The sequence below is a fragment of the Enterococcus sp. FDAARGOS_553 genome (genome assembly GCF_003812305.1).
Classification (GTDB): domain Bacteria; phylum Bacillota; class Bacilli; order Lactobacillales; family Enterococcaceae; genus Enterococcus_D; species Enterococcus_D gallinarum.
Genome location: NZ_CP033740.1, coordinates 1,493,186 through 1,550,856, shown reverse-complemented (window position 1 = coordinate 1,550,856; position 57,671 = coordinate 1,493,186). Strand labels below are relative to the sequence as shown.

Annotated in this window: 51 protein-coding genes and 1 other annotated feature (1 of these 52 cut by a window edge); of the genes, 13 read left to right on the top strand and 38 right to left on the bottom strand. The window is 41.7% G+C overall.

What is annotated here, in order from left to right; all coding sequences use genetic code 11:
- The 3 genes in view from EGX73_RS07930 to EGX73_RS07920 are tightly spaced (at most 28 nt apart) and all read right to left on the bottom strand, a layout consistent with a single transcriptional unit that may run on beyond the window.
- Nucleotides 1–180, bottom strand: partial view of a PTS lactose/cellobiose transporter subunit IIA gene (locus EGX73_RS07930; RefSeq protein ID WP_005472650.1) — the 5' end (the start) only. Its footprint begins 186 nt before the window's first position; 180 of the gene's 366 nt are visible here — the first part of the coding sequence; its start codon is at nt 178–180; the stop codon falls past the left edge of the window.
- Between the two features lie 28 nt (nt 181–208).
- The gene (locus tag EGX73_RS07925) at nt 209–1,441 is read right to left on the bottom strand and encodes a PTS sugar transporter subunit IIC (protein WP_003128746.1); all 1,233 of its coding nucleotides are present in this window, start codon (nt 1,439–1,441) and stop codon (nt 209–211) included.
- A 22-nt stretch (nt 1,442–1,463) separates the two neighbouring features.
- Complete coding sequence (locus tag EGX73_RS07920) at nt 1,464–1,775, bottom strand: PTS sugar transporter subunit IIB (RefSeq protein ID WP_005472652.1); 312 nt, start codon at nt 1,773–1,775, stop codon at nt 1,464–1,466.
- A 125-nt stretch (nt 1,776–1,900) separates the two neighbouring features.
- On the opposite strand from EGX73_RS07920, the gene EGX73_RS07915 reads away from it, so the two are divergent.
- Together EGX73_RS07915 and EGX73_RS07910 are read left to right on the top strand one after the other, a co-directional pair.
- Complete coding sequence (locus EGX73_RS07915; protein WP_003128742.1) at nt 1,901–3,829, top strand: BglG family transcription antiterminator; 1,929 nt, start codon at nt 1,901–1,903, stop codon at nt 3,827–3,829.
- 503 nt (nt 3,830–4,332) lie between these two features.
- Complete coding sequence (locus EGX73_RS07910; RefSeq protein ID WP_003128741.1) at nt 4,333–5,685, top strand: Nramp family divalent metal transporter; 1,353 nt, start codon at nt 4,333–4,335, stop codon at nt 5,683–5,685.
- Nucleotides 5,686–5,751: 66 nt separating this feature from the next.
- On the opposite strand, the gene EGX73_RS07905 is transcribed toward EGX73_RS07910, so the two are convergent.
- The 9 genes from EGX73_RS07905 to EGX73_RS07865 all read right to left on the bottom strand — a co-directional run bounded on the left by EGX73_RS07905 (nt 5,752) and on the right by EGX73_RS07865 (nt 17,029).
- On the bottom strand, nt 5,752–6,972 hold the full coding sequence (locus EGX73_RS07905) for a DUF1015 domain-containing protein (RefSeq protein WP_003128740.1): 1,221 nt from the start codon (nt 6,970–6,972) through the stop codon (nt 5,752–5,754).
- Nucleotides 6,972–8,156: a phosphoglycerate dehydrogenase gene (locus tag EGX73_RS07900; RefSeq protein WP_003128739.1), complete on the bottom strand. Its 1,185-nt coding sequence runs from the start codon at nt 8,154–8,156 to the stop codon at nt 6,972–6,974. Before EGX73_RS07900 ends, EGX73_RS07905 begins: the two co-directional genes overlap by 1 nt.
- Nucleotides 8,157–9,230 carry a 3-phosphoserine/phosphohydroxythreonine transaminase gene (gene serC, locus EGX73_RS07895; protein WP_123866867.1) on the bottom strand — a complete coding sequence of 358 codons (1,074 nt, stop codon included), beginning with the start codon at nt 9,228–9,230 and terminating at the stop codon, nt 8,157–8,159. It lies immediately after the preceding gene.
- A 128-nt stretch (nt 9,231–9,358) separates the two neighbouring features.
- A complete protein-coding gene (locus EGX73_RS07890) occupies nt 9,359–10,282 on the bottom strand; it encodes an alpha/beta fold hydrolase (RefSeq protein WP_003128737.1) in 924 nt (307 codons plus the stop codon).
- A 318-nt stretch (nt 10,283–10,600) separates the two neighbouring features.
- Nucleotides 10,601–11,995, bottom strand: coding sequence for a glycoside hydrolase family 43 protein (locus EGX73_RS07885; protein ID WP_021149175.1), 1,395 nt, complete (start codon nt 11,993–11,995; stop codon nt 10,601–10,603).
- A 32-nt stretch (nt 11,996–12,027) separates the two neighbouring features.
- Nucleotides 12,028–13,818 (bottom strand): glycoside hydrolase family 2 protein, encoded by a 1,791-nt coding sequence (locus tag EGX73_RS07880; protein WP_123866866.1) that lies wholly within the window; start codon nt 13,816–13,818, stop codon nt 12,028–12,030.
- Nucleotides 13,819–13,837: 19 nt separating this feature from the next.
- Nucleotides 13,838–14,671, bottom strand: coding sequence for a carbohydrate ABC transporter permease (locus EGX73_RS07875; RefSeq protein ID WP_123866865.1), 834 nt, complete (start codon nt 14,669–14,671; stop codon nt 13,838–13,840).
- Nucleotides 14,672–14,681: 10 nt separating this feature from the next.
- Nucleotides 14,682–15,563, bottom strand: coding sequence for a carbohydrate ABC transporter permease (locus EGX73_RS07870; protein ID WP_003128733.1), 882 nt, complete (start codon nt 15,561–15,563; stop codon nt 14,682–14,684).
- 221 nt (nt 15,564–15,784) lie between these two features.
- Entirely contained in the window at nt 15,785–17,029 is a 1,245-nt protein-coding gene (locus EGX73_RS07865; protein WP_005472664.1) for an extracellular solute-binding protein, read from the bottom strand.
- Nucleotides 17,030–17,275: 246 nt separating this feature from the next.
- Here EGX73_RS07865 and EGX73_RS07860 point away from each other — a divergent pair, with 246 nt between their 5' ends.
- A complete protein-coding gene (locus tag EGX73_RS07860) occupies nt 17,276–18,184 on the top strand; it encodes a transcriptional regulator (RefSeq protein WP_003128730.1) in 909 nt (302 codons plus the stop codon).
- Between the two features lie 124 nt (nt 18,185–18,308).
- Here the strand turns inward: EGX73_RS07860 and EGX73_RS07855 are convergent, their stop codons facing one another.
- The 6 genes from EGX73_RS07855 to EGX73_RS07830 form a co-directional block, all read right to left on the bottom strand.
- Nucleotides 18,309–19,346 (bottom strand): Gfo/Idh/MocA family protein, encoded by a 1,038-nt coding sequence (locus tag EGX73_RS07855; RefSeq protein ID WP_003128728.1) that lies wholly within the window; start codon nt 19,344–19,346, stop codon nt 18,309–18,311.
- 15 nt (nt 19,347–19,361) lie between these two features.
- Nucleotides 19,362–20,330, bottom strand: coding sequence for a sugar phosphate isomerase/epimerase (locus tag EGX73_RS07850; protein ID WP_003128726.1), 969 nt, complete (start codon nt 20,328–20,330; stop codon nt 19,362–19,364).
- On the bottom strand, nt 20,327–21,046 hold the full coding sequence (locus EGX73_RS07845; protein ID WP_003128724.1) for a trehalose utilization protein ThuA: 720 nt from the start codon (nt 21,044–21,046) through the stop codon (nt 20,327–20,329). The genes EGX73_RS07850 and EGX73_RS07845 overlap by 4 nt, the downstream gene beginning before the upstream one ends.
- Nucleotides 21,043–21,792 carry a sugar phosphate isomerase/epimerase gene (locus tag EGX73_RS07840; RefSeq protein WP_060813021.1) on the bottom strand — a complete coding sequence of 250 codons (750 nt, stop codon included), beginning with the start codon at nt 21,790–21,792 and terminating at the stop codon, nt 21,043–21,045. Before EGX73_RS07840 ends, EGX73_RS07845 begins: the two co-directional genes overlap by 4 nt.
- Before the next feature lie 26 nt (nt 21,793–21,818).
- A complete protein-coding gene (locus EGX73_RS07835; protein WP_003128720.1) occupies nt 21,819–22,892 on the bottom strand; it encodes a Gfo/Idh/MocA family protein in 1,074 nt (357 codons plus the stop codon).
- A gap of 255 nt (nt 22,893–23,147) precedes the next feature.
- A complete protein-coding gene (locus EGX73_RS07830) occupies nt 23,148–24,011 on the bottom strand; it encodes an AraC family transcriptional regulator (protein ID WP_003128718.1) in 864 nt (287 codons plus the stop codon).
- A gap of 137 nt (nt 24,012–24,148) precedes the next feature.
- On the opposite strand from EGX73_RS07830, the gene EGX73_RS07825 reads away from it, so the two are divergent.
- On the top strand, nt 24,149–24,937 hold the full coding sequence (locus EGX73_RS07825; protein ID WP_003128717.1) for a PHP domain-containing protein: 789 nt from the start codon (nt 24,149–24,151) through the stop codon (nt 24,935–24,937).
- 164 nt (nt 24,938–25,101) lie between these two features.
- Here the strand turns inward: EGX73_RS07825 and EGX73_RS07820 are convergent, their stop codons facing one another.
- The 3 genes from EGX73_RS07820 to EGX73_RS07810 are packed head-to-tail and all read right to left on the bottom strand — an operon-like array spanning nt 25,102 to nt 29,820.
- On the bottom strand, nt 25,102–26,448 hold the full coding sequence (locus tag EGX73_RS07820; RefSeq protein ID WP_003128716.1) for an MFS transporter: 1,347 nt from the start codon (nt 26,446–26,448) through the stop codon (nt 25,102–25,104).
- A 30-nt stretch (nt 26,449–26,478) separates the two neighbouring features.
- Nucleotides 26,479–28,455, bottom strand: a complete 1,977-nt coding sequence (locus EGX73_RS07815; protein WP_172461436.1) for an alpha-rhamnosidase — start codon at nt 28,453–28,455, stop codon at nt 26,479–26,481.
- 48 nt (nt 28,456–28,503) lie between these two features.
- Entirely contained in the window at nt 28,504–29,820 is a 1,317-nt protein-coding gene (locus tag EGX73_RS07810; RefSeq protein ID WP_060813022.1) for an MFS transporter, read from the bottom strand.
- A 230-nt stretch (nt 29,821–30,050) separates the two neighbouring features.
- On the opposite strand from EGX73_RS07810, the gene EGX73_RS07805 reads away from it, so the two are divergent.
- Nucleotides 30,051–31,022 (top strand): AraC family transcriptional regulator, encoded by a 972-nt coding sequence (locus EGX73_RS07805; RefSeq protein WP_041119841.1) that lies wholly within the window; start codon nt 30,051–30,053, stop codon nt 31,020–31,022.
- A 224-nt stretch (nt 31,023–31,246) separates the two neighbouring features.
- On the opposite strand, the gene EGX73_RS07800 is transcribed toward EGX73_RS07805, so the two are convergent.
- The 6 genes from EGX73_RS07800 to EGX73_RS07775 all read right to left on the bottom strand — a co-directional run bounded on the left by EGX73_RS07800 (nt 31,247) and on the right by EGX73_RS07775 (nt 36,571).
- Complete coding sequence (locus tag EGX73_RS07800) at nt 31,247–32,185, bottom strand: 2-dehydropantoate 2-reductase (RefSeq protein WP_003128712.1); 939 nt, start codon at nt 32,183–32,185, stop codon at nt 31,247–31,249.
- 166 nt (nt 32,186–32,351) lie between these two features.
- Entirely contained in the window at nt 32,352–33,305 is a 954-nt protein-coding gene (locus EGX73_RS07795; protein WP_003128711.1) for a rhodanese-related sulfurtransferase, read from the bottom strand.
- Nucleotides 33,306–33,425: 120 nt separating this feature from the next.
- Nucleotides 33,426–34,181 carry an alpha/beta fold hydrolase gene (locus EGX73_RS07790; protein WP_041119839.1) on the bottom strand — a complete coding sequence of 252 codons (756 nt, stop codon included), beginning with the start codon at nt 34,179–34,181 and terminating at the stop codon, nt 33,426–33,428.
- A gap of 103 nt (nt 34,182–34,284) precedes the next feature.
- The gene (gene scrK / locus EGX73_RS07785; protein WP_003128707.1) at nt 34,285–35,154 is read right to left on the bottom strand and encodes a fructokinase ScrK; all 870 of its coding nucleotides are present in this window, start codon (nt 35,152–35,154) and stop codon (nt 34,285–34,287) included.
- A gap of 39 nt (nt 35,155–35,193) precedes the next feature.
- Nucleotides 35,194–35,691 carry an LURP-one-related/scramblase family protein gene (locus EGX73_RS07780; RefSeq protein ID WP_123866864.1) on the bottom strand — a complete coding sequence of 166 codons (498 nt, stop codon included), beginning with the start codon at nt 35,689–35,691 and terminating at the stop codon, nt 35,194–35,196.
- A 4-nt stretch (nt 35,692–35,695) separates the two neighbouring features.
- Nucleotides 35,696–36,571: an SPFH domain-containing protein gene (locus tag EGX73_RS07775; protein WP_003128704.1), complete on the bottom strand. Its 876-nt coding sequence runs from the start codon at nt 36,569–36,571 to the stop codon at nt 35,696–35,698.
- 171 nt (nt 36,572–36,742) lie between these two features.
- Here EGX73_RS07775 and EGX73_RS07770 point away from each other — a divergent pair, with 171 nt between their 5' ends.
- Nucleotides 36,743–37,099, top strand: coding sequence for a hypothetical protein (locus EGX73_RS07770; RefSeq protein ID WP_003128703.1), 357 nt, complete (start codon nt 36,743–36,745; stop codon nt 37,097–37,099).
- Nucleotides 37,100–37,322: 223 nt separating this feature from the next.
- On the opposite strand, the gene queG is transcribed toward EGX73_RS07770, so the two are convergent.
- Together queG and rpsN are read right to left on the bottom strand one after the other, a co-directional pair.
- Entirely contained in the window at nt 37,323–38,513 is a 1,191-nt protein-coding gene (gene queG, locus EGX73_RS07765; RefSeq protein WP_003128702.1) for a tRNA epoxyqueuosine(34) reductase QueG, read from the bottom strand.
- Nucleotides 38,514–38,785: 272 nt separating this feature from the next.
- Nucleotides 38,786–39,055, bottom strand: coding sequence for a 30S ribosomal protein S14 (gene rpsN, locus EGX73_RS07760; protein WP_003128701.1), 270 nt, complete (start codon nt 39,053–39,055; stop codon nt 38,786–38,788).
- Between the two features lie 275 nt (nt 39,056–39,330).
- Here rpsN and EGX73_RS07755 point away from each other — a divergent pair, with 275 nt between their 5' ends.
- The 4 genes from EGX73_RS07755 (at nt 39,331) to dhaL (ending at nt 43,881) form a co-directional block, all read left to right on the top strand.
- Nucleotides 39,331–41,661 carry an HAD-IC family P-type ATPase gene (locus tag EGX73_RS07755; RefSeq protein ID WP_123866863.1) on the top strand — a complete coding sequence of 777 codons (2,331 nt, stop codon included), beginning with the start codon at nt 39,331–39,333 and terminating at the stop codon, nt 41,659–41,661.
- A gap of 221 nt (nt 41,662–41,882) precedes the next feature.
- The gene (gene dhaM / locus EGX73_RS07750; RefSeq protein ID WP_003128685.1) at nt 41,883–42,284 is read left to right on the top strand and encodes a dihydroxyacetone kinase phosphoryl donor subunit DhaM; all 402 of its coding nucleotides are present in this window, start codon (nt 41,883–41,885) and stop codon (nt 42,282–42,284) included.
- Nucleotides 42,284–43,267, top strand: a complete 984-nt coding sequence (dhaK, locus tag EGX73_RS07745) for a dihydroxyacetone kinase subunit DhaK (protein WP_005472689.1) — start codon at nt 42,284–42,286, stop codon at nt 43,265–43,267. The genes dhaM and dhaK overlap by 1 nt, the downstream gene beginning before the upstream one ends.
- 14 nt (nt 43,268–43,281) lie before the next feature.
- Nucleotides 43,282–43,881, top strand: coding sequence for a dihydroxyacetone kinase subunit DhaL (dhaL, locus tag EGX73_RS07740; protein WP_003128682.1), 600 nt, complete (start codon nt 43,282–43,284; stop codon nt 43,879–43,881).
- Nucleotides 43,882–44,010: 129 nt separating this feature from the next.
- Here dhaL and EGX73_RS07735 read toward each other — a convergent pair whose 3' ends face one another.
- The 4 genes from EGX73_RS07735 to hisS form a co-directional block, all read right to left on the bottom strand.
- Entirely contained in the window at nt 44,011–45,879 is a 1,869-nt protein-coding gene (locus tag EGX73_RS07735) for an acyltransferase family protein (RefSeq protein WP_117474757.1), read from the bottom strand.
- 205 nt (nt 45,880–46,084) lie between these two features.
- The gene (locus tag EGX73_RS07730) at nt 46,085–46,960 is read right to left on the bottom strand and encodes a YitT family protein (RefSeq protein WP_005472693.1); all 876 of its coding nucleotides are present in this window, start codon (nt 46,958–46,960) and stop codon (nt 46,085–46,087) included.
- Between the two features lie 165 nt (nt 46,961–47,125).
- Complete coding sequence (gene aspS, locus EGX73_RS07725; RefSeq protein WP_003128677.1) at nt 47,126–48,898, bottom strand: aspartate--tRNA ligase; 1,773 nt, start codon at nt 48,896–48,898, stop codon at nt 47,126–47,128.
- Nucleotides 48,895–50,208 carry a histidine--tRNA ligase gene (hisS, locus tag EGX73_RS07720; protein WP_003128675.1) on the bottom strand — a complete coding sequence of 438 codons (1,314 nt, stop codon included), beginning with the start codon at nt 50,206–50,208 and terminating at the stop codon, nt 48,895–48,897. Before hisS ends, aspS begins: the two co-directional genes overlap by 4 nt.
- A gap of 315 nt (nt 50,209–50,523) precedes the next feature.
- Nucleotides 50,524–50,727 (bottom strand) — a binding site (T-box leader).
- 132 nt (nt 50,728–50,859) lie between these two features.
- Here hisS and EGX73_RS07715 point away from each other — a divergent pair.
- The 3 genes from EGX73_RS07715 to EGX73_RS15925 all read left to right on the top strand — a co-directional run bounded on the left by EGX73_RS07715 (nt 50,860) and on the right by EGX73_RS15925 (nt 52,576).
- Nucleotides 50,860–51,804 carry an aldo/keto reductase gene (locus EGX73_RS07715; RefSeq protein WP_005472695.1) on the top strand — a complete coding sequence of 315 codons (945 nt, stop codon included), beginning with the start codon at nt 50,860–50,862 and terminating at the stop codon, nt 51,802–51,804.
- An 82-nt stretch (nt 51,805–51,886) separates the two neighbouring features.
- A complete protein-coding gene (locus EGX73_RS07710) occupies nt 51,887–52,330 on the top strand; it encodes a thioesterase family protein (RefSeq protein ID WP_003128673.1) in 444 nt (147 codons plus the stop codon).
- A 75-nt stretch (nt 52,331–52,405) separates the two neighbouring features.
- Nucleotides 52,406–52,576: a hypothetical protein gene (locus EGX73_RS15925; RefSeq protein WP_005472698.1), complete on the top strand. Its 171-nt coding sequence runs from the start codon at nt 52,406–52,408 to the stop codon at nt 52,574–52,576.
- Nucleotides 52,577–52,657: 81 nt separating this feature from the next.
- Here the strand turns inward: EGX73_RS15925 and EGX73_RS07705 are convergent, their stop codons facing one another.
- The 5 genes from EGX73_RS07705 to EGX73_RS07685 all read right to left on the bottom strand — a co-directional run bounded on the left by EGX73_RS07705 (nt 52,658) and on the right by EGX73_RS07685 (nt 57,648).
- The gene (locus EGX73_RS07705) at nt 52,658–53,296 is read right to left on the bottom strand and encodes a PepSY domain-containing protein (protein WP_123866862.1); all 639 of its coding nucleotides are present in this window, start codon (nt 53,294–53,296) and stop codon (nt 52,658–52,660) included.
- Between the two features lie 107 nt (nt 53,297–53,403).
- Entirely contained in the window at nt 53,404–54,759 is a 1,356-nt protein-coding gene (locus EGX73_RS07700) for a cell wall metabolism sensor histidine kinase WalK (RefSeq protein ID WP_003128670.1), read from the bottom strand.
- Nucleotides 54,749–55,456, bottom strand: coding sequence for a response regulator transcription factor (locus EGX73_RS07695; RefSeq protein ID WP_123866861.1), 708 nt, complete (start codon nt 55,454–55,456; stop codon nt 54,749–54,751). The genes EGX73_RS07700 and EGX73_RS07695 overlap by 11 nt, the downstream gene beginning before the upstream one ends.
- Nucleotides 55,457–55,592: 136 nt before the next feature.
- Entirely contained in the window at nt 55,593–57,020 is a 1,428-nt protein-coding gene (locus EGX73_RS07690; RefSeq protein WP_005472705.1) for an ABC transporter ATP-binding protein, read from the bottom strand.
- Between the two features lie 4 nt (nt 57,021–57,024).
- Nucleotides 57,025–57,648: an energy-coupling factor transporter transmembrane component T gene (locus tag EGX73_RS07685; RefSeq protein WP_228081207.1), complete on the bottom strand. Its 624-nt coding sequence runs from the start codon at nt 57,646–57,648 to the stop codon at nt 57,025–57,027.
- Nucleotides 57,649–57,671 lie beyond the last annotated feature (23 nt).

Here is a 57,671-nt window from a genome sequence, read left to right as displayed (position 1 = left end):
TGCATCTGTCTGTATGCGGTGTGCCTGTACAATCTCCTCATTTGCTTGCTTTATTTCCACTTCAGCCAGTGCAAAATCATATGATTCAATCGCTTTCAAGGCATCCATACAATGCTTTCTGGCATCTCCAGCATGTAGAATTATCTGCATGGCATGTTGAACGATTTGTTCTTTCACCATTCTAAGACCTTCTTTCACAATTATCTTTCTATACTCTTTCAGTTGCTTCAGCAGCTTCTCTTTCGCATTCTTGTTTTTCATAGGCTTTAAAAAATGGATACCAAATCGCTGCCGCCACGACAAAAACAATCAGCATTAGCAGAATGCCTGAAATTGTTCCGGTAGTTAGCCAAGTGGCAATCGGAAATGGACAGTACCACATTTGAAACATGACTGTTGGAATAGGTGCAAAAGCAATGACTTTCGTAAATAACCAGACAATTAATGGCAATATCAACCCTTGTAACCACATCGGGACCATCAATAGTGGATTCCAAGCAATACAGCCAAAAACAATCGGTTCATTGATATTAAAAATCGTCGGAGCAACCGAAGCCGTACCCAAGGCTTTTAATTTTTTTGATTTGGAGCGCATCAACATAAAAACAAGAGGCATTGTACAGCCGATACCGCCAATCCATAGATAAGCAGAATAAATAGTTGGATCAGTTACTAAATTCATTGCCTTTCCGTCAATATTTGCTTGAATAGCAGTCAATAAAACTGGATTTAAAACAGGCGTTAATACCCATGTTGAAATTCCCAACGAATAGAGGAAACAAACAATCAACATCATCAATGAAAAGCCCCATGGCGTCTCAATCACACTTTGTAATGGCATAAAGATGGCTAGAACAGCATTGTAGACATCAAAGCCAAGAAGATCAACGAAGATCCATCCGGTAAGGACAACAATACCGATTGGCAGCATAGCATCAAACCAAGAGCGGACAAAATCGGGAATCACCGATTCCTCACTGAAAAAAGAAAACTTTCCAAATAAATTCAACACCATACCAGCGAATAGTCCTGCAACAATTGCAATAAACATTCCCCCTGCACCAAGCGCACTATGACTAAAACCAGGTTCTCCGTCAGCAATGACTTGTGGAGAAATAATAATCAAAAATAAGATGATTCCAGACATTCCAGCATTGATTCTTTGCTTACGCAGTCTTTTTTTCTCCATCAAGTTGAAAGGAATCAGAAAAGATATGACAAGTGAGATCATCCCCATCGTCCATCCGTATGGCGTCCAGAAATTGGGTAAACTTGGAAAATAATCATTTAAAATTGCCAGCATACAAAAGACCGATCCTAAGAAAATTAATGGCAAAGCCTGCATGATTGAGTCTTTAAGAGTCACGATCCAAACGTTATGATTGATTTTATTCATTTTGGGCGTAAAGCTGTTTTCCAGCCAGTTAATTAAGGATTGCATTTTATTCCCTCCATTCTGAAAGCTACTGTACCTCTTCCAACAAGTGATCCAAAGCTTGTTTTCCGTTTAATGTGGCATAGTATTCAGGCTTCATCAAAATCACTTTCACTGGTGCATCACCAACAAATTCTTCTACTTCATCCAAAATATACGCCAGATGGGGACCAACCATTAACGCATCAATGTCGTCAATGTAGTTTTCAATCTCACTTTCACCGCGAGCAGTAATTTTTATGTCCAATCCTTTTTCAGCAGCAGCTTTGCGAATATTAGCAGCCATAAAACCTGAGCTGGCTCCAGATCCACACACAAGTAAAACATTCAATTTTTTCATGATTTTTCTCCCCCAATTCAATTTTCATTGATAGCGCTATCAATTACAGTTATACTATAGTCAATCTACAGCGGTGAAACAAATATTCTTTTGCACTGCAGTGGTGAAAGAGAGGGTGTCAGCCAATGAAAGCAAAGTATATAAAACTTCTTCACTATCTAAATGAGCAAGACAATTGGGTTTCCTCCACTCAATTAGCGGAAAAATTTGGGTTATCCAAACGGACGATAAAATCGTATATCGCAGATATTCAAGACAATGAATCTGATTTGATCCTTTCTTCAAACAAAGGCTATCGAGTGGTAGCAAGTAATCTGGTCACTTTTTTCAATAACACAGAAACAAGTGTCCCTGAAACGCCTACTGAACGAACTGCTTATCTCCTTTTGCGACTGATTTCAACCGAGGAAGCTCTGTCTGTTTATGATCTAGCAGAAGAACTATTTATCAGCGAGTCCACATTGTTGAGTGATACAAAAAAACTTAAAAAACAATGTTCTGAACTGGCTATCGAAGTCAGACTGACCAAAGATACACTACAGTTGATTGGAACAGAAAAAGCGAAAAGACAATTAATCCATCAGACATTGCTATCCGAATTGGATAATCATTTCGTTGATATGACTAAGCTACAAGAAAGTTTTATAGATTTTGACCTTGATTATATCAAGGAAATTATTGCCGAACTTTTTTCAGACTATGATTTTTTCACGAATGATTATGCGTTAACAAATATAGTTATTCATCTAGCAATTGCCGTAGACCGTATGAAAGGAAATTTTCAGTCTCCTGAAGCAGAAGCTCAAGCGCCTCACTCAATCCATCCGACAGTACTAAAAATTTCCGAAAAAATCGCGGAAAAAGTAGCGGAACGGTACGGTATTCGTTTTCCCAAAGAAGAAATTCGTGATTTAGCTATCCTAATTTCAGCGAATGGAACTAGCGTGAATTTCACTCAAATTTCACCTGATGAGTTAGAGAAGGTCACGGACAAAAACTGCCTTGACTTAGTAAGAAAAATTCTAGCAAAAGTGGATGAATTATACTTTATTGATGGCAATGAACCTGAGTTCTTCATTCGATTTGCCCTCCATATAAAGAATTTACTGTATCGGATCAATAACGGCTACTCTTGTAGAAACCCAATGACAGAAACACTAAAAAAAGAATGTCCGCTCATCTATGATTGTGCCGTCCAGGTTTCTCATGTCATTCAAAAAGAAATCGGTTATACGATTAGTGAAGACGAAATTGCCTACATAGCTTTTCATTTAGGCTATGCGTTAGAAATTCAAAAACAGCGTACGAATAAAATAAACTGCACGATTCTAGTGCCTCATTACTACAACATGAATATTCAGGTGATGGAAAAGCTTCAGAAAAATTTCTCTGATGACCTTGAGATCCAGAATATTCTTACTAGTGAAAAAGAGTTGCAGTATGTAGATACAGAACTGATTGTGTCTGCTGTTAAACTGAAGCAAGTGATCGCTACCCCATACGTGACCATTAATCCTTTTTTTACCCTTGAAGATCGGCAACAAATTACCGCCAAGATCTTTGATATCAAAGAAAAAAAACGAAAAGAACAATTTGTGAAAACCTTTCTATCGCTTGTTGATAAAAAGCGATTCTCATATACAACTGAAAATCAAAACTCCGCAGAATTGCTCAAACAATTATGTGGTCAAATGAAAGAAGAAGGAATCGTGGACGAGACCTTTTATCCACAAGTAATTGAGAGGGAGCAACTTTCTTCTACTGCCTTTGGTTCAGTGGCTATTCCACATTCACTGACAATGAATGCCAATCGTACGGGGGTTGCGATTGCCGTCAATCCAAAGGGGATCCAGTGGGGAAATAATCGTGTCACATTGGTTTTTTTGATTTCCATCAATTACCATAACCGTCATGTGTTTCGGGAAATTTTTGATGATCTGGCCATGATTTGTACAGATGAACAAAACATTCATAAATTAAGTGCCATAACCACCTTCGATGAATTTGTAGACACGCTGACACAGTGTTTTATCAGCAACAACACAAAACAATGATACTTTTTATTATTGATAGCCATACACGTCGCACAATAGTGGGCAGCCTCTTGGCTGTTCTTTGATTAATAAACTTGGTTATTAACATTCTAAAGGCTGCTCTTCTTGTTCTTTTGACATAATAAGAATATAAAAAAGATCCTGATAAAAGTTCATTCATCCTCGACATACAATCCAGCGTCAAGAAGCACTCAAAATCATCAATTTTGAGTGCTTCTTGTTTTTTTATGTTTCTTAAGAAAATTTTCGGTCTTTCTAAACAAGTGGGATCAAATAGATTTCCTTCATTCATCAATTCTATGTAGAGCAACATTCCCTATTTTAGATTAGGATTGATCAATCCAACAATCACCAATCACCTTGGCAAACGAAATCTGTCCTTTTCTAATATCTGTTTTTTTAGTTAATGCAAACTTTCAGAAGTTTTTCTCTTGAAAAATTCATAAACAAGGAATACAATAAGATTGTTTTTAGGTACACCTAAAAAGATAGGATGTGACAGAATGAATGAAGAAAAAAAATTGATCCAGGCAGCAAATGGACCTAGCTTGGAAGAAATAAACAATACCGTAGCTATTCCCAAGGATGGGAATTTTTGGCGTAATCTTTTAGCTTTTTCTGGTCCCGGAGCGTTAGTCGCGGTTGGGTATATGGATCCTGGTAACTGGATCACTTCAATCGGGGGTGGTGCCGAATATGGTTATCTCCTGCTATCCGTCATCTTGATTTCAAGTCTGATTGCGATGTTGCTCCAATACATGGCAGCTAAACTAGGGATTGTCACCCATATGGACCTCGCACAAGCAACCCGTAAACACACCAGTAAAAAGCTGGGCTTTTTCCTTTGGATTATTACCGAGTTGGCGATCATGGCAACAGATATCGCCGAAGTAATCGGTGGAGCAATTGCTTTGAATCTATTATTCGGTCTACCATTAGTTGTAGGGGTCTTTTTGACGATTTTCGATGTCTTTTTACTGCTTTTCTTGATGAAATTAGGCTTTCGAAAAATCGAAGCCATCGTAATGACCTTAATATTGGTGATTCTGCTTGTTTTTGTTTACGAAGTGATTATTGCCCAACCTGATCTTCCGGCACTTGTTCAAGGCTTCATTCCCCAAAAACAAGTATTGAACCCTGGACAGCTGACCATGGCATTAGGGATCGTTGGCGCGACCGTCATGCCCCATAATTTGTATTTGCATTCGTCGATTTCACAATCAAGAAAGATTGATCGGACGAATCCGCAAGAAGTCGCTACAGCTGTTCGCTTTGCCACATGGGATTCAAATATTCAGCTTTCGGCTGCTTTTGTCGTTAATTGTCTGTTGCTGATTTTAGGGAGCGCATTGTTCTTCGGTCACAGCGAAGAAGTCGGTACTTTTTCAGCGCTGTATGATGCCTTACAAAATTCAGCGATCGCGGGAGCGGTGGCTAGTCCAGCCCTTAGTGTTCTTTTTGCCGTAGCATTACTGGCTTCCGGACAAAACTCAACTATCACTGGAACACTGACAGGACAAGTCGTCATGGAAGGCTTCATCCATATGAAGATTCCAACATGGGCAAGACGATTGATCACTCGTGGCCTTTCTGTCGTACCTGTTTTACTATGTACCCTCTACTTTGGCGGTAATGAACAGGCACTAGATAATCTTTTGATCTATTCACAGGTCTTTTTGAGTATTGCATTACCAGTCTCAATGATTCCATTGGTTTACTTTACTAGTTCCAAAAAAATCATGGGCGAAAAGTTCAAGAACCCTCTGTGGGTCACTTCTCTGGGCTGGATTTGCGCCATCGCATTAACAGTCCTCAACATTCGCTTGATCATCGAAACAATGTCTGGTATTTTTTAAAAAAAGAAAAAAGCCGCACGATCGCAGTTTTCTCTGCAGACGTGCGGCTTTTTTCTTTTTAGCTTTCTAGCTTTTGGTTTCTAAATCATGTAAAAACAGACCACTTAACAATTTGGGTTCAAACCATGTAGATTTAGGCGGCATGATCTCATTCGCATCGGCAACAGCCAATAAATCTTTCATCTGCGTTGGATACATCAAAAAGGCCATTGTCCATTCTCCGGAATCCACCATCCGTTCCAATTCTTCTGGACCACGAATTCCTCCTACAAAATCGATGCGCTTATCTGTGCGGACATCTTCAATACCGAGTAATGGCGCTAAGATATTTTTTTGCAAAAGAGAAACATCCAGACTTTCGACTGCGTCATTCCCTGCTTCTTTGATGGTTAAAGAGAACCATTCGTGGCCCAAATACAAATAGAAGGTTCCCTTTTGAGAAGGCTTGCTGCTAGTTGGCTTCTCAATGTGAAATTTCTCTGCTAGATGATCGAAGAAATGATCTGGAATCGGTACATTGACCACTCGGTTGTATTCCCAGATCGCCAATTCATTTTCCGGAAACAAAATCGCTAAGAAGCGCTCGCTTTCCTCACTATTGTTTTTTTCCTTGCGCTTTTGCAAGCCGACTTTCACTGCCGACTCGGTACGATGATGGCCGTCAGCGATATACAACGCATCAATCGCTGAGAATTCTTGTGATAAAGCAGCAATCACCGCAGAATCATCGATCAGCCAAACCCGATGATGGACCTCATGGTAACTCGTGAAATCATAGATCGGTTGATGGTGACTCTGCCAATCCTGGATCGTTTTTTTTAAGGACTCAGGCTGACGGTAACTTAGAAAGATTGGACTCGTGTTTGCATCACAAGCTTGGATGTGATTGATGCGGTCAACTTCTTTTTCTGGTCGAGTAAACTCATGTTTTTTGATTTTACCAGCTACATAATCCTCAATCGATGTGCAAACAACAAGCCCAGTTTGACTCCGCCCCGCCATTGTCAGCTCATATAAATAATAGGACGGTGCATTGTCTTGGATCAGCCATTTTTTTTCTCGAAAAGCAGCCAAATTTTCTGCTGCTTTCGCATACACTTGCGGATCATAAGGAGCAATATTTGGCAGATCGATTTCTGAGCGATCGATATGAAAATAGCTGTAAGGGTTGCCGGCAGCATATGCCGCTGCTTCTTGCGTGTTGACTACATCATAGGGCAACTCCGCAATTTTCTCTGCTAAGTCAGTTTGTGGGCGGATTGCTTTAAAAGGAAAAACTTGAACCATTAATAGCCTACCTCCTGATTCTTGATCACTCGCACGCGAATAATATCTTCTTTAGCTCGTAATTTATCTGCCACCGCTTCAAGCAATGCAGCATCTGTTGCTCCGACATCCACCAATGTGTAGGCATAGTCGTCACGTCCGCGATTCAACATATTATCGATGTTGATTCCAGATTCAGCGATGATCGAGGAAATTTGTCCTAGCATATTTGGCACGTTGCGGTTAATCACTGTTAAACGATACGGCGAATGGAACGCCATTTCTACGGTTGGAAAATTCACTGAGCGTTTGATCGTCCCAAACTCCAAAAATTTCTTCAATGTGCGGGCAGCCATTTTGGCACAATTGATCTCAGCCTCTTCTGTCGATGCTCCTAAATGCGGTAGAACTAGCACGTTGTCATGGCCCAGTAAGCGTTCATCTGCAAAATCAGTTGTATAACCAGCAATCTCATTATTATCTAACGCAGCAAGAGCTGCAGCTGTATCAACGATCTCACTACGAGAAAAGTTAAACAGTTTAGCCGTTGGCTTCATTTTGGCCAATTCATTCTTGCCCACTAAATGGCGGGTGTTTTCCATCAATGGCACGTGAAGAGTAATGAAATCACAGGTTGTGAAAATTTCTGCTAAATCATTGGCCCGTTTGACTCTGCGGGAGATGGTCCACGCTGTGTCCACCGAAACATAAGGATCATAGCCCACAACTTCCATCCCTAAGCGGTAGGCATCGTTAGCGACCATGGCACCAATCGAGCCTAACCCAACCACACCAAGCTTTTTGCCTTCTAGTTCCGTACCGGCGAATTGCTTTTTGTTGGCTTCTGCCTGTTCCTCTACATCTGATCCGTTCAGTGTTTGGACCCATTGAGCACCTTGGAGAATCGGGCGAACACTTAATAACAAGCTTGCAATAACCAACTCTTTGACTGCATTTGCATTAGCTCCTGGGGTATTGAAGACGACGATGCCTTGTTCTGTACATTCTTTGACCGGAATATTGTTCGTACCAGCTCCAGCTCGCGCAATCCCTAATACACTTTTTGGAAAAGGATAGTCATGCAGCTTTTGGCTTCGCAGCAAGATTCCTTCTGGCTCATCACTTTCATTGATGGCATATTTTTCTTTGTTTAGCCTTTGAAGCCCTTCTGGTGCAATCGCATTGAATGTCTTGATCTGATACATTTATTTGACCTCCGCTTCGAATGATTTCATGAAATCGACAAGTGCCTGAACGCCTTCGATAGGGAACGCATTGTACAAACTTGCTCGCATACCGCCTACCGAACGGTGTCCTTTTAAGTTTTTAAAGCCGGCTGCTTCTGCAGCTTCATTAAATTGTCGATCCAGCTCCTTATCGCCAGTGATAAAAGGAATGTTCGTTAGGGAGCGGCTATTTTTGTCTACGGGACTGCTAAACAAGTTCGATGCTTCGATCGCTTGATAGAGCAGTGCAGCTTTTTGTCGGTCTTGCGCAGTAATCGCTGCTACACCGCCTAATTCTTTCAACCACTCAAAAACCAGTTTTGCGATATAAATGCTGTAAGTAGGCGGCGTATTGTAAAGGGAACCGTTGTCAGCTTGAAGACGATAGTCCAACATTGGAGCAAAGACCGCTTCTTCATTTAATAAATCTTCTCGAATAATAACCACCGTCAATCCTGCTGGTCCAATGTTCTTTTGGGCACCTGCATAGATCATACCGAAATCTTCTACACGATACTCATTGGCCAAGATATTTGATGACATGTCAGCAATGATCGGGACTTTGCCAGCATCCGGAATCGTCTGAAAAGCTGTTCCTTCAATCGTATTATTCGTAGTAATATGCAGATAAGTCGCTGTTTGGTCGATGTTATCTACTGTGATTTCTGGAATATAAGTAAAATGCTTATCTTCACTTGATGCGATCACCTCAACCGTAGCAACTGCTTCAGCCGCTTGAATCGCTTTTTTTGACCAAGAGCCCGTGTTGATATAAAGGGCCTTTTTGTTTTTCGCTAAATTTAATGGCACCATACTAAATTGCAGACTTGCTCCACCTTGCAAAAACAGCACCCGATAGTTATCCGGGATCGCCATCAATTCCCGCAAGAGGGCTTCTGCGTCTTGAATGATCTCTTCAAACAAGGAAGACCGATGACTCAGCTCCATAACGGACATCCCATTGCCACGATAATCCAAAAGCTCGGATTGAGCTCTTTCCAATACGGGGCGGGGCAAGACGGCGGGACCAGCTGAAAAGTTATAAACAGTCATACAAAAATCTCTCCTTTGTTGTTAGATGTGACACCCATTATAGCAGAAGGAGGAATATGAAAAAAGGTTAAAAATAATTAAAATTCTCAATTTTCTGAAAAAAAGATGAAAGCAATTGATAACGTTCCTCAATTGCTTTCTAACCATTGCCAGATTTCATGAAATACGACTTGTTTATTGGTTTCATTTAAGATCTCGTGACGACCGCCTTCCAGCAAATAAACTGTCAGATGCCGCTGCCCTTGCTGGTTCAAATAGTTTGCTAGCTTACGGACACTCTTGCCATAATGGCCCACAGGATCTTCTTTTCCTGAAATCAGCAGTAACGGCAATTCGCGATCGATTTTCTGCAACAGGCGGGGGGCACTCGCTTTTTTTGTCAATAAAAACAAATCTCGATAGGCACTTAATGAAAAATGAAATTGCGTATGCGGATCTGCTAAATAAGCATCTACTTGTTGGGGATCACTGGACAACCAATCTTTCGCCGTTCGGTTGGGCTGAAACCGCCGATTATGTTGACCAAAAACCAGATTTTCCATCACGCGATAGGGCCATGCTTGCTGTCGAAAAGGCATCAACGACTTCGTCAATAAAGCGGCACTGGTCATTTTGGCCGGCGCTTCCAGTGTCGTCCCCATAATGATTGCTCCTGCCAATTTTGTATTTTTCTGATACAAAAAATTGCGCAAAACCAAAGAGCCCATACTATGACCTAAAAGATAATAAGGTTGAGCTGGAAACTGCTCCAACGCAAAACGCTGAACCAATCCCACATCTGCTACAAGATAATCCGCACCATTTGTTTCTCCAAATGTCCCATACTCGTTTTGCTCAGCTACTGTTTTCCCGTGTCCCAAGTGATCATGACCGATCACTGTGAATCCTTTTGAAACGAGATATTGAGCAAACGGATCGTACCGTTCAATGTGTTCAATCATGCCATGGATCAGCTGAAGCATTCCTTTGGACTGTCCCTCCGGCTGCCAAATTTTCACATAAAGTTGATCTTTGCCGTTTGAAGATCGAATCATTTCTTGCCTGGTTTTCATCCATTCACCTCATTTGCATTTACTTTTACGTCTACTTTGTAAAACGATTTGCTCCGTCCCATTTGTCTTTATTATACATGGAAGAAGGAAAACTGCCTATCTTGGCCTAGAGCTCTATCAGCGGCTCATCCTAATTACTCAAAAAAAAAACAGTATCATGGCACGTCTGTCCATGACACTGCTTTAGGATGTTAGTTTGCTTCATTCGGATCGAAGAACAGCCCTAAATTGAACAAGACAGATCACAGCATGGCCATTTGAGCCACGCCATTGCTTTCAGTGTTATGATATCTAAACCACTGAAAGCAGCTCTAGAAACTATTCTCCCTCTTTTGGTATGATCTCCATCCGATCGACACTCAGTGTGTCGACCCCAATTTCTGAAGACACTTCGATTTTGATAGTGCCTGCTTTCAAATTCATAGTAGTTTGGATAGGCTGATAGTATTGTGACGGATAGACCGCCAAACGTTGGCTGTCATCATCTGTTTTCAGTTGAACATACACGGGCTCATTCAATGACAAATAATCTTGAGTTTTAAGATAAACGATGACCGTCGCTTCACTAGCCTGTCCCATTGTTGGTTGAAAAACCAAACGATCTTCGGTCGATTCAAACCCTTGAACCACTTTTTTCATCAATGCTTCCTCGTCTGTCACTGTTACTAAATCACCTTCAAGAAGCGCATCACTGGCGGTCATTCGGATCCTTTTTGCTTCACCACTGGGAAGCTTCTGTGTTTCATTATCCGCTAAAGGAACTTCTAATTTCAGCTTGTTTTCTTCCCATTTGATTGGCTGCAAACGAATCGAGCGTTGCCAGCCAGAATGATCCCAACGAGCAGCGTGAAATATCAACCAGTCTTCGGTGCCGTCTTTCGACTTGGCAAACCCATTGTGCCCGGGACCAAAAACAGTTTCTGTCTGCTGAAAAATCGGTTCGGATTCTTTCGTCCAACTTCGGGTATCTAATGGATCATCTTGGCGATCCATTGTCAAAAGTCCCAGTGCATAATCATTGTCCCAACTTCCACTAGCCGAATAGACCACATTTACCGTATCTTCTTTGATGATCACTTGAGGTGCTTCGTTAATCAACGGCGTTTGCCGCATTTCCCATTCGTATTCCGGAGTCGAAATCAGCTGCTTTTCACCAATGACTTCTGTAGGTGAGATCATTTCAGCAATATAAATATTTTGGGCAATATTTTCATATCCTTCCCAACCTGACCAAAGGAAATACCGTTGTTCGTCTAATTCGAGGACAGTTCCATCAATAGCAAACTTGTCATCCAGTCCTTTGATTTCTTCCAACTGCCAATCATCACTGTAAGGATCCTGGTTTTCGTTGACTAGTGCATACATCCGGTGGGTTTCTGAGGGATGATTGGCCGCAAAATAAACGACCCACGTACCATCCAGCTGATGAAGTTCCGGTGCCCAGATACTTTCAAACTCCGCAGGCATTTCCCAGATGACTTTTTTCTCCCCCGCTGCTACTTCAGTCAGATTTTCCGAACGCCAAAGGGTTAAGTTGTTACCAGTAGTTTTCGTATAATAATAATATTTCTCATCTTGAAAAATCCACGGGTCTGCACCATCGTTGTCGATGATCGCTGTGAAATCGTCAACCAGCGTTTCATGAGAAGTACCGCAACCTCCTACGAAAGGAGTCGCCAAAATCAATGCACAAATAATACCATTTTTTCTCATTGTCTCTCCTTTCCAATGTTGCCGTCTGCATATCATTCAACTTGAGAAACATGAAATTGATCATTGATAGCTTTGATTGCTGCCAAGTCCACTTTAGGCTGACGGTCATAAGTCAACAACCCATTGATCTCCTGTTCGACATCGGTCAATTGCGTATAGCAATATCCCCAGAGCCCTACTGAAGCATAGACAGCCGACAGCACCCGTTGGTAGTCCTTTAAGAATTCAACTTCATTGTCGACTGACGTATACCCCCAACCTGGTTGTCCCGATACATCAAAGCCGATGCCACCAAATTCCGTTAACAAGATTGGTTGCTCCTGATAAGAAAAGCCGTTGGCAAAAATCGGCCACGGAGTAGAAAGCCGCTTAATCAGATTTTCGCGAGTTCGGAGGGTTTCTTTAAAGTAATCATATTTCTCAGTTTCTTCTTTTTGGCCATGGGCATAGTTGTGAATGGCGCAAATATCTGTTTCTGTCATTGCCCAACCATCATTTGAGATCACTAATCGTGTTTTATCCAATGCGTGCAAGAAATGATACATTGCTTGAGAGAAATGTTGCTGTGTTCGGTCAAAGGAAATCTTTGGCACGCCCCAGCTTTCATTGATCGGCACCCAAGTCACAATGGAGGGATGGCTAAAGTCTCTGGCAATGATCTCGGTCCATTCCCGCATCAGTCGTTCAACAGAATCTTCATTGTAAATCGCCGGAGCCGCACATTCTCCCCAAACCAGAAAACCTAACTGATCCGCCCAGTACAAAAAGCGCGGATCTTCTGTTTTTTGATGTTTGCGGCAACCATTGAAGCCCATTTCTTTTGCTAGTAAGATGTCTTTTTTAAAGTCTTCATCTGACGGTGCAGTCAAGAGGCCACTAGGCCAGTACCCTTGATCCAAAATCAACTTTTGATAGTAAGGTTTGTTGTTCAAATAGACCATGCCGTTTTCCGTATGGATTTTACGCATGCCGAAATAACTTTTCAGGTAGTCAATTGTTTCTCCATCGTTGATTAAAGAAAGTTTAATATCAAATAACTGGGGATTTTCCGGTGTCCAAGACCAACCGTCATGATGGAAATTGCTTCTGAAAATATGTTCCTGAAAAAGATCGGCATTGAACTTCATTTTTGCCGAATCTGCAGACAGTCTCCCCGCTGCGATTAGCTGTTCTTTAAAAGAGATCCGATAGTCCAGTTCACACTGCGGCTGGAACTGATTCAAGATCGTTTCAACAGTCACGGTCCCCTCATCAAAATTTGGAGTTAGATTGATTTCTTTCAAATGAGTCTCTGAAACGACTTCCAGCCATACTGGCTGCCAAATCCCGGTAGAATTCGTATACCAGATACCAGCAGATTCTGTCTCCCAGAATTGTTTTCCTCGAGGAATACTTTCATCTGCATGAGGATCAAATGCACGCACACTTATCGCTTGCTGACCGTCGACCAAATAATCGGTAATATCTACTTCAAAAGAGGTATGACCGCCTTGATGATTCGTTACATGACAACCATTGACAAAGACATCCGCCTCGTAATCCACCGCACCAAAATGCAAGACTACACGTTGACTGTCCATTGCCTGCACTGTGAATGTCCGGTAATACCAGACAATATCGTGAGGTTCTCGTTGGTTGATCCCGCTCAATTCGCTTTGATAGACGAAGGGCACCTTGATTCTATGCGGATAGGCTTCCTCCTCTTGATACCATTTCTCTTTTAGTCCTACATTTTTATCATCAAAGGCGAAGTGCCATTCTCCATTTAAATTCAGCCAGTTTTCTCGTTGAAACTGGGGTCTAGGGTATTCATTTCTGCTCATAGTTCCTCCAAAAAACAATTTATTTTATACCACTTTGCAATGACATTGATTCCATGAAACTCTTTTGCGCCACTAAATATAAAAGGAATGTCGGGATCAATGCTAAAAGAGCTCCTGCAGCTCCTACTCCCGGATACGTCATATATTGCCCTTGCAGCAACTGAAGTCCCGGCGTGATAGGCAGTTTATCAATATCGCTCATAACGATAGAAGGCCACAAGAAGTCGTTCCACGAACCAGTAAAACTAAATAACGCAACGACGGTTAAAACCGGCTTGATCAGCGGCAGAATAATATGATAAAAAATCTGAAATTCATTGGCCCCATCAATTACAGCCGACTCATCCAATTCTTTAGGAATCCCTAAGATAAACTGACGAACTAGAAAAATGTTATAGACACCTGCTGCGCCAGGAACGATCACGGCTAGAAACGTGTTGGTCCAGCCTAATGTATCCACGATTTTGAAATTGGGGATCAAATTGACGACACCAGGAAACATCATCGTTCCCAGCAATAATGCAAAAATCAAGTCTCGACCTTTAAACGCCAGCCGTGTATAGCCATAAGCCGCAAAAGAAACGATCACCATCACCAACAATGTGTGGGCTGTTGAAATGATCATCGAATTCAAAAACCAGCGAAAGACTGGCGATGAATCATTCCCCTGCAACAACCCTAAAAAGTTTGCGAAGGTCCACTCTTTAGGAATCAGGCTAAAGCCAACTTTTTGGATCTCAGCATCTGATTTGAAAGAGGTAAAAATAGCCCATATCAGAGGAAAAATCCAGACAATACAAACAATAGCTAATACGATAAATGCGACTCTTTTTCCTACTTTATTTTCTCGCATGGCTGTCCCCTTACCTCTCTAATTTTTTGATCATGATAAATTGAAAGACCGAAACGATCATGATAACGATCCCTAGTAAAATCGCCATCGCCGATGACATACCAGCAACGGACGTACTACTGCCAAAAGCATTCTCTTGAATATACATCATGAGTACTCTCGTCGAATTGTTCGGACCACCCCCGGTCAGCATCAATGGCTGTCCATAAATATTGAATTGAGCAATAGTCGTCATGACTGTTGTAAAAATCAGCTGATTCCGAATACTCGGCAACGAAATCCGGAAAAACTTCACTACACTGCTGGCTCCGTCAAGCTCGGCTGCCTCCATTTGTTCCCTGGGCACACCGTTCAACGCAGCTACATAAATGATCAAATTTCCTCCTAATGTCCACCAAATCGTTACGATCAAAATCGCGATCCAGGCCCATGGTTGTGTCCCGACAAAATTGATATCTATCCCAAAAACTTCTTTGATGGGGCCAAAGGATTTACTTAACAGAAACCCCCAGATGATCATTACAGCAGAGATGGCAAACAATGTCGGCAAGTAAAGAACCGATTGAAAAAAGCGCATCATCTTTGGCTTTGCGGACAATGCCACAGCTAATAGCAATGGAATCGCGATACACAGAGGTACTGATATCACTGCAAAGAATAGCGTGTTTTTCATCCCATTGAAAAATTGCGTATGATACAGCGAGTCTTGATCAAATAGAATCGTCTTAAAATTGTCTAAACCAATAAAAATCGGTGAACTAAAAAGATCCCATTCGGTAAAGGAAACATAAACACCAATTACAGCAGGAACCAAAAAGAATAAAATAAAAAGAATCATGTGGGGACCGATAAACAAAACGGGCCAACCACTGAGCTTTTTTTTGCTACTCATACATTACGCATCCTTTCATGCCTTGATAAAATCGACTAGAAAAAGACTGTGACAAAAACCACTTCTGCATGGAAGATGCTCTTTCGTGTAAGTTGCCAAGCTAACCAGATCAAAAGGCCACTCTTTGAGAAATCTTATATGAGTCCTCTTTTGGTATGTGTCTTCTCGACATGCCTGATCACTATCTTCTTTGCCTTCAGCTTTTGTCACAGACCCTGCGATTATTTCATTTTCTCTTCCACGACTTTTTGGATTTCACCAAAGGTATCTTTAATATCGGCTTTTCCAGTGATCATGTCCCAAGAACGATTGTCGTATTCATCAAAAATGTAAGACAATCCATCGACTGCATTCACAGAGATCGCCGCCTGTCCTTTTTCTGTTTTCAACAAGAAAGATTGCGGCATCTTGACATATTCCTCATTGTCAAGCATCGCTAGTGAAGTTGGATTGGCGCCAGATTTCACCCATTCTAACTGGTTTGCCTGCAACCAAGTCAAGAAATCCACCATTCCCTCTTTCTTTTCATCAGAGCGTTCTTCTTTTGTCTTAAACATCGCAAACTGATCAACTCCCGATCCTTGAACGATATTTTCCGCATCCCATTGCGGTGTAAAGGTTTCTCCCCACTCAAAGTCACTGATTTCTTCCATATTGCTCAACATCCACGTTCCTTCCGGCAAGAAGATCAACTGTTGATTCGCAAAAAGTTTATTGGCATCTTCCCCGTCTGGCACCATGTAGCCCGCATCATACAAATTTTTGAATTCCTGTACCGTGTTATACGAATACTCATTATCGATATTGATTTTGCCATCTTGATCTTGCCATTGTCCGCCCATTTGCTGATATAGATTGGAATAATTCTGCATCCCCCAGGTATAACCAAAGCTATAAACGCCATCTGCTTTTGCTTTTTCACCTGCCTGATTGATTTCTTCATAAGTCACGATGCCATCATCTAATGCTCCAGGAATGTATTTGTCTACCAGATCTTTGTTGTAATACATGACCCACGACCCCATGGTGGCAGGAATCCCATACTGGCTGTCCTCAAGAGTACCGGTATCCCAAGCTGCTTCAACATAATTGCTGCGATCTAGCTCTGTACCTTTGATCATGTCATCCCAAGAATCCAGCATCTCTTGGTTCTTATAGGTGGGAAGTGCTTCTGAAGCGACTAAAGCCAAATCTGGTACACCTTTCCCCGATTTACCTGCTGTAGTTAGTTTTGAGGTGAAGGTATCCCCTTGCATACTCACTAATTTCACTTTGAAATCCGGATCCGTCGCATTGTATTCGTCAATCGTCTTTTTGATTTTCTCCCCATCTGGTCCAGTTGTGGATGACCATAACAAAATTTCAGAACTCTTGCTTGAGTTGCCGCCGCCACTTCCACATGCTGACAATACGATGCCACACAGCAACGTCGCCCCTACTACTATAGCTGCTTTACTAAATTTCATTTTTCCACGCTCCTATTATTTAACTTATTTGTAAAACGATATTCCAACTCACTTTACTTTTTTCAACAACAATAAAAACCAAACTGTTTACACCGTTAAATTAACATCAAAATAAAGCGCTGTCAACAGCTATTTAACAACTAAAATAAAATATTTATATCGTTTAACTATAGTGTAAAATCATCAAGTTATGTTATAATAAACCTGCGCAATCAATTAACAAAAAAGTATAACGAGGTGAATAGAATGGAATTAAATTTAGAGAAAACCTCTTTACCGGTTTATGAAGCTTTAGCCAATGAGACGCGTTTGGCAATTTTGAGAGAGTTAGGCGGGGAAAGAAAAAGCATCAGTGAGATTGGGGAAAAACTGGCAATCAGCAACGCACTCATGACCAAGCACATCAAAAAATTAGAGCAGGCACAATTGATCAGATTAGAAAAAGGAACGGGAAAAGATTGGAAAAAGAAGTTTCTAGCTTTAAAGACTGATTTCATCAACATCAACTTCCCCGAAAAAGTATTTCCAGAAATGAATTTGACTTCATTACCTGTGAAAATTGGTCACTTCACTGATTTTAGAGCCGAAGCTTCTTGTGGAATGGCTACAAAAGATCGCCTGATCGGCGCATTGGATGATCCTAAATCCTTTTTGGCACAAGAACGAGTAGATGCCAGTATTATCTGGTTAAACAATGGATTCTTAGAGTACAAAATTCCGAAACCGCTAAAAAATGGGGAAAAAATCGAAATGCTGGAAATCAGCATGGAGATTGCTTCTGAATTCCCTATTTCCAATAATTATTGGCCGAGTGATATTTCTTTCTATATCAACGATGTCTGTTTAGGAACCTATACTGTTCCAGGAAACTTTTCAGATGTACGGGGGGCATTGACCCCTCAATGGTGGATCGATGAGTTCAGTCAATACGGCTTGTTGAAACATCTGCGGATCAACCGTTTTGATACTTCGATCGACGGAGAAAAGCTGACCGACCATAACTTAAGCGAGATCGATTTGGATCACAGTGATTTCTTTACATTCAAAATTGCAGCACCGGCAACCGCAGAAAACGCTGGCGGTCTAACTATTTTTGGCGATCGTTGGGGCAATTACCCGCAGGATCTGCTTTTCAATTTTTATATTTCGGAATAAAAAAAGACACAGGCAAACAATCACCTGCATCACTTGATGATCTCTGTTAACTCTCCTTTGACTGCAAGATTTAACAGGGATCATTTGCTATGGCGGGATTCGTTTTTCTGTGTCTTGATTGCTCTTATTTTGCGCTGGCTACGGCAAAGATTCGTTCGATCAATTCCATGACGTTGCGAACTTCTTCATTTTTGACAATTGGTTCAGCACCGTGACGGACTACATGATAAAAATTCTTGTAGAAAGGATCAAAATCGGCTTTCGCTTCTGGAAATGGGATTGATTCTGCAGCCAATTCAGATGGCGGTGCCATTGTTTTCGTTAATCCAACACCTGCTTGGACAGGTTTAGGTGCGGCAACATCTTCGCGGCCAGTTGCCCGAACCATCTTACCATTCAACGCCCAATCTTGGATCGTAGCAGTTCCTTCAATTCCCTTAATGTACCAGCGAGGCAATTGGGTGTAATTGGAGGTCCCAACTTCCACGATTGCTTTGACACCATTTTCAAATGTGATCAAAGCAAAGAATCCATCGTCGACTTCTTCTCCCAGAATATAGCTTAAGTCAGCTTTCACATCTTTCACTGGACTGTCCACTAACCAAAGTATTTGATCCAACAAGTGAACGCCCCAGTCTAATACCATGCCGCCTCCTTGTTTTTTCACATGGCGCCAATCACCTGGGATGCCATTTGCACCTTGGACCCGTGATTCGATTTGGAAAAGATCACCGATCTGCCTATTACGATATAAATCGCGAACGATCAGAAAGTCTGGATCCCAGCGACGGTTTTGATGGACCATAAATGTATTGCCTGTTTCTTTGGCCACAGCAACGATTTCGTCTAGTTCAGCAGTGTTTAAAGCAACAGGTTTCTCACATACAACATGCTTACCCGCTCTGAGGGCTGCGATCGACAAATCCTTATGCAAATCATTCGGCGTTGCGATCAGCACTGCTTCAATGGTTTCATCTGCTAAGACTTCTTCATAACTTTTATAGATTTTATGCCCTTTTTCTTGTGAAATAGCTTGTCTTTCTTCCGAAATATCATAGGTTCCCACAATATGGATCCGTTCATTTTCATTCGGCAGGATGTTGTGCACATGGTAAGCACCCATACCGCCATAACCGATGACAACAAAATTGATTGCACTCATTTTCTATACTCCTCGTTACACCCACCACATTGCGGATGGTTCTTCTTTGATCATAATCGATTTCAAATTAGTGATTGCTCGGTTCAATCCTTCATCAACAGACATGATTGGATCTTCATGCTCGATACTCAAGACATAATCATACCCATAGATCCGCAATGCGGAAATGATGTCCGACCAAACTTGCAAGCTGTGCCCGCAGCCAACAGAGCGGAAAGTCCAAGCTCTTGTTTTGACATTGCTGTATGGCTGCATGTCTGTCAACCCATGCATGTTGATATTATCTTGATCAAGATACGTATCTTTGGCATGAAAATGATGAATCGCATCTGCTTCACCTAAAATCTTGACTGCTGCCACTGGATCGATCCCTTGCCACCACAAATGGCTTGGATCAAGGTTACAACCAATTGCTTTACCTGCAGCGTCGCGAAGTTTTAACATCGTATAAGGCGTATGAGCCAAGAATCCGCCATGCAGCTCAATACCGATTTTTACACCAGCAGCTTCTGCCTCGGTATTGATTTCTTTCCAATAAGGGATCAGCTTTTGCTCCCATTGATAGTTGTAATTATCATCGTATTCCGTTGGCCATGGCAGAACAGGCCAGTTGACTTGCGTGTCTGTTGCATTTCCTCCCGAAACACCAGAGAATCCATTGACGACAGGGACATTCATCAAACTGGCCAGCTTGATCGTTTTGCGTAATAATTCATCTGCTTCCTGCGCTTCATTTTTTAAAGGCGAAATGGGATTGTTGTGACAGCTTAACGCCGAGATTTCTAGTCCTTTGTCGGCTAATTTAGCTAAATATTCTTTCCGGTCTGCTTCACTAGCAAGCAACTTATCGATATCCAAGTGGGCATTGCCTGGAGAACCTCCTGTACCGATCTCAACTGTCTGCAATCCTTTTTCTGCAACTTCTGTGATCATTTCTTCAAACGTTAAATGATTGAATAATGGCGTAAATACTCCTAATTTCATTTGCCTACCTCCTCATTGGCTTGATAATGGCCGTACGTTGGGTACGTATTTTCTGTTGGTGCGCACCAACGTGCCGCGTTTTTGATAACTTTTTGTACTTTTTCGTTGTAATAACTCGGAAACGTCTCATGCCCAGGTTGGAAATAAAAGATCTTGCCATTGCCACGACGGAAGGTGCAGCCGCTGCGGAAGACTTCGCCTCCTGGGAACCAGCTAACAAAGATCAATTCGTCTGGAGTTGGGATGTCAAAGTGTTCCCCATACATTTCTTCTTTCTCAAGTTCAATAAATTCGCCGACACCTTCTACGATTGGATGACTCGGGTTGATATTCCAAATTCGACAATGCTGATCATCCACGCGCCATTTCAAGTCACAGGAAGTGCCCATCAATTTCTTGAAGACTTTTGAGAAGTGACCAGAATGGAGGACAATCAGACCCATTCCTTCTAACACCCTTTGTTGAACGCGCTGAACGATTTCGTCTTGTACTTCATCATGGGCCATATGCCCCCACCAAACGAGCACATCGGTATCAGCTAATACTTCGTTTGTTAATCCGTGTTCTGGTTCATCCAAGGTTGCTGTGCGAACTTGAAAATCATCTGCTTGCAAAAAGGCAGCGATTTGTCCGTGGATTCCTTCGGGATACATTGCCTGAACGGTTTCATCTGTTTTTTCGTGTCTAAATTCATTCCAAACAGTGACATGGATCATTGGTAAACCTCCTCAACGATAGCTTTTAATTGCAAATAATCGATGGCCGTCGCTTCTAAAGGTGCGTATTTTTGGAACGCTTCTTGTTCCACGATCAACCAAGGCAATTGGAATTGTTGCGCAACTGTGACATAGTCCTTGATAGGTAAAATGCCATTATTGATTTCTGTGCTTTCTTTTGGTTCTTCCTGCATATCTTTGATATGCAAAAGACCAACGGACTCTTGATGTTCTTTCAACCAAGTGAAAACATCAGTGCCGGAATAAGCGATCCAATAAAGATCTGCTTCTAATTTAAGTGCTGGATTTTCAGCTAACAATTCTTCAATCATTGATTTATTAGGAATCTCGGTAAATTCATGGGCATGATTGTGATAGTAGCATTCAAAGCCCTGAGCAGCTGCTTTCTTAGCAACTTCTGCAAACTCTCGGGCAAACTGTTGCCATTCTGCGAATGTCTCAAATGAAGCATATGGAACCACGAGTCGGTGATTCCCGATCGCTTTTTCATAGGCCAGTGTTGCTTCAAAATGATCCCGCAATGTTTCAAAGGGTAGATGAGAAGCAGCAACTCCCAAGTCGTATTCTTTTAGCGCGTTTGCGACCTCTGTTGCGGAATAACCGTAGTAACCCGCGAATTCGACTCCGTCATACCCGCTTTTTTTGACACTTTCAAGTGCTTGGAACAAGTCTTCTTTACACGCTTCTTGGATGCTCCATAACTGTAGTCCGATTTTTGGTTTCATGCTTTGCTCCTTTTTAGCGACTGCTTTTACAAGTAGACCGGTTCGCCAGTTGCTGAGGATTTGTAGATTGCTTCTAAAATCTCAGTAACTACCATTGCCTCTTCCGGCTTGACCACAGGTTCTGTGTCATTGATGATGGCGTTGATCCAAGATTGTGCTTCCAAGATTTCAGGCGTTTCGCCGTCCCCTTCATAGAAGTCGACACCACCAGTTTCCAACTCAATATTTTTTTCATACAACAAACTATGGTCTTCGCCATTGATTGTTAAGCCATTATTCATATCCGCGCCAGCTTTGCTGCCCATCAATGTTGTTTTTGCTTCTTTGACATCTAAACTGTTCAACGCCCAGCTAGCTTCCAAGAAAATCGTTGCGCCATTTTCCATCACGACAAATCCAAAAGCAGAGTCTTCTACCGAAAACTTCTCTGGATCCCATGACCCCCAAGCGTTCGCCGCATTCTTTGTCTGAGATAATTCATGGTAAGCTTTTCCGACAACAAATTTAGGTTGGTAGTTATTCATCATCCACAATGTTAAATCAAGAGCATGCGTACCGATGTCGATCAATGGTCCCCCGCCTTGAGCTTCTTCGTCTAGAAAGACACCCCAAGTTGGTACTGCACGACGACGGATGGCATGGGCTTTCCCAAAATAGATATTGCCTAATTGTCCTTCCGCACAAACCTCGTGCAAGTAGCGGGAATCTTTTCTAAAACGATTTTGATAACCGATCGTTAATTTTTTGCCTGTTCGATTAGCGGCATCGATCATTGCTTTTGCTTCTTCTGTCGTTTTTGCCATTGGTTTTTCGCACATTACATGGCAATCTGCTTCTAATGCTGCGATGGACAATTCCGCGTGAGAAGCATTTGGTGTACAAACATGCACAACATCTAATTCAGCTTCTGCTAACATTTCTTTGTAGTCGCTGAATACCTGGGCATCTTCTGTACCGAAAGCTGTTTTAGCTTCCACTGCTCGTTCGACGATCAAATCACAAAATGCGACCATTTCCGCTTCTTTTACTTGTGATAATGCCGGCATGTGTTTGCCATTCGCAATCCCACCGCAACCAATGATTCCAATTCTTACTGTCATCTCTTTCCTCCTGAAAACGCTTATTATTTTCTACTCATTCATTATAGCGAAAGGATTTGACAGGTTCTTCCCAATTTCCTCTTAAAAAATTCCCGAAATTTATCTTATGGAACTCTCACTAAAACGAATCAAAGACTCCTTCACACCAAATAAAAGCACCCAAACAAACAGTGAACAATCGCTTAAAAATTGCGCTTGTTCAAGGGTTCGAGTGATTGACAAGATTGGCTCGTTGATCTAGCTTTCATCAAGTATTCAATTATTTAATTGTTTCTGATACTGCAATGGGGATTGTCCTACGGTCTCTTTGAACACGTGATGGAACGTTTTGACACTGGCAAATCCGGCTTTTTCCGCTACTTCTGCCATTGGAAGTTTCTCGTTTGCCAAAATGAATTTGGCTTGATTGATCCGGTATTCCGTCAGAAACTGCATGAATGTTTTTCCAGTATTCGTCTTAAAAAAGCGGGTAAAGTAATGGGGACTGAATCCAACATGCTTCGCTGTTTCTTCCATCGTTAAGACATCTTGGTAATGGGATTCAATATATTCAAACACTTCATCCAGACGTTGCAGCGTTTCTTTGTATTGAGCTGCAGAACGTTTTAAAGGAGCGATCTTTTTGGCACGCGGCGGCAACCCTTGATAACATTCGCCGATCAACTGATACAAAAAACCCATAGTCAAATAGCGTTTACCAGCTACTTGCTCTTCCTCTAACTGGTAGAGTTCGATCAACAATCCTGTGATTTTTTCGGTAAAACTGACTGGCCAATGCTTGCTGTGGGGTTCCCCCTCGTCAAAAAGTGTTTTTAAAGAAAGTTCTTTTTCTCGCAAAATGGTTTCATCAAACAGTGCGAAATCAAACTGATACACATAACGCTCACTCTCTGGAGAAGCCAAAAAATAGTGGGGCTGGCCACTGGCAAAAATGTACAGCTCGCCTTCTTCCAACTCAATGATCTCATCAGCTACCCCAATATTGACTTTTCCTCGTTTCGCATAAATCAGCTCGATTTCTTTATGTACATGGGGATAAACGATCGTCAGCCCATCATTAAGGAATGTCCGAAAGCGAAAATCGCTTTCAAATTCCGGAATCTCAAGATACATACTCATACTGCTATTTACTCCTTTGCTTCCATTCTCATCCATTATAGAACAAAGAATTTTTGTACGAAATGCTTTTCTGATTTTTTATGAAAAAATAGTCGCTTCTCGCTTTTTATGGTATCTTGTACAACAAGGAGGTTATTATGAATTACTACGATCAGCATTTGCATACTTTTTTATCTTTTGATTCAGAAGAACGCTTCGAAAATTATTTAGCTTTTCAACCGGAATTTTTTGTGGCGACTGACCACTTTGATCTCAAGAACCCTTATTCAAATTATCGCGATGATATTCCCGATTATGAACAGCTTCAACAATGCCATCAGACTTTACAGGAACAAACAGCAACGAAACTTTTGAAAGGGATCGAAATCGGTGTCGTTCCTGGGCAAGAAACACAAATACGCGACTATCTGGATCAGCATCCTTATGACCTGAAGTTAGTCAGCATCCATCAAAACGGTTCCTTTGACTATATGGATGATGCCGTATTGGAGAAAGACAAACTTACCGTCGTCAAGTCTTATTTTGATCAGATGGCCACAGTTTTAGATACTTTTTCTGACGGACATATCCTGACCCATTTTGACTACGGGTTGCGGCGCTTCGACTTTACAGCAGAAGAACTTGCACAGCATTTCGAAAAAGAACTGACAGTTATTTTCAAGAAAGTCGTCGCTCGCGAGCTAGCTTTTGAAGTCAATGCCAAAAGCTTTGGTCCTTATCAAAATGCATCACTTTACGAATATGCGATCCCGCTCTATCAAAGTGTGGGGGGCAAACTCTTTACACTAGGTTCAGATGCGCATAAGTCCAGTGATTATCGCTTGTTATTTGCCGAAATGAGCCAGATGCTGTGCTCCTTCGGTGTAGAACAATTGGCCGTCTTTCAAGGAACCGAAAGATACATGGCAGATTTGCCTGAAGGTTGAGGGAGGATACTGTAAACAAAAACTTCTTCCTGCGAAGCATCCGTATAGCTAGTCGAATAACAATAGCAGAAAAAATCTATCCGGAGAATGGATTTATTTCTTTCCATCTTCAAGATAGATTTTTCTCGCTTTAAGATCGTTTTAATGAAAATGCTACTTCGCTCTTAGTTCATTGTTTTTCGTTTTTGCACATGCAAACTTTTAATTTTGTTACTTTTAAAACCACTGCTGAACACAGCGATCGTCACTACATATAAAATCAGCGGGATAACGAAAGTCACGAATAAAATCCCTTTTTCCGCAGTGCTTGATTGTGACTGATTCGCTGCATAGCCGGTAAAACTTAACACAAATCCCGGAACAGCACCACCTATAGCCATCGCAAATTTCATGATTAATGAAGTGAGAGAAGCAATCAATGCTGTCGCCTCTATGTCTAATTCGTTTCTTATCGTATCAACATTATCGGCCGAAATACTGTATTGCAGTGTATTCGTCAACCCTAATGCAAATTGCACCCCGCAATAGCATAAAACGAAAACGGCTGAGTGATGATTGATGACCAGAAATCCCAGCATACATAATGAAATCAATACCAAACCTGTAATGTACAGATGTTTTTTTCCATATCGCTGCGATAATTTTGGAACCAGAAGCCCTGCTGCCAATGCCCCCAGCATACCTAAGAAACTGGCTGCACTCAATAATTTAGGGTTGCTAATAATATAACTAAGATAATATAGAAGTGAACCATTGAAGATGTTCGTTGCCGCTGTAATGAATAGCATTGCTAGAAACAATGAAACAACTGGACGCAGTTTGAATACAGATAACGCATCCTTCATTGTATATTTTTCTTTTACCGGCTTTGTTACATAGGCAGCTTCCGTCCCTCTTTCCTTTACCATCAACGTCCCTACAATCGTAAAAAATAGAACAACTAGTACCGTCCCTACAATCAATAAAACGTATCCTTTCAAAGACGTTGCAAAAGCTGCGATTGCCAAAGGTGCTGCTACATTTAAGATAGCTGGACCTACCGTATATGAAATCCCTTTGATTGATGAAAGTTGATTACGCCCTTCATCCTCTTGCGTCAGTACGGGGATTAAACTATTCAAAGGAATATCCATAAAATCAAAAGTAATTCCTAGAAGGATGTAAGAAATACTAATAGCAATGATTTTTTGAGCTGGAAATAGGAGAGGCGAAAACCAAACAAGCAAATAGTTTAAGCAACAGATGATGACTCCTAAAATCAACACAGGTTTGTATTTCCCTATCTTTGTTCTTGGAAAACGATCAATCACAAAACCAATAAGTGGATCACTAACGCCATCTAAAAGTCTCGAAACAAGGAATAACATTCCTACCAAAGCTGGATTAACACCAATGACATCCGTATAGAAAATTAACAAATACGTATTTAATAGTGTCATAATAGGGATATTCCCTAGATTTGTTAAGGCAAATCCGAGTTTTTCAGACACTTTTAACCGATCACTATTCATTGCTTTCTTCCTTTCTTTGATGAATCCAGCTCAGACCTTTTTTACAACCTCATAACTTACAGGTTGATTGGCAAACATTGGCTGCTCTTTTCCATCTATCCGCAAGATCCCACCGTCTCGATTTGTACAAATTGTTAAGCACGTATCTGTCTTCTCAATCTTCACCCAGCCACCTTTAACTGGGAATATACACGTTAATTGATGAAAAGAATCGAGCTTAGGGTCAACTAAGAATGTTTCATAACCTGGTCGAATAGGTTGAATTCCTGCGAAATAACGTCCTAATAAGTAGATAGGACTGGCTCCCCATGCATGACATAAACTTTTCCCAAAAGGATCCCCATACATTTCATAAATAGCATTTCCACTTTCTCCAGGAATATACTCCTCCCAAAAAGTAACCGCTTCTTGTTCCACCATTCCACCCCAGTAGTCAAGAATAATCTCATGTACTTGACTTGTCTGTCCCAGTTTACAAAGGGCATCTTGTTCGAAGAATTTGAAGTAAGGAGTTGTGATTTGAGTGACTTCATCATTAAGCAATACATTTTTCAAAATTTGTTGCTTTTTCGTTTCATCTACAAAGTCGAATAAGACCGCAAAAATATTGGCATGGCGTGTCACATTTCTCTTTCCAGATAGATAAGAATCAATAAATGCCCCTTTTTCTTCATCCCAGAAATAACTCATTAAATTAGCTTTCAACTGTTCATATCTTGTCACATAGTGATCAATATCACGATTCAAGATAGAGCCACAAACAGTCATAGCTTTGTATGCTTTCAATAACAGGACTTGTTCCGCTGCCAATGTCCCTTCCTTATCTATTTCAGACCAATCAATAAAAATCCAGTCCTTTTCGCGACCATAAATAAATCCTAACTCATTGGTTTGTTTTTCAAGATAGTCCATCATAGTCACCATTTTCGAATAAATCTGTGCAAGAAATGAGCTGTCCCCAGACATCATATAGTGATTTTCAATCCCTATGATCCATAAAATGGAATAATCAACAATTGTATTCATATGCTGTTTTACTTCATTTTGACCTCGCAATGCCATGATCGTTCGCTTATTGATATCTTCATCAAAGAATAAGTATTGGTTGATAAAATAGCTTTGGTAAGCATCCCCTGACCAGATCCAGCGATCTCGTTTGATTCCGTCAATAAAGAAAAGCCCACTGCACAATGTAAAGGTTTCTATAGATATATCCCATATTCGATTCATCACAGAGTCATCTGATTTGAATGTGGCTTGATTGTGTATGGGAAGATATTCATGCATCGCACGAATATCAATTGCTTCTGGTGCTATATTAGGAATGAAAAGATAACGAAAAGCACGTTTGCGAATGTTTGTTTCTTTTCTTACATTTTCCTGTTTGTAATAACACATTTGACTATCACATGCTTCTGCTTCTGATTCTCCATAGCAAATAGATATCGGTATCTCCGACAACAATTTATCGATCATTAATGAACCGAAAATCGTCCGTCCATAATCAAACAACGTGCCGCCAGCAACCGCCGTCTTCGAAACAGGGAAACAAGTTTCTATTTCATAATAGACTTTATTAGGGTCTTGCTCTTTATTCATATAAAGATTGCTCCATCCTACTGGAGCTTCTTCAACAAAGTTACTGCAATACCAGCCTTCATCACTCTTGATTCTTTCTCCTTCAATATAGATGGCTGGCAAACCGTTTGGATTCCCTACATTCACCCTAATCTTATTAAAACCGGGTTGACAGACAATCTCTTGTTCAAAAGAATATTTCACTTCATTCACTTCTACAAAGCCAATCCCTGTTGCATATACAACAAATGTCGTGGGACTTTGTAATTCATATTCACGTTTAAATTTTACATTTTTATGGCAGTCATCAATATACCAGTAAGCTGGCCAATCGTATCCTCGTTCTTCTCTAGAAAAATTTTGTAAAAGTCCTTGACGTATTTCAAAATCGCCAGCATACCAGATCCATCGTGGCCGTTCATTTGTTATCACTATTATCCGTTCCTTTCGTTTACTCATTTATATTCTATCGATCAACTACTTTACTAAATCAGCTAGATTAGAATCTCTTCGACTGTTTGCTCTCGTTTTAGCTCCTTTTTGCAATTTCATCATGACAGCTCCTGCAATAGCTGCTACTAGAACAATCGCCGCAAAGCCATACATCGAAAATTGAATATTGTTTGGCGATACCAAAAATGGTGTGACAAAGGCAAACAATCCGCAACACAACCGTGAAAAACCATTGATAACGCCTTGTAAGAATGCCCGAGATTCTGTTGGAAATGATTCTTGAGTCCAAACTTTATAGATGGCTTCCCCTGCTAATGGATTTCCAAAATTATAAAAAGCAATCGTTATCGCCAATGCGATGAATCCTGCACTACCGCCAATAACTGCCATACCAACCATTGCCATGAATTGAACAAAAGCGCCAACAAAAAATGCTTTATTCCGATGCTTTCCACCCGCTACTGAAGCAAAGATAATCGTAGTCACTAAAGAAATGATATTCAGCACAATACCTAGCCCTGTTGCTTGCATTTGTGTAGCACCAGCATTAGTCAAAGCGTATGTCTGAAATTGTCCCCATGTATTCGCTAACAAATTCCAACAAACATAAAAGACTAAAATAGCGAAGAAAAAGTTGCGATAAATTTTTGCATTGTTCCCACTAAAAATCTCTTTTAGTGAAATTTTTTGTTGATTGCTAACCAGATTCAACGCAGACTGACGTGCTGCACCTTCTTCGTGGAACATCCGAAATTTTTTTGAGACTGTCCGCCAAACCCACGCAAAGATTGAAAAGACCAATAAAATAACAAAAACAATACGCGCTCCCAAAACTCCATTGACTCCGGAAAGTAAGAAAGAACAAATATAGGAAATAAAAATACCAATTTGCCAAAATATTTGTGTCGAAGATACTAAACTTGCAGAAGTTTTTTCATCTGGTGCATCATGAGAGACAACGGTTAAACTGATTGGTAAATCCGCCCCAGATGCAATCCCCATGACGATGACTCCTAATAATAAAGCCACAAAATTTCCTGAAAATACACAAATTGCTGCTCCAATAGCATAAAACAAATTGATCCAGTTGAACGCTCGAATCAGGCCGAAGATTTTTGTAATTTGTCCTGCAAACAAAGAGCCGAACGCAATTGCAAAGGTTAGTGCACCAGAGATTAATCCAACTTGTCCCGCAGATAAGTTCAACCCTTTTTGCCAAACCGGTATGGTTGCCGAGAGACCAACGATACATCCAGAACCCAACATAGAACCTACACCGGCTGCAGTTGCTAAAGGAGAATACTTTTTCACTAATGATTGCTGCTTTCCATTTGTGTCCATTTGAAACATCCTTTCTTGTTCATAGGGTTATATTAAACGCTTACACAAAATGGTACAATTTCAAAAATGTAGGTCTTTACTATCAAATTCACAGGTCATAAATTTGAATTTTTTTGAAAGGCTATTTGTTTGATCTGACAAACCCTTTAATAGCAAAGTAAATATTGACTATTTATTGGGAATAACTTATATATAGAACTAACTATATAAAAAAATTAGGTGATTGACGGATGGAAAGTTTGATTAAACTTTTTGATATAGAAGATCGAATTGAAGCCCAGCAAAGAACTACTGGGAAGAATATTAATGAAATGAATTTAGACTATCATGGATCAGTAATTCCAAAAATACCCGTTAATGATTTTTTTGAAGAGGGATCTATTTATATCAATAAGCATCATCGCTACTCTTATACGTCTGCTCATACTCATAGTTTCATTGAAATGAATTACCTTCTAAGAGGATGTTGTCGGCAAAAAATAAACGGGGAGGCATGGAGGTTCACTGAACAGCAATTGATTATTATGGACACTGAAGTGATTCAGCAAATTGATTATGTAGGAAAAGATGATTTGATTCTCAATATTTTAATTGACAAACATACTTTACAAACAGAGCTCTTGAACCACTTGCCCGCTTCAAGTAATCCAGTCACGGACTTCTTTTTGAATGCTGCTAAAAAGGATAGTGTTCATAATACTTTTTTAGTTTTTGATTTAAAAGAACACGCGATCATCAATCAGCTTTTATTCTTGATGATTCACAAATTTTATCTCAAAGAAATCTTCTATCATCGTTCCTTAAGTCTCCTTTTAGGATCATGTTTATTGGAATTAGCAGCAATTCCTAGTTTGAATGAACTGTCGTTAACTTCTCAAAGAAATGATTTAGCTGCACTCTTAAAATATATTAACGATCATTACACAACTATCACTCTCAAAAAATTAGCCACGGAGTTTGGTTATAACCAAAACTATTTAGGTAATATGCTCAAGACAAAAACTGGCGCGACTTTTCAAGAAATGATCGACCAAAAACGTTTGATTGAAGCACAAAGATTACTTAGAGAATCTTCCATGACTATTGATACTATCGCTGAAAATTTAGGTTACAAGAGTACGCCCTCCTTATTCAAGCTCTTTCAAAACAAAATGCAGATGACTCCTACTCAATACCGTCACTTTTCAAAAAAAGTTAATTAATCACAAGTAAAATTTGTAATAAGCAATAGCAGGAAAAATTCTTTATCGTCAATTGAATTAAAGTCACTACGATATGAACAAAAAAAAGGATCCGGACCATAAATGTTTGATTGCTCCTGAACGTCCAAAATGTGTGACGATGTTCTCCTAAACTACCAGGGCATTACATAGATGATTCGGATCTTTTATTATTAGACTTATATCATAGTTTTTTATTTTTACTACTACTTCGCTTCAAGCACATCTTCTTTGGCATGGATCAATTGGGTCAAGAAGTCGCAATAAGGCGTGGGAACATTGTATTTTCGACCTTTACGCGAAATAGCCCCGTTGATGTAATCGATCTCCGTTTTACGATGATTATTGATCAAATCTTGATACATGGAAGGATAGTGTAAGCCAATACCTGCAGGATCATAGGTTTTTTCAATATGGGCAACGACTTCTGGAACATCTAGTTCTACCGATTCATGAGCCGCAACAGCTGCGAATTCTCCAACAATGGTTTGCACCATTTGTCGTGCAGTGGCTGTATTTCCAAACTGTGCAATGTTGACATCCAAAATTGAACATAAACCATTCAATGTACCATTGACACAGGCTTTACGATAGATTGAATAGCGAATATTTTCAGAGTATGACGCATTCAATCCAGAAGCAGTTAGTACCTCAGCCAGTTCTTTGGCCGCTGCTTCTTTGCCTTCACCAATGTTTTGCAGTTCAACCGATCCTTCCCCAAACAATCGAACTTGCCCAGGTCCAATCAAATCTGCTGTCCATAGGGTATTTCCTAAGAAAATTTTATCGGTAGCGACATATTTTTCAATTGTATCTTCATGTCCAATGCCATTAAGTAAGCAAAGTACTCTTGTTTGATCACCGATTAGTGAAGCAATGTCTTGCATCATTTGGTCTAATTGCATCGCTTTTGTAAAAACAATGATCAGATCCGCTGGCGTATCCGCCGTTACTTCGGACTGTGGATAAATGGGGAAAGATTCTGTGATTTCTTCTCCATCCAAATTTGCTTGTAGTCCATTGGTACGGATCGCTTCGATATGCGCTGGCCAACCATCGATCAACGTTACATCGTTGCCGCCTCTTTTTAATTTAATGGCAAATCGGCTGCCCATGGCACCAGCACCAGCAATAACAATTTTCATCTCTATTCCTCTTTCCTATCTGACAATTAGGTATAGTTTACTCCAAATCAAACAAATATGCGAGGAGCTTGCCTTTTTTAAAGTGAAATTTGTTAAAAAAATCAATTGGAATCGTTTGATTTTTCAGATAATTAAAGAACAAAAAAAGATCCTTTTCAGGATCTTTTTAAACCGTCACTTCAGACGCTAGTTGTGCTAAAACTGCTGCTTGTTCTTCTTGAGAGATATTGTGCTCAATGACGTAACGATTGTTTTCATTGGCGGCACATTCATAGCAGCAGCCGCCTAAGTGTGCCGCTTGATTCTCTTCCGAAGTGAGGAACTGACGATTGCACTCTGGATTTGCACAATTGACGTAACGCTCACATGGTGTGCCATCGAACCAATCGCGACCGATCACGGTCTTGTCGACATGATTGATCTCAACACTGATACGTTCATCAAAGACATACATCTTACCGTCCCACAACTCTCCTTGAACTTCTGGATCATTGCCATAAGCAAAAATTCCCCCGTGAAGTTGTGCTACGTCTTGGAATCCTTCTCGCAACAACCAGCCCGAGAATTTCTCGCAGCGAATCCCACCTGTGCAGTAAGTGACCACTTTTTTATCCATGAATTTCTCTTTGTTCTCAATGATCCATTGAGGCAATTCACGGAAACTGCGGATATCGGGACGGACCGCACCTCGAAAATGACCAAGATCGTATTCATAATCATTCCGCGCATCGATCACTACGGTATTTTCATCCAACAACGCTTCTTTGAAATCTTTCGGTTCTAGATACTTTCCGGTTAGTTCTAAAGGATCGATATCATCTTCTAAGTTCAATGACACCAATTCTTTTCGCGGTCGAACAAACAATTTTTTAAAGGCGTGTTCTTCCACCTCATCGATTTTGTAGTAGATTCCTTTGAAACGGGGGTCCGCTTCCATTTTTTCCATATAGGCATCCGTTGCTTCAATCGTTCCAGAAAGCGTTCCGTTGATTCCTTCTTTCGCAACAAGAATTCGACCTTTGATACCGATCTCTTTCCCAAAAGCTAAATGCTCTTTCGCAAAACTTTCTGGATCTTCGATGGTCGTGTATTTATAAAATAATAAAACGCGATAGTTCACAGTCATTCCTCCTTTTTTCCACCCTACAGTATAAAAAAGAAAAATGAAGAACACGAATTTTATGCTTGTACATAACCACACAATCCCTTTGCTTACCTAGATACCTGTCGTTTTTTGTTGTCAGAGTGAATCAGTGCTTTTTCCTAATTGTTCAACAAAAAAGGCCGTTACCTGATCCATGGTCTCTCCACGAACTAAATGTCGTTCTTCGCGAGAGATAAATGTCAGATTCGCTTCTGGATTCCCTTGCACAAAGGTTTCTACATCGGCGTAAGGGATTTTCTCATCTTCCGTCCCATGCCAGAACAACAATGGACGTCCAGCTAGTTTTTCTGGTTGCGTCTGGAGATCATAAGCTTCGATCCATCCCAGTAGCAACTGATAGTCATCTGGGACAAAGAAACCTGCAGCACCCGCATGTTTCTGGATCCGTTCACGGTAACCGATCATCGATGGCGAGCCCATCACACACGCAGCAGCGGTGATCTCCGGATGTTGACATAGCAAGCCGCAAGTCGTCATCCCTCCCATTGAAACGCCTCCTACAGCGATTTGCCTATTTACCAAGCCTAGATTTTCAAAGAAATCCACCAAATAAGAAAACTCAAATAAGTTGGTATGAATGCTTTGCCAGAAAATCAATGAAGGAATCTCGGATAGTTGGGTCTTTCGTTCGCCATGATTGGCGGCATCAGGTAAAATCACACGAAAGTTTTCCCGTGCTAGTTTTCGACCTTGCGTCAGTACCAATTCTTTACTCGTTTGCCAACCATGATAATAAATGATCAACGGCAACGGTTCATAGATCAAATGTTCTGGAACGACTTCCAATACTGGGATATTCCCGATTTTTCTTTTACGAACTGCAATTTTCATCTCTTTCCACCTCTGCTTAAGTATACGCATTCTGCTCTTACCTGCCAAATAATCCCTTCAATCACAAAAAAATCACACCAATGTTTTGGTGTGATCACATGTATCAGGAATGTAACACAGCTTCTCGTGCTAGTGCCAGACAGCCTAATGTTCCTGCATTGTCTTCTAATTCAGGTGTCACGATGTAGTCTGCAACTGCTGGTGTTTTGACATAGCCGTTGACCAATCGTTCAAAAGCTTGATGAACCTTTTCCACCATGTGACGCTGCTTCATTACGCCACCACCAAAAATAATGACATCCGGTGAAAGCATCAATGTAGTGTTGTAGGCGCATTGCGCGATATATTCAGCTTCGATGCTCCAGAAAGGCTCATCTTCAGACAGTTCCTGTCCTTTCTTTCCTAAGCGTTTTTCAATCGCTGGACCTGCGGCCATCCCTTCGAGACAGTTGCCATGAAATGGACAGCTGCCTTCGAATGAATCATCAGGATGAGGCACTACCAGCATATGTCCCATCTCCGGATGGCTGAATCCCTCAACAAAGCGGCCATCTTGTAATGCACCGCCGCCAACACCGGTGCCGATCGTATAATAAACTACACTGGATAGTCCTTTTCCTTTACCGAAAACATATTCCCCATAAGCTGCAGCATTGACATCTGTGGTCCAAGCAATGGGGATGGGAAAGGCTTGTTTCATCGTACCTACAAAATCAAAATTCTGCCAAGCTAATTTGGGTGTGGAGGTAATGTAGCCATACGTTGCGGAATCTCGATGGATATCGATTGGGCCAAAGGAACCAATACCGATCCCCACTAACTGGTCTTCATACTTTTTGAAAAAATCGATCACTAATGCCATTGTTTCTTCTGGTGTGGTGGTGGGAAAACTGACCCGTTCTTTAATGGTCATTTCTTCATCACCAATCGCACAAACAAATTTTGTACCGCCTGCTTCTATCGATCCGTACATCTTTTCGTCTCCTTTTCCATCGTTGCTTTCATTTTCTGTTTAAGTACTGGCAGAACTCGCAGCTGCACCATCATCGGCTTTTACGCGATCGATGGCAATGACGAGACAAATAATCAAGTCCTCCAGATTTTCCTCATAAACCGTTACTTCATAGGTATCCCCCCATGAGATCCATCGTTTATGAATCTCAGCAATTTGACGTCCCTGTCGATTGACGACAAAGTCCATGTCCCACCAATTCCCCTGAATTTCAATTCCTTGGGCATGGATGGAATAACGCGCTTTGAAAAGCGTGAATTCTTTTTCTAGAACAATTGCTTCTTCTCCATGTACCTCAACAAAAAACTTGGGCAATAGACTAAACACTTTCTTTGTGACTTCACCGATTTGCTGTTGTCGTTCATCATAAATCGCAAAGCTTTTAGGAATCTTCATGAAACTCCCTTCGACAAAATAGCGCGGCTTTTGCTGCTCATCCATGACAGTAAATTTTTCACCGATACTGAAGACTTTTTGCTTGATGTAAAGTTTTTTCATTTGATTACACCGCCTTTTCTTTCACATCGCCTGTATTGATCACAGGTTGAGTGCCTTTGTCAGTAATGATCGATACGAGTAAATTGTTGATCAATTGGACTTTTCGATCGTCAGTAAAGTTAATATCCTGGCCATCTTCGATCTGTTCCAAGGCCATTTGTGTCATGGAGACCGCTCCTTCAACAATGATTTGTCGTGCCGATAAAATTGCTTTGGCTTGCTGACGCTGCAACATGGCACTAGCGATCTCAGTGGCATACGCCAAGTGATTCAACCGCGTCTCGATCACCTCGACACCGGCTACCGCTAAACGCTCTTGCAGTTCTTGTGCCAGTTCTTCAGAAACTTCATTGGTATTGCCTCGCAAAGTCAAATCATCATCATTAAAAGTGTCATAAGGATACTGGGTAGCGATATGGCGAATCGCTGTTTCACTTTGGATCTCAACAAAATCTTGGTAGTAATCGACATCGAACAATGCTTTGGCCGTATCTACGACTCGAAAGACGACGACTGCTGAGATTTCGATCGGATTGCCATCAGAATCATTGACCTTCAATAAAGAGCTATTGAAGTTACGGACTTTCAATGATACATTGATTTTCTGTGTTAGCGGCACAGTCACAAAGAGTCCATTGTCTTTAATGGTACCTAAATATTGACCAAAGAAAAGAATCGCTTTCGCTTGATTCGGCTGCACAATCGTCAATGAACTAATGAACAAGATAGCGATGATCCACAACACGACACTGATGACTAACTCCCAAACCGCATTGCGGACAATCCCATCATAAAAGAGATAGCCGCCGCCGATCATTAAGGCGATCAAGACGATCAGTGCTAAGTAACCGTTAACATGAAACGTTTGTTTTTCTTTCATCTTTACTCCCTCATTTCTTTTAATACCATATTACCTTTGTTCACAAAAGACTTCAATTCTTCTTCTCATTTTTTTAACCCCTTTCATAGACCTGCGATCATACTATTTTGCAATCAACCAAATTCCCGCTACAATGAAATGAGAGTCAATTGACAAGAAAGGGGTATCCAAATGGCACAAAAAATTTCATTAGAAAACGTAAAATGGTCATTAGAAGAAATCATTCAGACTGTTGGGACTGATCTATCTTCTGTTGTCGAAATTCAAAATCAAGAAGGAATCGATGTCGTGGTGATTGCCAAAGATGAATGGCAGCACCTCTTAGAACTACTCGATGCGCGCCATGCACAAGGCTATCGAATCGATCAAGAACTGCCAACGGATATATTGATTGACGTTGCTGATAGCGACAACGAATACCAACAAACAGCTGAACTAGAGATGGAATTACCGGAACGTGTCCATCCAGCACCAGACTTTGAATTAGACTCAGAAGAAATCGTTGAAAGCGATGATGTGCTGGATTAAGCTGAAAAAATAGACTACTGTGAAAAATCTTCCCCTAAAAATAGCATCCATTCGACCAATAGCCGAGCAATGTCGGAATACTTCCAGACTTTTCAGGTCATGTCGCATTTGCGGCATAGTTGACGTATTCTAAACATTGCTCGGCTCTTTATTATAAAAAATCGCGTGCTTTAATTTTTTGTACGATTGCTCACGTGCTTATGGAGTTCCGCCTAGCACGCAATCAATCAACTGACTTGTTTTTCCGATCTGCACCGGAGGATGCCACGATCGTTTTTAAGCGTTCGATCGCCGCTTGTAGTTCAACGCGTGCTTCTTCTTCTGGTTCTAGTTCTTCGCATTGCTGTAAGCGTTCTAGCCATTGTTCGGGTTCTTTGATGCCTAATTGTCCAATGGCCCAATAGGCTGTTCCACGGATGACAGGTCGGACGTCTTCTGTCGCACACCGCCAGATGGCTGGCAATGCGGTGCGATCTCCCAGATTTGCTAAGGCAATGATCGCATTACGCTGCAATGGTTTCTTCCCGCGCCAAGAACCAGATAAATGCCCAAACTGATTCTTAAAAGCTTTATTTGATAAAGAAAGCATTGGCTGCAACTTAGGATAAACGGTTTCTACTTCCGGTTCCATTTCCTGATGAAAATGGAAATCCTTGCCTCGATTGTAGGGACAGACCAACTGACAAATATCACAGCCATAGATGACATTATGCATCTTTTTACGATATTCCTCAGGCATCATGCCTTTTGTTTGTGTCTGATAGGAAAGGCAGCGCTGTGCGTTCATTCGCCCATCCCCTAAGAGCGCTTTTGTAGGACAGGCAGTAACACAGCGCATACAATCCCCACAGCCAAAGGGTACCGCTTCATCTGTTTCGAAGGAAATATTGGTGACGATCTCGCCTAAATAAACAAAAGAACCAAATTCTTCCGTGATCAATAAGCCATTGCGGCCAATAAACCCCAAACCAGCACGCTGTGCAACTGCCACATCCACCAGCTCACCGGTATCCACTTGCGGGGCAAACCGCCAGCTTTCTGCTTCTTCCAGATTCTCTGCTTGCGCTTTGATAAACTGGATCAATTTTTCTAAGCGATCACGTAAAATATCATGGTAATCGATCCCCCAAGAGGCGCGGGCAAACATCCCCCGTTTCTCATCTCGCGGCACTTTCTCTTTGATTTTTGTCGGATATGCCAGAGCGATCGCAATGATTGTTTGCGGATTTTCAAAGGTTCTTTCTGGATATATCCGCTCTTCGATCACTTGATGTTCGAAACCAGATGTATGGCCTTTCGCGCGCTGCTCCCTCAACGAGGACTCTAATTCATAAAACGGTTCAGCAGAAGCAAAGCCGATTTTATCAATACCTAAACGCTTGCTTTCTGCGATGATTTTCTCTTTTAAAGACATGATATACTCCTATCCAACATGTGTTCATCAGACCTTCGTCTTTGCTTTTTCTATTATACGAGACCACTTCCGATTAGTCGAATCGCTGCCCTCAAAAAATTCAAACAAAAAACTACCTAAACGCTCGGCGTCTATCTCCCAGTCTTTTTAGGAGATCAGCTGCCTCAGCATTCAGATAGTTTTCCTTGAATACCCCTCCATACAGCGCATTTCTGAGCTATCTAGAAGGGAGATCGTTTGATTGTATTATTTTTGTTACACCTATTAAATGTTTACCAACTAGCTTTTTTTACACCTGGCAATTTGCCTTCATGTGCCAATTGTCGAAAAGTGATCCGTGAAAGACCAAATTTACGCATATAGCCCCGTGGACGACCATCAGTCATATCCCGATTCTTCAAGCGATTCGGATTAGAATCTTTAGGCAATTTTGCTAAAGCTTGGTAATCTTTTGCTTGTTTCAATTGGTAACGGATCTCTGCGTATTGCTCGATCATTGCGGCTTGTTTTTTTGCTTTTGCTTGTTTTGATTTTTTGGCCATTATTTTCTCCTTTGTTTTTTCTATCCATCATTCTAAAAAGAAAAGAAATCAGCTAGCAGAGTCCTCCATTTTCGATTCAAAAACAACAAATCGAAATCATTACTATTTGAGCATTATGACTATATCAAGTTTCTGGGAACAAGTCAATGAAAAGCCCCTTCTTTCGAACAAACCGCTACTGTTTTTTAAGATTTCAATTATTTTTTCATCATTTCTTGCAATGACTTCTTGGCATGCTAGACTAAACAAGGAATCTGATAGAAATGGAGAATTATATGAAGCAAATAGATACGGGACTTACCTCAGAAGAAGTCACACAACGAACCGAACAAGACCAACACAACGATTATGAAACAAAAACATCGAAGTCTACGACAGCAATTTTTAAGGACAATATCCTCACATTGTTCAATTTGCTGAACTTGTTGATTGGTGTCTGTCTTCTGGCAGTTGGCGCCTATTCCAATTTATTTTATCTGGTAATCATTTTGATCAATATCACTGTAGGGATCAGTCAAGAGATCCATGCTCGAAATCTAGTCAAAAAACTCTCGATCATCGCCCAACAAGAAATACGTGTGATACGAGATGGCGTTACACAGTCGGTGGATGCCAAATCCCTGGTCCTTGATGATCTTGTTGTCATTGGTGCAGGAGAACAGATTCCAGCCGACATGGTGGTTTTATCTGGACAAGCCGATGTCAATGAGTCGATGCTGACAGGCGAAGCCGATCTCGTCGTCAAAGAAAACGACGCGACTCTCTTATCTGGCAGTTTTGTCGCCAGTGGAGAGGTCACTGCAAAAGTGATCCGCGTAGGAGCAGAGAATTATGCGGCAAAATTAAGCAATGAAGCCAAAACACATAAACCGCTGCGTTCAGAGCTAGTTTCTTCGATTCGCAAAGTCACAAAATTCACCAGTCTAGTGATTGTTCCATTAGGGGTGATCCTATTTCTACAAGCTTATTTATTTCGTGGTAGTGACTTAAAAGAAGCAGTGATCGTTTCGTCTGCTGCTTTATTGGGAATGCTGCCTAAAGGACTCGTCCTATTGATCAGCATTGCTTTGACCACGGGTGTCATCAAACTAACCAAAAAAAGGATCTTAGTCCAAGATATGTACGCGATCGAGACACTGGCCCATGTCGATACCCTCTGTTTAGACAAAACCGGCACATTAACGGAAGGTCGATTATCCGTCGAATCGATCCAGCCAATCGATGACACCCAAGATATAACGGCAATCTTAGGTAGTTATTTGGCTGCCAGTACCGACAACAATGTGACGATGCAAGCGTTGCGCCAAACCATCACCGGATCTGATCATTACCAGTCCTTTGCAGCGATGCCGTTTTCTTCTGATCGAAAATGGGGTGCTATCGCATTTCACGAATTAGGGGCAGTCTATCTAGGAGCACCTGAAAAGACGATCGCCAACCAACAGCTGCCGCAAATTCAAGAAGCGCAATCGGCTGGTTTAAGAGTCCTCGTCTTGACTCTTGATCCTCATTATAACGACGCCAATCAGCCCTTTGATCCAGCAAAGGCTGCCCCGCTGGCAGTTCTTGTTCTTGCTGATGTGATTCGGGAAAATGCAGAAAGCACATTGGCCTACCTGTCTGCAGAAGGAGTGGACTTGAAAGTGATCTCGGGTGACAATCCGATCACTGTTGCAGCCATCGCCAAACGCGCCGGATTGCCTAATTCAGAGAACTATATCGATCTTTCCCAACTAACTGAAGAAGCAGACGTTCGTCAAGCTGCCCTAACCTATACCGTTTTTGGGCGAGTGACGCCTCAGCAAAAGAAACTGCTAGTTTCTGAGTTGAAGGCACTAGGCAATACGGTCGCCATGACTGGAGACGGCGTCAATGACGTGTTGGCACTGCGTGAAGCCGATGTCAGTATCGCTATGGCTACTGGGGACAGTGCGGCTCGTCAAATCGCGAATCTGGTTTTATTAGATTCCGATTTTACGACACTGCCAGCAGCACTCTTTGAAGGTCGCCGTGTCGTTAATAATGTGACGAAAGTATCTGGGATCTTTTTTATCAAAACGATCTACAGTTTCCTATTGTCCTTACTATGTGTTGCCACTTCTACGGCATTTCCTTTTATTCCGATCCAAATCACATTATTGGACCTAGCAATTGAAGGATATCCTTCCTTCTTCCTTTCCTTTGAAGAAGACAAAAAGCGAATCACCGGCCGTTACTTGCCTACCGCATTGCTGCGAGCGTTGCCGAGCGCACTCTTGGTGCTTCTGAATTATTTCGCTGTACAGTTCCTGCAAACTGACTATGGCTGGGAACCAATGACCGCAACTACATTGTTCTATTATCTGCTGATCGGCATCAGTTGTTTAGCTGTGATCCGCAGCTGTTTGCCGCTAAATCCATTGCGCTTATTTTTGATCGTAACCACGATTAGCGGAACATACATCGCCGCAATGCTCTTCCATCACATTTTAGAAGTAGGCTTTTTGACTAGCATCACCTTGCCAATCTTTGTTGGATTGATGGCGATCAACTGCTTATTGCAGTGGGGGCTATCTGCCCTTGCAACACAGATCACCCGCCGGCTAGAGCAAAACGCTACGGCTTGATCAATGGAAAAAAATGATTCCGGACAACTATGATAAATTCTCCTAATTAAGGATATTTATTTGTAGTTGCTCGGTTTTTTTATCTGTTCTTCAATTATTTTCTATTTATATAGTGGAGCAATCGTCATCCATGCAAGTTTTGCGAAATTTGTTATACTTTTAGTGAAGGCGGTTTCGTCTACTGCCGCTGAATCTATTTAAGAAAGCGTTGGTGAATCGAAATGAAGAAAAGTATTTTACTTGTTTCTCACAGTCAACAACTGACAGACGGACTGAAAGCCATGATCGAAGACATGTCGGACAGCGAAACAGTCACTCTTTTTTCATTGGGTGGAACAGCTGAAGGCGAATTAGGGTCTGATCCGACAAAAATCGTTGAAGCGGTCAATCAGTCTCCGGATGCCGAACAGATTCTCGTTTTTGCTGATTTGGGTAGTGCCGTACTAAACGCAGAGCTAGCCTATGATATGTTGGAACCGGAACAGCAAACCCGCTATCACTTGATTGATGCACCGCTTGTAGAAGGTGCTTTTGCCGCAGCAATCACCGCTGGATTCAGTGATGACCTATCCCAGATCACAGCAGAAGCCCAAAAAGCAGCTGAGAAAGGATGGAATCAATAATGAAAAAAATAATCAATGATCCTTCAGCGATCGTCGAAGAAATGCTAGCTGGTCTGGTTGCCAGCTATCCGCAACTGATTCATCAAGTCGAAGACTCCCGAGTCGTAGCAAAAAACGCCACCCACAAACAAGTTGGCTTAGTCTCAGGCGGAGGCAGCGGACACGAACCGGCACACGCTGGGTTTGTTGGTGATGGTATGTTGAGTGCCGCCGTCTTGGGAGACGTCTTCACTTCTCCAACACCAGATCAGATCCTGACTGGGATCAAAGAAGCCGATCAAGGGCAAGGCGTGCTTTTGATCGTTAAAAACTATACGGGAGATATCCTAAACTTTGAAATGGCCAAAGATATGGCTGAGATGGAAGACATCACTGCTGAAATCGTCGTCGTAGATGATGATATTGCCGTCGAGAACAGTACCTATACTGCTGGAAAACGAGGCGTGGCTGGAACCATTCTCGTTCATAAAATTTTGGGTGCTGCTGCTCGTCAAGGACGTTCATTAACTGAATTAAAAGAATTAGGTGAAGCATTAGTTCCGACCATCAAAACCATTGGTGTTGCCTTAAAAGCAGCAACCGTTCCAGAAGTGGGTAAACCTGGTTTTGAATTAGCAGATGATGAAATCGAGTATGGCGTGGGGATCCACGGAGAACCTGGTTATCGCCGGGAAAAATTGAAACCATCGAAAGAGCTAGCCAAGGAATTGGTGGACAAAATTTTAGCTGATTATGAACAAACACCGAAAAAAGTTGGTGTCTTGATCAACGGCATGGGCGGTACACCGCTGATGGAACAGTTCGTCTTTGCCAACGATGTACAGAAATTGCTCGCAGACAAAGACATTTCTGTCACATTCCATAAAGTCGGCAACTATATGACTTCTATCGATATGCAAGGTCTATCATTGACCATGATCGATTTCAGTAACAACGATGCGACGGATGCGCTCAACGAACCTGTTGAAACGATTGCTTGGTAAAGGAGGAATTTTCAATGCAAATGACAACAGAGATGACCCAACAATGGTTAAATGCATTTACAAAAGCCATTGAGGAAAATAAAGGCTATTTAAGTGATCTAGATACCCCTATTGGTGACGGCGATCACGGCAACAATATGGCTCGCGGCGTCGCAGCCTATCAAGAAGCATTTGCAAAACAACAGCCTAAAACAATCACAGACACATTCAAAGTACTCTCGATGGCATTGATTTCTAAAGTTGGTGGTGCTTCAGGTCCACTTTATGGCTCAGCATTCATGAACATGACCAAAGCTACAAAAGAACTGGAAACAATTGATTCGTATGAACAATTAGGAAGCATCATCGAAGAAGGGCTTAATGGGATCAAAGCTCGAGGCAAAGCAGAATTCGAAGACAAAACGATGGTCGATGTCTGGCAACCTGTTGCCGCAGCGTTAAAAAACGGCAGTCTGACTAAAGAACAAATCGAGGAAGCCAAAGAACATACAAAAGACCTAGTCGCCAAAAAAGGCCGTGCTTCTTATTTAGGCGAGCGGGCAATCGGACATATCGATCCAGGTGCCGCTTCCAGTGCATTGTTGTTTGAAACGCTTGTTGCAACGATTGGATAAAGATCCTCATTCCACTTAGGAAAGGCGATACAAAAAACCGAGAGATCTCTTGCGATTCTTGAAGATAAACAAGAATCTGTGCTTGAGACCTCTCGGTTAGTTTATTTTTCTAAGAAATAGTCAACGCCATTATTGCAAAATAGCTTGAGAAACTAGTGTACAATATTGCAACATGCCATCAGGATTTGGATGAACTCGATCTTCATAGAACCACTCTTCATGTTCATTACTTAAATCATACCAATCGATCAATGTCATATTGTCGTATTTAGCAGCCATTTTCTCCAGCATGCTGTTGACCTCATTTTGCCATCTTTGCGTAGGTACCCGCACATTGATCCAATAGACTTTGCGATCGCCAATTTCTTTCATCAAATTATCGAATTGGGTTTCTGTAAAGGACCCATTCGTTCCTAGACCGATCAATACCGTATCTCGTAACAAATCTTTTTCTTTCAATGCTTTGATCAGTTCCGGACTCTCATACAATTGTCGTCCCACATCCCCATCAACGACAGCTTTGGGAAAAATTTCTTGCAAGTCGGCAGTGGCATCCAGCATAACAGAATCACCAAAAGCGGTAATTTCCAGCTCTTCGGCCTTCTTCACCTGGGCTTCTGTCAACCCATATTTTTCCATTACTGATTGTTCGGCTTCCGTTGCCTTTGAAGAATTTTCTCCTGTACTTTCTGTATCCGAGCCATTCGCATTTTTTTGTGTCTGTTCTGCCACTTTTTTATTGGCAGCAATATTTTCTTTTAACTGCTGCTGTTGCGCATCTACATAATTCACCGGAGCGGTAGCTATTCCATAAAGAGCAACTAAGGAAACAAGCAGTCCTGGAAGCAGCCAAGGCTTTTGTCGACTGATCACTGGCTTACTGAACCAATTGCGCACCGTGCGGAAAGTATCTTTGTAGTGGAATTTCCGCAACGGATTTTCGATAAACCGATAGGACAATTCACTGATCAAGAGAATCAATACAATCTCAATCAATGTATGCAGGAGAACATTCTCGCCGACATTCCCAATCTTTGCTTCATAAAAAATCATCACAGGGAACTGATACAAATAAATCCCATAACTCCGCTTGCCGATGTAACTGAATAACGGATTTGTCAGCCAACGGTTCAGACTAGCTCCAGGATGGGCAGTGACCGCCACCAAGATCGTACAAAGCAAGCTGACTAGCAGCATTCCTCCGTAATAAACAAAGGAAAGATGATCATCTAGCACAAAAAATGTTATCACTAAACCAATAAAAGAAAGACCACCAGCTAGGTTCAATACCCGCTTCGCTTTCTTCGGAATTTCTTTTTTTAAATGGGTGCTGGGCCAAATGAAAGCCAGCGCACTTCCCATCCAAATCGAAAACAAACGCGTGTCGGTACCATAATAAACTCGAGTAGGGTCTGCCCCTGGTGAATACCAGATCGCTAATAAAAGAGCCGAAAGTAACGAGCAGCCGATCACGATTTTAAAAATCGTCCCACGATTTTTGACTAACTTCATCAATAAAATAAAGAGTAACGGCCAAATCAAATAATTCTGCCCTTCAACAGCCAAAGACCATAGATGCGTAAAGGGAGATTCATTGCCGAATCGGTCAAAATAAGAAAGACCGTGATTGATCTGCCACCAGTTGTTGACATACAAGAGACTGCTGACGACGACTCCCCGCAGATTATTCAGTAAATTCCGCTGGAACAATGTAATGTAGGCAGCAGACAGAAGCAGCATCACCACCATGCCAGGATACAGTCGTTTCATCCGGCGGACATAAAAATCTTTGACAGCAATACGACCGTTCTGGTCCCACTCCTGTCGAAGCAAATCGGTGATCAAATAACCAGAAACTACAAAAAAAACAGGAACTCCTAAATACCCGCCTCGCATTTGAGTAGGTAATAAATGATATAAGATAACGCCGATCACGGCTAATGTACGGATACCGTCGAAACCAGTGATATAGCGGCTTGTTTTTAACCGTTTGTTCATTCTCCAACCACTTTTCTTTTTTTTGATCAACTGTTTTCGTAAGAAACAGTCAATGTGGAACCATTAAAAAATAATGACCTATTTCTTCATAATTTACCAGATAAAGCAACAAGAAAGCTAGCAAGAATACTCTATTTTCTAAAAAAATTAATTTTTACAAAAAGAAAAAAGCATTTCATCACGAAACGCTTTGATCCAAGCTCTCCTATAATTCTTCTTCATAAAAACGACCCAATATTTGTACATTTTCAGCAATACTGACAAATGCCTTGGGATCTGCTTCTTTCATGGCAGAACGTAACATCGGCAACTCGAAGCGTGTAACGACAGTCAATAATACTGTCTGTTTATCATGCTTGTAGGCTCCTTCTGCTTCATTGATGATCGTAATTCCTCGGCGCAGACTTTTCTGGATCGTATGGATGACTTCTTCAGGAATTCTCGTAATAATCGTTACCTGCATTTTCTTTTGCTTGGTAAAAACAGCATCGGTGACTTTACCACTGACAAAAATCGCAATGGCACTATATAGCGCATACTGCCAGCCGAACAGGATGCCCGCAGCAAACATGATGGCAATATTGAAAAAAATCGAGATGGACCCGATGGTTTTCCCCGTACGTTTCCGGATCGCGATACTTACAAAATCGAGGCCGCCAGAGGAAAGTCCGCTTTTTAGCGCATAACCAATACCGGCTCCGTTGATGGCTCCCCCAAAAATCCCACAGATCATCGGATCTGTCGTCAGTGTTTCTTCTGGAAGAATCTGTACGAACAAAGATGTTAGGACTACAGTAATTCCTGTGAAAATCGTAAATTTATGACCAATCTTGAACCAGCCGAGAAAGAAAAGCGGAATATTCAGCAACAATAGGGCGACTGAGACGGGGATATAGAATCCAAGCCAATCCGTGGAAACGGTGGTCAAAATTTGAGCTATCCCTGTGATCCCGCTAGAATAGATTTTGCCGGGTTGATAAAAAAAATTGACTGCGATCGCCGATAAAATGGCGTAGACGATCGAAAACGATAATTTGTTGGCATAATCAGGGTGTGGCAGCCATTTAAAGAGGGTATTCATTTCATTCAAGAGCCTCGCTTTGTTGATTTGCTCTTATTATACTTCAGATAGTAAAAAAAGAAACGAACAATGAAAGAAATAGACAAATTCTCATGGAATTTTCTTAATCGTCTATTTTCATTCATCATTCGCTCGTTTGTTCTTTACTTGTTCATTTCTTTTTACTTAGTCTTCTTCAACTGTCGTGACATCAATATTCAATTCGAACAATTGCAGCGGCGCCACTTTACTTGGCGCTTGTGACATTGGATCGGCGGCTTTCCCGTTTTTAGGGAATGCGATCACTTCACGGATGTTTTCTTCACCAGCCAGCAACATCACTAAACGATCCAAGCCTAGTGCGATTCCGCCATGTGGTGGGAACCCATAGTCTAATGCCGTCAGCAAGAAACCAAATTGTTCTTCCATTTCACGGCGAGAAAAACCAAGGGTTTCAAACATTTGTTCTTGAACATCCCGCTGATGGATCCGGAGAGACCCACCGCCAAGCTCGTAACCGTTCAAGACGATATCATAAGCTTCCGCATACACTTTTGCAGGATCAGTTGCCAACAATGGTACATCTTTTTCTTTAGGCATCGTAAATGGATGGTGAGCAGAGACATAGCGGCCAGCTTCTGCATCGTATTCAAATTGTGGCCAATCTGTTACCCATAAGAAATTGAACTTGCTTTCATCGATCAAGCCTAATTCTTTTCCTAACTTGCTGCGGATTGCTCCTAAAGCCGCCGAAACGATCTCAAACTTATCCGCACCAAACATTAGGATATCACCCACTTCTGCATTCGTAGCAGCAATGATCGATGCTGCAGCGTCAGTCAAGAATTTTGCGATTGGTCCTTTTAAGCCATCTTCTTCGACTTTGACCCATGCTAACCCTTTCGCACCAAACTGTCCTGCGTAATGTCCCAAATTATCCATATCTTTTCGGGAATATTTATCCGCAGCACCTTTTGCATTCAATGCTTTCACCACACCGCCATTTTCAAGCGCCATTTGGAAAACTTTGAAATCAACATCTTTAACGGTTTCGGACAAATCAATCAATTCCATGTCAAACCGAGTATCTGGCTTGTCGCTGCCATAACGTGCCATGGCATCATCGTAAGTCATTCGCGGAAACGGCGTAGTTACTTCTAGCCCTTTGACTTCACGCATGACATTGACTAACAGTTCCTCCGTGTAAGCTTGAATCTCTTCCGCCGTCAAAAAGGTTGTTTCAATATCGACTTGGGTAAATTCAGGCTGACGGTCTCCCCGCAAGTCTTCATCCCGGAAGCAACGGACGATTTGATAGTAACGATCGAATCCAGCACCCATCAATAATTGTTTGAAAATTTGTGGCGATTGTGGCAATGCATAAAAATGACCAGGGTAAACCCGGGAAGGAACGAGATAATCTCTGGCGCCTTCTGGTGTTGATTTCGCTAAATAAGGGGTTTCGATATCTAGAAAGTCATTGGTATCCAAGAAATGACGAATCACTTGTGTCGTTTTTGCCCGCATCATGATATTCTTAGTCATTTTGGGACGGCGTAAATCCAAATAACGATATTTCAACCGCGTTTCGTCTCCTACGATTTGATCATCTTCGATCGAAAATGCAGGTGTTTTGGCTGTATTCAAAATAGTGATCTCGCTGACCATCACTTCATAGTGCCCGGTTTTCATCTTAGGATTGATTGCTTCCGGTGCTCGATTGATGACTTGACCTGTCACTTCTAGCACATACTCGCTGCGGCAAGTATCTGCAATCGCCCATGCTTCTTTGGATACTTCCGGATTAAAGACAACTTGCACGATCCCTTCTCTGTCCCGCAAATCAATGAAAATCACTCCGCCTAAGTCACGACGTTTTTGGACCCAGCCTTTTAAAGTAACGGTTTGATCTAAATGGGCTTCTGAGACGCGCCCACAATATACTGTACGTTTGCTCATTCTTCTTCTCCTTGCTTGATTAAGATTGTAGTCATTTCATCATAGATTTCATCAAAATGATCATACAGATCGGCTAACTTAAATTGTTTCTCGATCCGGCTTGCCATCGATTTGATGTTGATCACTTGTTCAGCTAATTCATTTTCACCTAGGGTCAGCACCAAACGCGCCCCTTGCTTATCTGCCGATTTGAACTGCGCTTTTGCTTTCCGATTCATAAAATCACGATCTGCCGAAAAGCCAAAATTACGGATCGCCTGAACGACTTTCAATGCTTCCAAATTGGTTGCTTCTCCTAGACCAACAACATAAGCATCTAATTCGTTCAATGCTGGAATAACGACTTCTTCTGCTTCCATTGTGATCAATAGACGTTCTAAGCCCATCGCAAAACCGAAACCTGGCGTTTGTGGGCCGCCTAATTCTTCGACCAGATGGTCATAGCGTCCACCCGCACAGATCGTAGCTTGCGCCCCCATTTTTGGCGCTTCACTCATAATCTCAAAAATAGTATGGGTATAATAATCCAGTCCCCGGACCATATTTGAATCAATCTCATAAGGAATGTCCAAAGCATCCAACATCGTGATGACTGTTTCAAAATGGGCTTTAGCTTCCGGACTTAAATAGTCCAAGATCGAAGGAGCATCCGCAACGAACTGTTGATCTCGTTTGTCTTTACTATCTAAAACCCGCAGTGGATTCTCATGCAGACGACGTTTTGAATCTTCACTTAATTCTGCTTCATGAGGCGATAAATAATCAATCAGTGCTTGACGATAGTTCTTACGCGTTTCTTTATCCCCTAAAGAGTTAATCACTAATCGAAGTTGACTTAGCCCTAATTGTTTAAAGAAATCCATCGCCATCGCCATCGTTTCAACATCTGTCGCAGGATTTGCGGAACCAAATGCTTCTACACCGATTTGATGGAATTGACGCAAGCGACCTTTTTGCGGCCGTTCATAGCGGAACATCGGTCCAATATAAAAGACTTTGTAAGGCTTGTTGTATTCAGGTCCGAAAAGTTTATTTTCAACATAAGAACGAGCAATCGGCGCTGTGCCTTCCGGACGCAATGTCACATGGCGCTCTCCTTTGTCATAGAAATCGTACATTTCTTTTGAAACGATGTCGGTTGTATCACCAACGCTTCTAGCAATCACTTCAAAATGTTCAAAAATCGGTGTGCGGATTTCATTGTACTGGTAATCACGAAAAACCAAACGGGCTGTTTCTTCAACAAACTGCCATTTTTCGGATTCTCCTGGTAAAATATCATTGGTGCCTTTTGGACGTTGATAACTCATCTGTTTTCATCCTCCTATTGTGGGTATCTTCGATCGATCAAAAACGATCGTATGTATTCATTACAACTATACTGATTTGATCCATTGTGGGAAACGATTTTCTGTTCATCATCTGCTCGTCTACTCTGCGTTACGCCTACCGTCGCTTCTAAGCTGTCGCTAAGAAGGACTTGCATAGTCTTCGACCAGTCGCAGTGATTCGGAAAGCGGTGACTACTCTCCCTTCGGTCGCCTACTACTGTTCATCATCTGCTCTGCCCTGCTTCGCAGGTCAATCGCAGTGATTCACAGCAAAAAACTCGCCCTTGTTTTCTACACAAGGGCGAGTTATTACACGCGGTACCACCTAAAATTCGAGAACTTTCATTCTCCTTTCGATTAACGCTCGTTCACGGAACAGCTTTTCTTCTGTTCATCTCCAGATTGTCTTTCCGACATTTGTCCTAAACTGCTTGCAGCCATGGCAGTTTTCTCTTTGAAGGTCCAATAATGACGTACTCGATCTTTCACAGATTTTTGATATTATCTATAAACTACAAGAATCCTTTGGAAATGTCAAGCTGTTTCATAGGCTTTTTCAATACTTATGAATATCGTTTTTCAAGTTTTTCCTTTACACTAAAAGAAGAGATTAGAAGGAGGAATTGCTTTATGACAGATGTTCAAATCGGCAAATCACAAGTCTATGTACGCTCCCTTGGCTTAGGTGCAAATGCCATCGGCGGCCACAATTTATTTCCAAATTTAGATGAAGAAGAAGGCAAGGAAATTGTGCGGACGGCGCTGCGCAATGGGATCAATTTGATTGATACTGCCTATATTTACGGTGAAGGTCGATCAGAAGAACTGATCGGTGATGTCTTGCAAGAAGAAGCGTTCGATCGCAATCAAGTCATCATTGCCACTAAAGCAGCTCATCGACCAGAAGAACCAAACAAAAAAGATAATTCGCCGGAATTCCTGACCCAAGCCGTTGAAGAAGCTTTAACACGCTTAAAAACCAACTATCTGGATATATTTTATATTCATTTTCCAGATGAAACCACCCCTAAAGAAGAAGCGATTCGCGCATTGCATCAACTGAAAGAAGCTGGCAAAATCCGTGCGATCGGTGTCTCCAACTTCACACTTGAACAATTAAAAGAAGCCAATGCCGAAGGGTACGTTGATGTTGTGGAAGATGAGTACAGTTTGATCCATCGCCAAGCTGAATCAGAACTTTTCCCTTATTTAGCTGAACATTCAATCAGTTTTGTTCCGTACTTTCCACTAGCATCCGGGTTGTTGACTGGAAAGTACACACAAGAAACGACCTTTTCAAACGACGATATCCGTAGTAAAAAGCCGGACTTTCAAGGTGATCGCTTTAAAAAAATCGTATCGGCTGTCGACCAATTGCGACCAATCGCTGCCTCTTATGATGCAACGATTCCTCAACTTGTGTTGGCTTGGTACATGAAAAATCCTGCAGTTGCAGCAGTTATTCCAGGTGCAAAACAAGCCAGTCAAGTTGCTGACAACGCGCAGGCATTGGATATCCATTTATCCGCAACCGATTATCAAGCGATTGATCACCTGTTTGCTGAATTTAAATAGTCCCGAAACAAGAGAAGGCACTTTGCATTTCTCTTGTTTTGTATTATGCTGATGAAAACAGTTATGAAAAGGAGCAACCCTGATGTCCTTATATTCCGGCTATATCCGCCAACCTCATTACTATGAAACCGATCAGATGGCAATCATTCACCATGCAAATTACATCCGTTGGTTCGAAGAAGCACGAGTAGATATGCTCGCCTTTTTACAATTGCCATACCATAAAATCGAAGAAGCGGGTTTGATTGTTCCCGTTCTTGAAGTCAATGCACAATACAAGGAAATGATCCGTTATGAGGATCAAGTACGCATCGATGTGCTCGTCGATCATTACACCGGTACTCGACTTGATTTTCGTTATGAGATTTATAGAACTGACAACAATCAGTTAGTCACAACTGGCGCTTCCAAACATTGTTTTTTGAGTAAAGAGACCTATCGCCTAGTCCATTTGAAGCGCAGCTTTCCTGAGATCCATCAAGTATTTTCAGATTATGCGACATTATCGGCTGCCTCGAAAAATTAATCTCGAGACAGATTAATTGCATTTAGAGCACTTTTTTGTATAATCAAAGGTAATTTTTATGGGAGGATGATGACAATGTATGTTGTTAAAGTCTTGCATGGTTACATTGGCAAAGATGGTCGTCGCACTCGTGAAAAAATACCTGACAAGTTGTGGATTTTTGAAGATCGGAAGCAGTCGGAAGCCTTTGCAGCAAAAATAGGCGGAAGAGTCAAACCTCTCACAGAAGTAAAGCCAAATCAATAAAAAGCAAGACAGCGAAAGAACGCTTACTGGCGTAAGTTTCATTATTCGCTGCCTTGCTTTTTTTATTGCTTATCGCTTTTGCTAGTCATCTTGTTCAGTTTCTAAAATTTCTCCTGTTTGCGCATTGATTTTAACATTTGTTTTTTTGTTGCCGTCTTCAACTTTGACTTCCCAATAAGTCACATTCATTTCTTTATCAAGATCCCAATCTGTTGCTTGTCCACCGCCAGCTTCTTTCACAGCACTATCGGAAATCTCTTCCAATGAAAGCAAGTTGGTCAGATCCAATTGATCGGCTTCTTTTTTGACACCGTTTTGTTCGTCCGCATCTAGTTTTTCGGTTCTTTCTTCAGAAGTTTCTTTTGTTTCTGCATCGATCTTTAGTTCAAATTCATTCGTGTCGTCTACGCCTTCAACTTGATAGAAGTACTTACCAAAAGAAGTATCCAAGTCAAGCGATGTGATTGCTGCATCTGGATATTTGTTTTGGAACACTTGGACGGCTTCTTCTACTGTCACTGTAGGCAAACCGCCATTTGCGATGGCTGCACTGCTTGAAGATCTGTCCACAGCTTGCGAAGAAGTTGTTTCATTTGATGATGCGACTGCTGAGCTTGAACTGCTGTTTTGTGCAGTTTCAGAATTTCCAGTGTTATTTTGTGTACATCCTGCCAATAATCCTAGGGCAGCGATTCCGAACAAAATTGTTGTTTTTTTCATGTTTCATTTCTCCAATTAATTGTCTATTCCTTTTTTCTATATATTTAGAATAACAAGTCCTTCAGAAAAAAGAATCAAAAATGCTTGAAGAAAATCTAAAAAAATCTTCATCTTTCTCTTTCACTTGGGAAATCAATTTTAAAGACACTGCCTTGCGGCTGATTATCCGTGACGGTAATTTCAGCATGATACTTGTTGGCCAGCTGCTTTACCAGTGATAATCCGATTCCTGAACCGGAAATTTGACTGGAACGAGAATCTTCCACTCGATAGAAACGCTCAAAAATCAACGCTTTCTTATCATTGGGGATCCCAATACCAAAGTCGGCAACGGTTAGAGACAAGTGCGTTTGATCTTGTGTCAGTCTCACATGAATGGGCTGATCTGCTGGTGAATACTTCGCTGCATTTTCTAAAAGATTTTGGATGATCTGTTGGAAGTCACGTTTGTGCCCTTGCTTCCTACACTGGTTTTCCACAAAATATTCAATCGATTGCGGAACGATCGTTGCTTGTTTTTCACATTCTTCTCGCACGATCTGCGAGACATCAACGAGACTTATTTCTTGGGTTTGGTTTTTTTCCAAATCCAGCAGTTGATTACTCAATGTTTCCAAACGCTTCGATTCTTTATCGATAAAGGCCAGTGAAGAAGGAATGACTTCTGGGTGTTTGGTTCCACGCCGCTGGATCAATTGGACATGTCCGCGAATCGCGGCTAAAGGTGTCCGCAGCTCATGAGAAGCATCGGCAACAAACCGTTTTTCTCGCGCGATCGTCTCACGCTGTTCTTTCAGTAGTTTATTGAAAGCCAACGCCACAGAACGAATCTCGATTGGTTCTTCAACAATCGTCAATTCGCCTTTTTGGCTTTGTTCGATTTCAGCAATTTCTTGCGCCATCCCTGTTAATTTCCGGCTCCATTTCCCAACGCTCCAATAAATCAATATACTGCCAACGACTACAGCGATCAGGTTCAAGAAACTGCTGATCATAAAGAGACCATAGGCTAATTCCACACTGTCCTCACCATTGATGGCGATCTTCACCTGATCCCTATCGATTTCTTGGGTTTTCGTATAATAGATACCATCATCTGTAAAGACGATGCCCTCCAAAAATGGGATGATCCGTCCTTGATTGATCTCGGCAAAAATCTCTGCTGCATCTTCTGATAAAATGACACTGCCATCAGCTAAGATCACTTGCAAGGCATCTTCTTCATCTGCCGAAACATAGGCATTGACTAGATCATTCCAGTCATCCCCTGAAGCTTCCCCGTTTTCGATAGCCTCAAGAATATTGCTCGCACGATTTTCGATATGTTCAAACAAATACCCTACGGATAACAAGATAAACAATACATTGAAGAGAATCAACAGACCAAATAGAATCAAAGAAAAGCGGCTCGTTAATTGAAACTGGGCAGTTTTTCTGCGTGGGTTGGCGAACTTATTCTTCATGGGCGATCCTCAACACATAGCCTAATCCCCGAACAGTTGCGATCATTTTCCCTTTACCGCAGACATCCAGCTTGTTGCGAAGGGTGCGAATATAAACATCTACCACATTTGTTTGACCATCGTATTCATACCCCCAAATCTCATTCAATAGCTCATCTCTGGTTTTGACTACTTCTGGTTCTTTCATCAACTCATATAAGATTCCAAACTCTTTAGGAGTCAATTCAATGGTCTCTCCGGCAACCTGGACCAAGTGTTTGGCGATGTCCATCATCAACTCGCCTACCACCAACTGATTTTGTTGGTTCTTTTGCTGTTGGGCTTCCCGCTGCAACCGTCGCTCAATCACGCGAATCCGGGCAAACAGTTCTTCGATTTCAAAGGGCTTCGTTAAATAATCATCTAGGCCAACGTCAAGACCAGTCACGACATCGGCAGTTTGATTTCTGGCTGTCATCATCAAAATCGGAATATCGCTTTCTTTGCGAATTCGCCGCGCCACCGTGATGCCATCATAGATTGGCAGCATCCAATCCAACAAAATCAGATCAAACAGATCAGTTTGCTGATTGAACAAGGTCAATGCCTCTTGGCCATCTTTGGCCCATACCGTGTCGTACCCCTCAAAAGTCAACTCAGTCTGGATAAAACTGGCTAAACTTTCTTCGTCTTCCACTATCAAGATTCTCAAGGCCATCTGCTCTCCTCCTATTTTTGCTTCTATCATAACGGATTTTGTAAAAACTTCCTAACGGATTGAAAGAAAAAGATCATGAAGATTTTTTCATGTTCAGACAAAAACGGAGTGAACCAATGCTCACTCCGCTTTTCTTTTATCCCCCATTTGTCGCTAACTGATAGGTATCAACTAACTTTCCCTGTTCGAGTTGGATCACGTAAGGGCAGGTTTCATCCAAAAACTCTTTATCATGACTGATCACGGCTAACAGATCGACTTCTTTGGCAACTTCCTGCAGCAGATTTCCGACCTCTTCCATTTGTTTCAGGTCTAATCCGCTAGTCGGTTCATCGAAAAACAACAAGCGTTTACCTGAAAGCAATGCACTGCCGATCGCGACTCGCTGCTTTTCGCCACCGGACAAAGATTGTGGATGTCTTCGCAGTAAATGCTCTAGTTCCAACAAAGTCACGACTTGTTCAAAACGTTCCGGTCTGGCAGCTTTTGCCAACAATTCTTTTTCGACAGATTCAAAAAAAAGCTGCAGGTTCACATCTTGCATAACCAGAAAACTTTCTCGCAATAACTGTTTTTGATTGATTGGTTGACCATGCAGCCAAAATTGAGCTGCTGAACATTTTTTTAAGCCAGCGAACACTTGAAACAATGTCGATTTGCCAGCACCGTTCGGGCCAATCAAACCCACGACTTGTCGCGTAGGCACAACAAGTTTCGCAATATCAAGAGCTGGTTGCTGTTGGCGTCGATAAGTGACTTGGAGATTCGTCGCAATCAGATCAGCTGAGAAACTCGCTCCCTCTGTTTCGTTGATTGCCAACTCGAACTGCGGCTCGTTGATCCGCCTTAATCCGAGATTGTGAATCTGTTGCGGGGTATGAGAAAGCAATGCTTCACTGGTATACTCTGTGACCAAGCGCCCTTCTGCTAGTAATAAGTAACGATCCGCAATCCCCGTCAAGTAGGACAATCGGTGCTCTGCAATGACGATCGTCTTCCCTTGCTCTTTCAAAAGGCGGATCGCTGCGGCAATTTTTTGTAGTGCTTCTTCATCAAGATTACTGGAAGGTTCATCGAACAAAAAGAGATCATGAGAAAGCATCGTTGCACAAGCGATTGCTACTCGCTGCTTTTCGCCACCAGACAGTTCGAAAACACTTGCATCCAACAATTCTGACAAAGAAAATTGTTCTGCCGCTTCTTTGATCCGTTTTCGTATTTCTACTGGCTCTATCCCTGCATTTTCCATTGTAAACGCCAGTTCAGAATAAACATCTGTTGTAAAAAATTGTGTTTTGGGATTTTGAAAAACAACACCGATTTTTCTGGCGTAGGCGGGAAAGTCTTCCGTCGGCAAAGAATCCCCTGCCACTTGAACAGCCCCCGTCATTTCTGCTGGATATAGTTCAGGAATCAAGCCATTGAGAACATTCAACAAGGTTGACTTACCGCTACCGCTTTGGCCGCATAACACGACGACTTCACCAGCAAAAATCTGACAAGAGACATCTTTCAATACCTGCTGGGTGCCCCGTTTAAGAGATAGTTTTTCGATGGTGATCATTCCTTCACATCCTTACAAACAAAAAAATAAGTAGTAACACAGTACCAAACACTACATAATCAGCAAGTTTCAACCGCAGTGTATAAACCGATGTATGAGGATTTTTAGCCGACAGGCCTCTTACTAACGCGGTCGCTGACAATTCTGTGGCAGTATTTTCTGCAGACATCAATAAAGGAATCAAAAAATACTCCACCGTCTGTAGAGGATGTCTTACATAGGACCAGCCGTTCAAAGCAATTCCGCGAAAGCGCATCGCTTGGCGAATACTTTTGACATCTTGCAACAATGTTGGAAAAAATCGAAACAGTACGGCCAACGGTACCAGCAAAAACGAGGGAATGCGGATTTTTTGCAAAGCAGCTAACCATTCACTGATTTTCGTCCCACTCATCGCAAATACGGCTGCCATGATCGTCGGTAACAATCGGCGATACCCTACGGAAAAGAAATCCAGCAGGGTGGTTACTATTGAATTGTTTTGCCCTGCAAAAAAACCTTCTACCAAAGACAATAATAGAAACAGCCCGAAAAACAACAATCCCTTTCGCCAGAAACCGCTAAGTAGAAACAAGATAAACAAAAAGCTGATCACAATCAACTCTTTTGTCCACGTCAATGAAATCATCAATGTGACACTTGCAAAGAATG

Bases quoted from the DNA above. Each gene is read 5' to 3' on its own strand.
- EGX73_RS07925 (WP_003128746.1), bottom strand. From the start codon at position 1,441: ATGCAATCCTTAATTAACTGGCTGGAAAACAGCTTTACGCCCAAAATG.
- EGX73_RS07920 (WP_005472652.1), bottom strand. From the start codon at position 1,775: ATGAAAAAATTGAATGTTTTACTTGTGTGTGGATCTGGAGCCAGCTCA.
- EGX73_RS07915 (WP_003128742.1), top strand. From the start codon at position 1,901: ATGAAAGCAAAGTATATAAAACTTCTTCACTATCTAAATGAGCAAGAC.
- EGX73_RS07910 (WP_003128741.1), top strand. From the start codon at position 4,333: ATGAATGAAGAAAAAAAATTGATCCAGGCAGCAAATGGACCTAGCTTG.
- EGX73_RS07905 (WP_003128740.1), bottom strand. From the start codon at position 6,972: ATGGTTCAAGTTTTTCCTTTTAAAGCAATCCGCCCACAAACTGACTTA.
- EGX73_RS07900 (WP_003128739.1), bottom strand. From the start codon at position 8,156: ATGTATCAGATCAAGACATTCAATGCGATTGCACCAGAAGGGCTTCAA.
- serC (WP_123866867.1), bottom strand. From the start codon at position 9,230: ATGACTGTTTATAACTTTTCAGCTGGTCCCGCCGTCTTGCCCCGCCCC.
- EGX73_RS07890 (WP_003128737.1), bottom strand. From the start codon at position 10,282: ATGAAAACCAGGCAAGAAATGATTCGATCTTCAAACGGCAAAGATCAA.
- EGX73_RS07885 (WP_021149175.1), bottom strand. From the start codon at position 11,995: ATGAGAAAAAATGGTATTATTTGTGCATTGATTTTGGCGACTCCTTTC.
- EGX73_RS07880 (WP_123866866.1), bottom strand. From the start codon at position 13,818: ATGAGCAGAAATGAATACCCTAGACCCCAGTTTCAACGAGAAAACTGG.
- EGX73_RS07875 (WP_123866865.1), bottom strand. From the start codon at position 14,671: ATGCGAGAAAATAAAGTAGGAAAAAGAGTCGCATTTATCGTATTAGCT.
- EGX73_RS07870 (WP_003128733.1), bottom strand. From the start codon at position 15,563: ATGAGTAGCAAAAAAAAGCTCAGTGGTTGGCCCGTTTTGTTTATCGGT.
- EGX73_RS07865 (WP_005472664.1), bottom strand. From the start codon at position 17,029: ATGAAATTTAGTAAAGCAGCTATAGTAGTAGGGGCGACGTTGCTGTGT.
- EGX73_RS07860 (WP_003128730.1), top strand. From the start codon at position 17,276: ATGGAATTAAATTTAGAGAAAACCTCTTTACCGGTTTATGAAGCTTTA.
- EGX73_RS07855 (WP_003128728.1), bottom strand. From the start codon at position 19,346: ATGAGTGCAATCAATTTTGTTGTCATCGGTTATGGCGGTATGGGTGCT.
- EGX73_RS07850 (WP_003128726.1), bottom strand. From the start codon at position 20,330: ATGAAATTAGGAGTATTTACGCCATTATTCAATCATTTAACGTTTGAA.
- EGX73_RS07845 (WP_003128724.1), bottom strand. From the start codon at position 21,046: ATGATCCATGTCACTGTTTGGAATGAATTTAGACACGAAAAAACAGAT.
- EGX73_RS07840 (WP_060813021.1), bottom strand. From the start codon at position 21,792: ATGAAACCAAAAATCGGACTACAGTTATGGAGCATCCAAGAAGCGTGT.
- EGX73_RS07835 (WP_003128720.1), bottom strand. From the start codon at position 22,892: ATGACAGTAAGAATTGGAATCATTGGTTGCGGTGGGATTGCGAATGGC.
- EGX73_RS07830 (WP_003128718.1), bottom strand. From the start codon at position 24,011: ATGAGTATGTATCTTGAGATTCCGGAATTTGAAAGCGATTTTCGCTTT.
- EGX73_RS07825 (WP_003128717.1), top strand. From the start codon at position 24,149: ATGAATTACTACGATCAGCATTTGCATACTTTTTTATCTTTTGATTCA.
- EGX73_RS07820 (WP_003128716.1), bottom strand. From the start codon at position 26,448: ATGAATAGTGATCGGTTAAAAGTGTCTGAAAAACTCGGATTTGCCTTA.
- EGX73_RS07810 (WP_060813022.1), bottom strand. From the start codon at position 29,820: ATGGACACAAATGGAAAGCAGCAATCATTAGTGAAAAAGTATTCTCCT.
- EGX73_RS07805 (WP_041119841.1), top strand. From the start codon at position 30,051: ATGGAAAGTTTGATTAAACTTTTTGATATAGAAGATCGAATTGAAGCC.
- EGX73_RS07800 (WP_003128712.1), bottom strand. From the start codon at position 32,185: ATGAAAATTGTTATTGCTGGTGCTGGTGCCATGGGCAGCCGATTTGCC.
- EGX73_RS07790 (WP_041119839.1), bottom strand. From the start codon at position 34,181: ATGAAAATTGCAGTTCGTAAAAGAAAAATCGGGAATATCCCAGTATTG.
- scrK (WP_003128707.1), bottom strand. From the start codon at position 35,154: ATGTACGGATCGATAGAAGCAGGCGGTACAAAATTTGTTTGTGCGATT.
- EGX73_RS07780 (WP_123866864.1), bottom strand. From the start codon at position 35,691: ATGAAAAAACTTTACATCAAGCAAAAAGTCTTCAGTATCGGTGAAAAA.
- EGX73_RS07775 (WP_003128704.1), bottom strand. From the start codon at position 36,571: ATGAAAGAAAAACAAACGTTTCATGTTAACGGTTACTTAGCACTGATC.
- EGX73_RS07770 (WP_003128703.1), top strand. From the start codon at position 36,743: ATGGCACAAAAAATTTCATTAGAAAACGTAAAATGGTCATTAGAAGAA.
- queG (WP_003128702.1), bottom strand. From the start codon at position 38,513: ATGTCTTTAAAAGAGAAAATCATCGCAGAAAGCAAGCGTTTAGGTATT.
- rpsN (WP_003128701.1), bottom strand. From the start codon at position 39,055: ATGGCCAAAAAATCAAAACAAGCAAAAGCAAAAAAACAAGCCGCAATG.
- EGX73_RS07755 (WP_123866863.1), top strand. From the start codon at position 39,331: ATGAAGCAAATAGATACGGGACTTACCTCAGAAGAAGTCACACAACGA.
- dhaM (WP_003128685.1), top strand. From the start codon at position 41,883: ATGAAGAAAAGTATTTTACTTGTTTCTCACAGTCAACAACTGACAGAC.
- dhaK (WP_005472689.1), top strand. From the start codon at position 42,284: ATGAAAAAAATAATCAATGATCCTTCAGCGATCGTCGAAGAAATGCTA.
- dhaL (WP_003128682.1), top strand. From the start codon at position 43,282: ATGCAAATGACAACAGAGATGACCCAACAATGGTTAAATGCATTTACA.
- EGX73_RS07735 (WP_117474757.1), bottom strand. From the start codon at position 45,879: ATGAACAAACGGTTAAAAACAAGCCGCTATATCACTGGTTTCGACGGT.
- EGX73_RS07730 (WP_005472693.1), bottom strand. From the start codon at position 46,960: ATGAATACCCTCTTTAAATGGCTGCCACACCCTGATTATGCCAACAAA.
- aspS (WP_003128677.1), bottom strand. From the start codon at position 48,898: ATGAGCAAACGTACAGTATATTGTGGGCGCGTCTCAGAAGCCCATTTA.
- hisS (WP_003128675.1), bottom strand. From the start codon at position 50,208: ATGAGTTATCAACGTCCAAAAGGCACCAATGATATTTTACCAGGAGAA.
- EGX73_RS07715 (WP_005472695.1), top strand. From the start codon at position 50,860: ATGACAGATGTTCAAATCGGCAAATCACAAGTCTATGTACGCTCCCTT.
- EGX73_RS07710 (WP_003128673.1), top strand. From the start codon at position 51,887: ATGTCCTTATATTCCGGCTATATCCGCCAACCTCATTACTATGAAACC.
- EGX73_RS15925 (WP_005472698.1), top strand. From the start codon at position 52,406: ATGTATGTTGTTAAAGTCTTGCATGGTTACATTGGCAAAGATGGTCGT.
- EGX73_RS07705 (WP_123866862.1), bottom strand. From the start codon at position 53,296: ATGAAAAAAACAACAATTTTGTTCGGAATCGCTGCCCTAGGATTATTG.
- EGX73_RS07700 (WP_003128670.1), bottom strand. From the start codon at position 54,759: ATGAAGAATAAGTTCGCCAACCCACGCAGAAAAACTGCCCAGTTTCAA.
- EGX73_RS07695 (WP_123866861.1), bottom strand. From the start codon at position 55,456: ATGGCCTTGAGAATCTTGATAGTGGAAGACGAAGAAAGTTTAGCCAGT.
- EGX73_RS07690 (WP_005472705.1), bottom strand. From the start codon at position 57,020: ATGATCACCATCGAAAAACTATCTCTTAAACGGGGCACCCAGCAGGTA.
- EGX73_RS07685 (WP_228081207.1), bottom strand. From the start codon at position 57,648: ATGATTTCATTGACGTGGACAAAAGAGTTGATTGTGATCAGCTTTTTG.